The sequence below is a fragment of the Caballeronia zhejiangensis genome, from assembly GCF_022879815.1.
Classification (GTDB): domain Bacteria; phylum Pseudomonadota; class Gammaproteobacteria; order Burkholderiales; family Burkholderiaceae; genus Caballeronia; species Caballeronia zhejiangensis.
In genome coordinates this window covers 1,132,233-1,183,627 of the sequence record NZ_CP084283.1, presented here as the reverse complement: position 1 = coordinate 1,183,627, position 51,395 = coordinate 1,132,233, and the positions used below count along the sequence as shown (strand labels likewise).

78 protein-coding genes, 1 tRNA gene and 1 pseudogene (2 of these 80 cut by a window edge) are annotated in these 51,395 nt (G+C 60.3%); 27 read left to right on the top strand and 53 right to left on the bottom strand.

What is annotated here, in order from left to right; all coding sequences use genetic code 11:
- Positions 1–175: the 5' portion of a DoxX family protein gene (locus tag LDZ23_RS05705; RefSeq protein WP_244808008.1), read on the bottom strand. Its footprint begins 266 nt before the window's first position; 175 of the gene's 441 nt are visible here — the first part of the coding sequence; its start codon is at positions 173–175; its stop codon lies beyond the left edge, outside the window.
- Positions 176–278: 103 nt separating this feature from the next.
- On the opposite strand from LDZ23_RS05705, the gene LDZ23_RS05700 reads away from it, so the two are divergent.
- From LDZ23_RS05700 to LDZ23_RS05685, 4 genes are all read left to right on the top strand, one after another.
- A complete protein-coding gene (locus LDZ23_RS05700) occupies positions 279–1,169 on the top strand; it encodes a LysR family transcriptional regulator (RefSeq protein WP_244808007.1) in 891 nt (296 codons plus the stop codon).
- A 141-nt stretch (positions 1,170–1,310) separates the two neighbouring features.
- Positions 1,311–1,721 (top strand): hypothetical protein, encoded by a 411-nt coding sequence (locus tag LDZ23_RS05695; RefSeq protein WP_175979959.1) that lies wholly within the window; start codon positions 1,311–1,313, stop codon positions 1,719–1,721.
- Positions 1,722–1,810: 89 nt separating this feature from the next.
- Positions 1,811–1,887 (top strand) — tRNA-Pro (locus LDZ23_RS05690).
- Positions 1,888–2,022: 135 nt separating this feature from the next.
- Positions 2,023–2,631, top strand: coding sequence for a hypothetical protein (locus LDZ23_RS05685; RefSeq protein WP_244808006.1), 609 nt, complete (start codon positions 2,023–2,025; stop codon positions 2,629–2,631).
- A 336-nt stretch (positions 2,632–2,967) separates the two neighbouring features.
- On the opposite strand, the gene LDZ23_RS05680 is transcribed toward LDZ23_RS05685, so the two are convergent.
- The gene (locus LDZ23_RS05680) at positions 2,968–3,399 is read right to left on the bottom strand and encodes a hypothetical protein (RefSeq protein ID WP_244808005.1); all 432 of its coding nucleotides are present in this window, start codon (positions 3,397–3,399) and stop codon (positions 2,968–2,970) included.
- Positions 3,400–3,864: 465 nt separating this feature from the next.
- Here LDZ23_RS05680 and LDZ23_RS05675 point away from each other — a divergent pair, with 465 nt between their 5' ends.
- Positions 3,865–4,353: a hypothetical protein gene (locus LDZ23_RS05675; protein WP_244808004.1), complete on the top strand. Its 489-nt coding sequence runs from the start codon at positions 3,865–3,867 to the stop codon at positions 4,351–4,353.
- A 22-nt stretch (positions 4,354–4,375) separates the two neighbouring features.
- A complete protein-coding gene (locus tag LDZ23_RS05670; RefSeq protein WP_244808003.1) occupies positions 4,376–4,690 on the top strand; it encodes a hypothetical protein in 315 nt (104 codons plus the stop codon).
- Between the two features lie 163 nt (positions 4,691–4,853).
- Here LDZ23_RS05670 and LDZ23_RS05665 read toward each other — a convergent pair whose 3' ends face one another.
- The 5 genes from LDZ23_RS05665 to LDZ23_RS05645 all read right to left on the bottom strand — a co-directional run bounded on the left by LDZ23_RS05665 (position 4,854) and on the right by LDZ23_RS05645 (position 7,236).
- A complete protein-coding gene (locus LDZ23_RS05665; protein ID WP_244808002.1) occupies positions 4,854–5,366 on the bottom strand; it encodes a lysis system i-spanin subunit Rz in 513 nt (170 codons plus the stop codon).
- A 67-nt stretch (positions 5,367–5,433) separates the two neighbouring features.
- Entirely contained in the window at positions 5,434–5,955 is a 522-nt protein-coding gene (locus tag LDZ23_RS05660) for a glycoside hydrolase family protein (RefSeq protein WP_244808001.1), read from the bottom strand.
- Positions 5,927–6,214, bottom strand: coding sequence for a DUF7940 domain-containing protein (locus tag LDZ23_RS05655; RefSeq protein ID WP_244808000.1), 288 nt, complete (start codon positions 6,212–6,214; stop codon positions 5,927–5,929). Before LDZ23_RS05655 ends, LDZ23_RS05660 begins: the two co-directional genes overlap by 29 nt.
- 61 nt (positions 6,215–6,275) lie before the next feature.
- Complete coding sequence (locus LDZ23_RS05650) at positions 6,276–6,776, bottom strand: hypothetical protein (protein WP_244807999.1); 501 nt, start codon at positions 6,774–6,776, stop codon at positions 6,276–6,278.
- Positions 6,777–6,816: 40 nt separating this feature from the next.
- Positions 6,817–7,236 carry a hypothetical protein gene (locus LDZ23_RS05645; protein ID WP_034473981.1) on the bottom strand — a complete coding sequence of 140 codons (420 nt, stop codon included), beginning with the start codon at positions 7,234–7,236 and terminating at the stop codon, positions 6,817–6,819.
- Positions 7,237–7,386: 150 nt separating this feature from the next.
- Here LDZ23_RS05645 and LDZ23_RS05640 point away from each other — a divergent pair, with 150 nt between their 5' ends.
- The 4 genes from LDZ23_RS05640 to LDZ23_RS05625 all read left to right on the top strand — a co-directional run bounded on the left by LDZ23_RS05640 (position 7,387) and on the right by LDZ23_RS05625 (position 11,181).
- Positions 7,387–8,889: a glycosyltransferase family protein gene (locus tag LDZ23_RS05640; protein WP_244807998.1), complete on the top strand. Its 1,503-nt coding sequence runs from the start codon at positions 7,387–7,389 to the stop codon at positions 8,887–8,889.
- A gap of 194 nt (positions 8,890–9,083) precedes the next feature.
- Positions 9,084–9,305, top strand: a complete 222-nt coding sequence (locus LDZ23_RS05635; protein ID WP_342346275.1) for an XRE family transcriptional regulator — start codon at positions 9,084–9,086, stop codon at positions 9,303–9,305.
- An 8-nt stretch (positions 9,306–9,313) separates the two neighbouring features.
- Positions 9,314–10,066 (top strand): SGNH/GDSL hydrolase family protein, encoded by a 753-nt coding sequence (locus LDZ23_RS05630; RefSeq protein WP_244807996.1) that lies wholly within the window; start codon positions 9,314–9,316, stop codon positions 10,064–10,066.
- A 68-nt stretch (positions 10,067–10,134) separates the two neighbouring features.
- Complete coding sequence (locus LDZ23_RS05625) at positions 10,135–11,181, top strand: acyltransferase family protein (RefSeq protein WP_244807995.1); 1,047 nt, start codon at positions 10,135–10,137, stop codon at positions 11,179–11,181.
- Here the strand turns inward: LDZ23_RS05625 and LDZ23_RS05620 are convergent.
- From LDZ23_RS05620 to LDZ23_RS05420, 42 genes and pseudogenes are all read right to left on the bottom strand, one after another.
- Positions 11,167–11,343, bottom strand: a complete 177-nt coding sequence (locus tag LDZ23_RS05620) for a hypothetical protein (protein ID WP_244807994.1) — start codon at positions 11,341–11,343, stop codon at positions 11,167–11,169. The two genes, LDZ23_RS05625 and LDZ23_RS05620, sit on opposite strands and share 15 nt — an antisense overlap.
- A gap of 10 nt (positions 11,344–11,353) precedes the next feature.
- Positions 11,354–12,328 carry a hypothetical protein gene (locus tag LDZ23_RS05615; protein ID WP_244807993.1) on the bottom strand — a complete coding sequence of 325 codons (975 nt, stop codon included), beginning with the start codon at positions 12,326–12,328 and terminating at the stop codon, positions 11,354–11,356.
- A 10-nt stretch (positions 12,329–12,338) separates the two neighbouring features.
- On the bottom strand, positions 12,339–12,935 hold the full coding sequence (locus tag LDZ23_RS05610; protein ID WP_244807992.1) for a YmfQ family protein: 597 nt from the start codon (positions 12,933–12,935) through the stop codon (positions 12,339–12,341).
- Between the two features lie 7 nt (positions 12,936–12,942).
- A complete protein-coding gene (locus LDZ23_RS05605; protein ID WP_244807991.1) occupies positions 12,943–14,106 on the bottom strand; it encodes a baseplate J/gp47 family protein in 1,164 nt (387 codons plus the stop codon).
- Between the two features lies 1 nt (position 14,107).
- A complete protein-coding gene (locus LDZ23_RS05600) occupies positions 14,108–14,554 on the bottom strand; it encodes a phage GP46 family protein (protein WP_244807990.1) in 447 nt (148 codons plus the stop codon).
- Positions 14,555–14,557: 3 nt separating this feature from the next.
- The gene (locus LDZ23_RS05595; protein WP_244807989.1) at positions 14,558–15,121 is read right to left on the bottom strand and encodes a phage baseplate assembly protein V; all 564 of its coding nucleotides are present in this window, start codon (positions 15,119–15,121) and stop codon (positions 14,558–14,560) included.
- An 8-nt stretch (positions 15,122–15,129) separates the two neighbouring features.
- The gene (locus tag LDZ23_RS05590; RefSeq protein WP_244807988.1) at positions 15,130–16,209 is read right to left on the bottom strand and encodes a phage baseplate assembly protein; all 1,080 of its coding nucleotides are present in this window, start codon (positions 16,207–16,209) and stop codon (positions 15,130–15,132) included.
- Complete coding sequence (locus LDZ23_RS05585; protein WP_244807987.1) at positions 16,209–17,720, bottom strand: phage tail tip lysozyme; 1,512 nt, start codon at positions 17,718–17,720, stop codon at positions 16,209–16,211. Before LDZ23_RS05585 ends, LDZ23_RS05590 begins: the two co-directional genes overlap by 1 nt.
- 99 nt (positions 17,721–17,819) lie before the next feature.
- On the bottom strand, positions 17,820–19,247 hold the full coding sequence (locus LDZ23_RS05580; protein WP_244807986.1) for a DNA circularization protein: 1,428 nt from the start codon (positions 19,245–19,247) through the stop codon (positions 17,820–17,822).
- A gap of 163 nt (positions 19,248–19,410) precedes the next feature.
- A complete protein-coding gene (locus LDZ23_RS05575) occupies positions 19,411–19,971 on the bottom strand; it encodes a phage tail assembly protein (RefSeq protein ID WP_244807985.1) in 561 nt (186 codons plus the stop codon).
- A gap of 3 nt (positions 19,972–19,974) precedes the next feature.
- Positions 19,975–20,349 (bottom strand): phage tail tube protein, encoded by a 375-nt coding sequence (locus LDZ23_RS05570; protein ID WP_244807984.1) that lies wholly within the window; start codon positions 20,347–20,349, stop codon positions 19,975–19,977.
- 65 nt (positions 20,350–20,414) lie between these two features.
- Positions 20,415–21,908 (bottom strand): phage tail sheath subtilisin-like domain-containing protein, encoded by a 1,494-nt coding sequence (locus LDZ23_RS05565; protein WP_244807983.1) that lies wholly within the window; start codon positions 21,906–21,908, stop codon positions 20,415–20,417.
- Positions 21,905–22,093 (bottom strand): DUF2635 domain-containing protein, encoded by a 189-nt coding sequence (locus LDZ23_RS05560; RefSeq protein ID WP_061117460.1) that lies wholly within the window; start codon positions 22,091–22,093, stop codon positions 21,905–21,907. The genes LDZ23_RS05565 and LDZ23_RS05560 overlap by 4 nt, the downstream gene beginning before the upstream one ends.
- 9 nt (positions 22,094–22,102) lie before the next feature.
- Complete coding sequence (locus LDZ23_RS05555; RefSeq protein WP_244807982.1) at positions 22,103–22,708, bottom strand: hypothetical protein; 606 nt, start codon at positions 22,706–22,708, stop codon at positions 22,103–22,105.
- On the bottom strand, positions 22,701–23,039 hold the full coding sequence (locus LDZ23_RS05550; protein ID WP_244807981.1) for a head-tail joining protein: 339 nt from the start codon (positions 23,037–23,039) through the stop codon (positions 22,701–22,703). Before LDZ23_RS05550 ends, LDZ23_RS05555 begins: the two co-directional genes overlap by 8 nt.
- 3 nt (positions 23,040–23,042) lie before the next feature.
- Positions 23,043–23,282 (bottom strand): hypothetical protein, encoded by a 240-nt coding sequence (locus LDZ23_RS05545; RefSeq protein ID WP_244807980.1) that lies wholly within the window; start codon positions 23,280–23,282, stop codon positions 23,043–23,045.
- Between the two features lie 8 nt (positions 23,283–23,290).
- Positions 23,291–24,325 (bottom strand): major capsid protein, encoded by a 1,035-nt coding sequence (locus tag LDZ23_RS05540; protein WP_244807979.1) that lies wholly within the window; start codon positions 24,323–24,325, stop codon positions 23,291–23,293.
- Positions 24,326–24,414: 89 nt separating this feature from the next.
- Positions 24,415–24,828 carry a head decoration protein gene (locus LDZ23_RS05535; protein WP_244807978.1) on the bottom strand — a complete coding sequence of 138 codons (414 nt, stop codon included), beginning with the start codon at positions 24,826–24,828 and terminating at the stop codon, positions 24,415–24,417.
- 27 nt (positions 24,829–24,855) lie between these two features.
- Positions 24,856–25,446: a hypothetical protein gene (locus tag LDZ23_RS05530; RefSeq protein WP_244807977.1), complete on the bottom strand. Its 591-nt coding sequence runs from the start codon at positions 25,444–25,446 to the stop codon at positions 24,856–24,858.
- A gap of 50 nt (positions 25,447–25,496) precedes the next feature.
- Positions 25,497–26,381, bottom strand: a complete 885-nt coding sequence (locus LDZ23_RS05525) for a S49 family peptidase (RefSeq protein WP_244807976.1) — start codon at positions 26,379–26,381, stop codon at positions 25,497–25,499.
- A complete protein-coding gene (locus tag LDZ23_RS05520; RefSeq protein WP_244808110.1) occupies positions 26,378–27,895 on the bottom strand; it encodes a phage portal protein in 1,518 nt (505 codons plus the stop codon). Before LDZ23_RS05520 ends, LDZ23_RS05525 begins: the two co-directional genes overlap by 4 nt.
- 144 nt (positions 27,896–28,039) lie before the next feature.
- Positions 28,040–28,288, bottom strand: coding sequence for a gpW family head-tail joining protein (gene gpW / locus LDZ23_RS05515; RefSeq protein ID WP_244807975.1), 249 nt, complete (start codon positions 28,286–28,288; stop codon positions 28,040–28,042).
- Positions 28,289–28,332: 44 nt separating this feature from the next.
- The gene (locus LDZ23_RS05510) at positions 28,333–30,354 is read right to left on the bottom strand and encodes a phage terminase large subunit family protein (RefSeq protein WP_244807974.1); all 2,022 of its coding nucleotides are present in this window, start codon (positions 30,352–30,354) and stop codon (positions 28,333–28,335) included.
- Positions 30,332–30,910, bottom strand: a complete 579-nt coding sequence (locus tag LDZ23_RS05505) for a hypothetical protein (RefSeq protein ID WP_244807973.1) — start codon at positions 30,908–30,910, stop codon at positions 30,332–30,334. Before LDZ23_RS05505 ends, LDZ23_RS05510 begins: the two co-directional genes overlap by 23 nt.
- Positions 30,911–31,326: 416 nt before the next feature.
- Positions 31,327–31,566, bottom strand: a complete 240-nt coding sequence (locus LDZ23_RS05500; RefSeq protein ID WP_244807972.1) for a hypothetical protein — start codon at positions 31,564–31,566, stop codon at positions 31,327–31,329.
- 7 nt (positions 31,567–31,573) lie between these two features.
- Complete coding sequence (locus LDZ23_RS05495) at positions 31,574–32,263, bottom strand: hypothetical protein (protein ID WP_244807971.1); 690 nt, start codon at positions 32,261–32,263, stop codon at positions 31,574–31,576.
- Positions 32,263–32,913 (bottom strand): hypothetical protein, encoded by a 651-nt coding sequence (locus tag LDZ23_RS05490; protein ID WP_244807970.1) that lies wholly within the window; start codon positions 32,911–32,913, stop codon positions 32,263–32,265. Before LDZ23_RS05490 ends, LDZ23_RS05495 begins: the two co-directional genes overlap by 1 nt.
- 197 nt (positions 32,914–33,110) lie before the next feature.
- Complete coding sequence (locus LDZ23_RS05485) at positions 33,111–33,512, bottom strand: phage protein NinX family protein (protein WP_244807969.1); 402 nt, start codon at positions 33,510–33,512, stop codon at positions 33,111–33,113.
- Positions 33,513–33,539: 27 nt separating this feature from the next.
- Entirely contained in the window at positions 33,540–34,070 is a 531-nt protein-coding gene (locus LDZ23_RS05480; RefSeq protein ID WP_244807968.1) for a hypothetical protein, read from the bottom strand.
- A gap of 32 nt (positions 34,071–34,102) precedes the next feature.
- On the bottom strand, positions 34,103–34,471 hold the full coding sequence (locus LDZ23_RS05475; RefSeq protein ID WP_244807967.1) for a hypothetical protein: 369 nt from the start codon (positions 34,469–34,471) through the stop codon (positions 34,103–34,105).
- Entirely contained in the window at positions 34,468–34,983 is a 516-nt protein-coding gene (locus LDZ23_RS05470; RefSeq protein ID WP_244807966.1) for a hypothetical protein, read from the bottom strand. Before LDZ23_RS05470 ends, LDZ23_RS05475 begins: the two co-directional genes overlap by 4 nt.
- A 74-nt stretch (positions 34,984–35,057) precedes the next feature.
- Positions 35,058–35,306 (bottom strand): hypothetical protein, encoded by a 249-nt coding sequence (locus LDZ23_RS05465; protein ID WP_034474013.1) that lies wholly within the window; start codon positions 35,304–35,306, stop codon positions 35,058–35,060.
- On the bottom strand, positions 35,303–35,428 hold the full coding sequence (locus tag LDZ23_RS34840; protein WP_280519313.1) for a hypothetical protein: 126 nt from the start codon (positions 35,426–35,428) through the stop codon (positions 35,303–35,305). The genes LDZ23_RS05465 and LDZ23_RS34840 overlap by 4 nt, the downstream gene beginning before the upstream one ends.
- A gap of 452 nt (positions 35,429–35,880) precedes the next feature.
- Positions 35,881–36,288: pseudogene (locus tag LDZ23_RS05460) on the bottom strand (hypothetical protein); the annotation flags it as partial.
- On the bottom strand, positions 36,285–36,656 hold the full coding sequence (locus tag LDZ23_RS05455) for a DUF4406 domain-containing protein (protein WP_244807965.1): 372 nt from the start codon (positions 36,654–36,656) through the stop codon (positions 36,285–36,287). The gene LDZ23_RS05455 and the pseudogene LDZ23_RS05460, both read right to left, overlap by 4 nt.
- A gap of 20 nt (positions 36,657–36,676) precedes the next feature.
- The gene (locus LDZ23_RS05450) at positions 36,677–37,033 is read right to left on the bottom strand and encodes a hypothetical protein (RefSeq protein ID WP_244807964.1); all 357 of its coding nucleotides are present in this window, start codon (positions 37,031–37,033) and stop codon (positions 36,677–36,679) included.
- Positions 37,034–37,083: 50 nt separating this feature from the next.
- Positions 37,084–37,620, bottom strand: coding sequence for a DUF1064 domain-containing protein (locus LDZ23_RS05445; RefSeq protein WP_244807963.1), 537 nt, complete (start codon positions 37,618–37,620; stop codon positions 37,084–37,086).
- Positions 37,617–38,717: a phage replication initiator YdaU family protein gene (locus LDZ23_RS05440; RefSeq protein ID WP_244807962.1), complete on the bottom strand. Its 1,101-nt coding sequence runs from the start codon at positions 38,715–38,717 to the stop codon at positions 37,617–37,619. Before LDZ23_RS05440 ends, LDZ23_RS05445 begins: the two co-directional genes overlap by 4 nt.
- Positions 38,714–39,502, bottom strand: coding sequence for a Rha family transcriptional regulator (locus tag LDZ23_RS05435; protein WP_244807961.1), 789 nt, complete (start codon positions 39,500–39,502; stop codon positions 38,714–38,716). Before LDZ23_RS05435 ends, LDZ23_RS05440 begins: the two co-directional genes overlap by 4 nt.
- 8 nt (positions 39,503–39,510) lie before the next feature.
- Positions 39,511–39,699, bottom strand: a complete 189-nt coding sequence (locus LDZ23_RS05430) for a hypothetical protein (protein WP_244807960.1) — start codon at positions 39,697–39,699, stop codon at positions 39,511–39,513.
- A complete protein-coding gene (locus LDZ23_RS05425) occupies positions 39,696–39,917 on the bottom strand; it encodes a hypothetical protein (protein WP_244807959.1) in 222 nt (73 codons plus the stop codon). Before LDZ23_RS05425 ends, LDZ23_RS05430 begins: the two co-directional genes overlap by 4 nt.
- A gap of 328 nt (positions 39,918–40,245) precedes the next feature.
- Complete coding sequence (locus LDZ23_RS05420; protein ID WP_244808109.1) at positions 40,246–40,506, bottom strand: hypothetical protein; 261 nt, start codon at positions 40,504–40,506, stop codon at positions 40,246–40,248.
- Here LDZ23_RS05420 and LDZ23_RS05415 point away from each other — a divergent pair.
- The 8 genes from LDZ23_RS05415 (at position 40,499) to LDZ23_RS05385 (ending at position 44,304) form a co-directional block, all read left to right on the top strand.
- A complete protein-coding gene (locus LDZ23_RS05415; protein ID WP_244807958.1) occupies positions 40,499–41,812 on the top strand; it encodes a LexA family transcriptional regulator in 1,314 nt (437 codons plus the stop codon). The genes LDZ23_RS05420 and LDZ23_RS05415 overlap by 8 nt on opposite strands.
- Positions 41,813–41,820: 8 nt before the next feature.
- Positions 41,821–42,111 (top strand): hypothetical protein, encoded by a 291-nt coding sequence (locus tag LDZ23_RS05410; RefSeq protein WP_244807957.1) that lies wholly within the window; start codon positions 41,821–41,823, stop codon positions 42,109–42,111.
- Positions 42,112–42,367: 256 nt separating this feature from the next.
- Positions 42,368–42,508: a hypothetical protein gene (locus LDZ23_RS05405; protein WP_244807956.1), complete on the top strand. Its 141-nt coding sequence runs from the start codon at positions 42,368–42,370 to the stop codon at positions 42,506–42,508.
- Between the two features lie 10 nt (positions 42,509–42,518).
- Positions 42,519–42,680 (top strand): hypothetical protein, encoded by a 162-nt coding sequence (locus tag LDZ23_RS05400; protein WP_167561873.1) that lies wholly within the window; start codon positions 42,519–42,521, stop codon positions 42,678–42,680.
- Positions 42,677–42,799, top strand: coding sequence for a hypothetical protein (locus tag LDZ23_RS34835; protein WP_277621804.1), 123 nt, complete (start codon positions 42,677–42,679; stop codon positions 42,797–42,799). Before LDZ23_RS05400 ends, LDZ23_RS34835 begins: the two co-directional genes overlap by 4 nt.
- Positions 42,800–42,821: 22 nt before the next feature.
- Positions 42,822–42,971, top strand: coding sequence for a hypothetical protein (locus tag LDZ23_RS05395; RefSeq protein ID WP_244807955.1), 150 nt, complete (start codon positions 42,822–42,824; stop codon positions 42,969–42,971).
- 112 nt (positions 42,972–43,083) lie between these two features.
- Positions 43,084–43,425 carry a YfdP family phage-associated protein gene (locus tag LDZ23_RS05390; protein WP_244807954.1) on the top strand — a complete coding sequence of 114 codons (342 nt, stop codon included), beginning with the start codon at positions 43,084–43,086 and terminating at the stop codon, positions 43,423–43,425.
- A 45-nt stretch (positions 43,426–43,470) separates the two neighbouring features.
- Positions 43,471–44,304, top strand: coding sequence for a YfdQ family protein (locus LDZ23_RS05385; RefSeq protein WP_244807953.1), 834 nt, complete (start codon positions 43,471–43,473; stop codon positions 44,302–44,304).
- Positions 44,305–44,378: 74 nt separating this feature from the next.
- Here the strand turns inward: LDZ23_RS05385 and LDZ23_RS05380 are convergent, their stop codons facing one another.
- Positions 44,379–44,675 carry a hypothetical protein gene (locus tag LDZ23_RS05380; RefSeq protein ID WP_244807952.1) on the bottom strand — a complete coding sequence of 99 codons (297 nt, stop codon included), beginning with the start codon at positions 44,673–44,675 and terminating at the stop codon, positions 44,379–44,381.
- A gap of 23 nt (positions 44,676–44,698) precedes the next feature.
- Between LDZ23_RS05380 and LDZ23_RS05375 the strand changes: the two genes are divergently transcribed.
- The 4 genes from LDZ23_RS05375 to LDZ23_RS05360 all read left to right on the top strand — a co-directional run bounded on the left by LDZ23_RS05375 (position 44,699) and on the right by LDZ23_RS05360 (position 47,370).
- A complete protein-coding gene (locus LDZ23_RS05375) occupies positions 44,699–45,049 on the top strand; it encodes a hypothetical protein (protein ID WP_244807951.1) in 351 nt (116 codons plus the stop codon).
- Between the two features lie 1,324 nt (positions 45,050–46,373).
- A complete protein-coding gene (locus LDZ23_RS05370) occupies positions 46,374–46,931 on the top strand; it encodes an HNH endonuclease (protein WP_244807950.1) in 558 nt (185 codons plus the stop codon).
- Complete coding sequence (locus tag LDZ23_RS05365) at positions 46,928–47,191, top strand: hypothetical protein (protein WP_244807949.1); 264 nt, start codon at positions 46,928–46,930, stop codon at positions 47,189–47,191. The genes LDZ23_RS05370 and LDZ23_RS05365 overlap by 4 nt, the downstream gene beginning before the upstream one ends.
- A complete protein-coding gene (locus LDZ23_RS05360) occupies positions 47,188–47,370 on the top strand; it encodes a hypothetical protein (protein ID WP_244807948.1) in 183 nt (60 codons plus the stop codon). The genes LDZ23_RS05365 and LDZ23_RS05360 overlap by 4 nt, the downstream gene beginning before the upstream one ends.
- 76 nt (positions 47,371–47,446) lie before the next feature.
- On the opposite strand, the gene LDZ23_RS05355 is transcribed toward LDZ23_RS05360, so the two are convergent.
- Entirely contained in the window at positions 47,447–47,767 is a 321-nt protein-coding gene (locus tag LDZ23_RS05355) for a hypothetical protein (RefSeq protein ID WP_244807947.1), read from the bottom strand.
- Here LDZ23_RS05355 and LDZ23_RS05350 point away from each other — a divergent pair.
- Both LDZ23_RS05350 and LDZ23_RS05345 read left to right on the top strand, forming a co-directional pair.
- Positions 47,762–48,373, top strand: coding sequence for a Lar family restriction alleviation protein (locus LDZ23_RS05350; RefSeq protein ID WP_244807946.1), 612 nt, complete (start codon positions 47,762–47,764; stop codon positions 48,371–48,373). The genes LDZ23_RS05355 and LDZ23_RS05350 overlap by 6 nt on opposite strands.
- On the top strand, positions 48,366–48,602 hold the full coding sequence (locus LDZ23_RS05345) for a hypothetical protein (RefSeq protein WP_244807945.1): 237 nt from the start codon (positions 48,366–48,368) through the stop codon (positions 48,600–48,602). Before LDZ23_RS05350 ends, LDZ23_RS05345 begins: the two co-directional genes overlap by 8 nt.
- Here the strand turns inward: LDZ23_RS05345 and LDZ23_RS05340 are convergent.
- Positions 48,580–48,807, bottom strand: coding sequence for a hypothetical protein (locus LDZ23_RS05340; RefSeq protein ID WP_244807944.1), 228 nt, complete (start codon positions 48,805–48,807; stop codon positions 48,580–48,582). The two genes, LDZ23_RS05345 and LDZ23_RS05340, sit on opposite strands and share 23 nt — an antisense overlap.
- Before the next feature lie 116 nt (positions 48,808–48,923).
- Between LDZ23_RS05340 and LDZ23_RS05335 the strand changes: the two genes are divergently transcribed.
- From LDZ23_RS05335 to LDZ23_RS05325, 3 genes are all read left to right on the top strand, one after another.
- A complete protein-coding gene (locus LDZ23_RS05335; protein ID WP_244807943.1) occupies positions 48,924–49,154 on the top strand; it encodes a DUF4224 domain-containing protein in 231 nt (76 codons plus the stop codon).
- Complete coding sequence (locus LDZ23_RS05330) at positions 49,151–50,278, top strand: tyrosine-type recombinase/integrase (protein ID WP_244807942.1); 1,128 nt, start codon at positions 49,151–49,153, stop codon at positions 50,276–50,278. Before LDZ23_RS05335 ends, LDZ23_RS05330 begins: the two co-directional genes overlap by 4 nt.
- 507 nt (positions 50,279–50,785) lie before the next feature.
- Positions 50,786–51,133 carry a hypothetical protein gene (locus LDZ23_RS05325; protein ID WP_244807941.1) on the top strand — a complete coding sequence of 116 codons (348 nt, stop codon included), beginning with the start codon at positions 50,786–50,788 and terminating at the stop codon, positions 51,131–51,133.
- Between the two features lie 166 nt (positions 51,134–51,299).
- Here the strand turns inward: LDZ23_RS05325 and LDZ23_RS05320 are convergent, their stop codons facing one another.
- Positions 51,300–51,395, bottom strand: the 3' end of a protein-coding gene (locus LDZ23_RS05320; protein ID WP_008350188.1) for a MerR family transcriptional regulator. The gene runs 285 nt beyond the window's last position; only the last 96 of its 381 coding nucleotides appear in the window; its start codon lies off the right edge, out of view — the gene reads right to left on this strand; it ends in the stop codon at positions 51,300–51,302.

Sequence of the window (51,395 nt, the reverse complement as noted above, 5' to 3'; positions counted from 1 at the left end):
CGAGCAGCGAGACGAGCGGCAGACCGTCGAACATCGCGATGTGCGGAACATGGAACAGCTTCGCGCTCGCATGCGTGAGCAGCAGATACGAAGCGACGATGCGCAGCAGCGCGTGAGCGTAGACGGCGAGCGCCGACGCGTTGGCCGCGGATGGTCGAGTGTGTGTCGCAGACATCGCAAAACTCCAGTGAAGGTAGGTTGCCTGCAGTTTAGGCAGACATCGTCGGTCGATAAATCCGGCTAACATTAGCGTTTTGTTTCCCGGCAGGAAATGATCGATGGATGCTCTCACCAGCTTGCGCGTGTTCCGCGAAGTCGTCGAGGCCGGCAGCTTCGTGAAGGCTGCTGAACGGCTCGACATTTCGACCGCGATGACGAGCAAGCACGTCGCCAATCTGGAGCGCCAGCTCGGCGTGCGTCTCCTGAACCGCACGACGCGTCACCTGAGTCTCACGGAAGCCGGCAACGTCTACTACGAGCAATGCAGCGAGGCGCTCGACATCCTGCAGGCCGCGCAAGCTGCCGTCGGCGTGCAGACGGCGGAGCCGCAAGGCGTGCTCAAGGTCACGGCGCCAGGCTGGTTCGCCAATCGCACCTTCGCGGATCTGCTTGTCGCGTATCAGGCGCGCTATCCGGGCGTGCTCGTCGATCTGCGGCTGGAGAATCGCTTCGTCGATCTCGTCGAGGAAGGCTACGACATGGCGATTCGCGCCACGTCGGAGCCTTCGCCCTCGCTGATCGTCAGGCCGCTGTGCAAGATGCCGTTCGTGCTCGCGGGTTCGCGCGCGTATCTCGAACAGCACGGCAAGCTGCGTCATCCGGATGATGTCGCGCGTCATCGCTTCGTGTTGCCGACCTACACGAATATCGATTCCGTCACGTTGACGGGCCCGGACGGCGCGTTTACCGTGAAGAACCAGGCGGTGCTCAAGACCAACGATACGTCGATGGCGCTACAGCTCGTGCGCGCCGGACTCGGGCTCGCATACTTTCCGGCGTGGATCGTCGAGCCGGAATTGGCGTCGGGCTCGCTCGTGCGCGTGCTGCCGAGCTATTCGGCGTTCGCGCCGTCCGTGTATGCGGTGTACACGAGCCGCAAATTCATGACGACGAAGGTGCGGACGTTCATCGATTTCCTGTCGGAGTCGCTGGCCGATCGGCCAATCTGATTAGGATTACTCTTATTTTTGCGTCGAGACTTGCGTGTAATCATCGCGCTCGCTTCCGGAAGCGGGCGCTCCAGACGCAACATAAATCCATCTTGCGCGCCGCCGGGATCGTCCCTTCTACCCATACGCGAGGCGCGCGACATGCATTTTCCGTGGCTTCCCTTGATTTTTATCCTGAGTTTGCTGGGCGTGACGCTCTTCGTCTGCCGCACGTTGAATGCGAGCGAACGCGCTCTGAAGTGGAACGGCGCCTTGATCTTTCTGTGTCTGTGCGGCGCGGCCATGGTGCTGGACTTCACGTTGACGATGATTTTTGCGTCCGCCGGCTTCGATGAGCGCACGGCGTACGACACTTTCGGATCGCGCATCGCGTGGACGGAGCGCATCGCCACCTATCTGATTCCATGCGCGATTTCGTTGCTTCTGGCTTTGAGGTTCCGCAGGCGTCAGCGCTTCGCGCTGGAAGTCTCGCCTGAGCGGGCGTCGGCCGAGCGCGAGGATTCGGTGAAGATCCAGACGTCGCCGTACACGCAGTCGGAACTGACGCTCTGACGCATTGCGAGTGAATTTTGTGAGTGCAACAGCGAAATTGTTGGAAGCAGTTCTACTATTCGTTTCTCTCTGATATACTTTCGCTCTTTCGGGGCGTAGCGCAGCCTGGTAGCGTACCTGCATGGGGTGCAGGTGGTCGGAGGTTCAAATCCTCTCGCCCCGACCAGACAAGAACCCGCGTCAGCATTGGCTGACGCGGGTTTTTTCTCGTGCCTATTTTTTGTGCAGGCTATGCAGGGTATTAGAAGACTTCTAATATTCTCATCCGGCCGGCGCAACCGATGGTTGTACAGGAGGCGAAGTGGGGAAGCGGCTCAATGCAGCGCGGACGGAACTGCGGTTTGCGCGGGAAGCGATCGAGGCGATGAAGGCGGCGAGGACCATCGCCGAACTTGACGTTCACTGGAAAGAGTTTCTCAGTCGAACGACCCGGATTTGGAACAAAACGGAAGCGTCGCTCAAGGGCGACCCGAAATTTTTCAACTCAGTTCACACGAAGCGCGCCAAAGAGGCGCAGAAACGGGACCCGCTCATCAAGTACCTTGCCCGAGCCCGTGATGCGGACGAGCACACGATCGACCCGATCACGGAAGAGATTCCCGCGGGTCCTGAGTATCGTGTAGACGGCCCAAATGGATCGTGGATTTCATTGCGCGACGTCAAATTGACACGCGCCGACGGGAAGCCTGAAACGATACCAATAAGAGTCGAGGGGTTCACCTCTGTGCGCTTCGCACCGGCGGAAATCTTTGCATTGCCTGCGGTCACCCGCGGTCAAACGACGCCGGTTCCCGACTCCCACAACGGCCACCCTATCGCAGAACACACCATGGTGGCGTTCGCCGAGCTTGGGCTTGCTTTCTATACGTCAATAATCGACGGCTTGGAGAACGACGGCTGGGATCGATAAGATTCGAGTTATATACTGTGCATTCATACAGTATTCGCCCTAAGCGGAATGGAGTCGGAAGTGGGGGCGATGTGGTGTCCCGTCTGCGCGCGCAGGCTCGCGCGCGACGAGTGTCAGCCGGCGCTCGGCGACATACCGGATAGATGGATGTGGGGAGATTGCGACTGCATCGACAACGAGTACGACGACGAGTACGAGCGCCCTGAATGGCTCTCGGCGGCCGAACGACCGCCCCCCGCGTGCGATGGGTAGGAACGGAAGCGTTATCCTCGGCGAGGTCGCCGCGCTTTGAAGCGCGCGACGGTACCACGTGAGCGCTCGCATCTCGGGTCATACTTAGCCGGTCGGACTCGATTTTCGCCGCTGCTTGTGTCGGTCGATCGCGTAAACCACGAGCGTGATTACTACCCACGACGTCGGCGGAATCCAGAAAGGCAGGTTAGATGCCTGCACGCACTTGGACAGCGGCGGAGTGTCAGCAGTTGTGGTGCACTCAAGGTGCCCTTTCAGGCTGAGGCCGCTCGTGACAATCTCCCCTGCAACTCCAACGAGAAGGGTCGCGACGATTGCGATAGTGCAGCTCAGCGCCAAGCTAAGCTTTCTTTGCGGCCGTGGGCGCTCCCATTGATACGCGTAGATGATTGCTAAGACGGTTATCGATACAACACCGTTCATGTAATCGAATGGACCTTCGGCGATCAAAACGGCAAGCACCACTGCAAGCGCTGCGCCTAGAAGCGCCGCCGCATCCACGGGATTCTCGTCCATTTCGATCCGCCTAAGATTCAACTCAATGACGAACGGCCGACCTACTGGCAGCGGAAATGCAGCGCAGCCGAGACGAAGTCACGGTAATGCGCACTGAATAACGACGGAGCGCAGTGCGCGCAATGCAGCCTTAGCGAAATATAGCACTTCGCTACGGTCCTTCAATTTCCACGATCGGCTTGCGACGACCCTTGTCTCATGACGTGTCGGAGAACGATCGTCTCGGAATCGCGCGAGCCGCTGTCGCAAATTTTGACCGGTCGCGTCCTCTATACGATAGCAATGAAAACGCACTGTGTGCGCTAGCGAACATTGCTCTTTACGATCTCCTTCCTTTCGTTTAAAAAAATTCTAACCTTCCAGCTATCCATAACAAACCGCATTAAACCATTCACTGCGACGCTTTCACGCCGCAGGAAGGGTATTTCAATCAGCTGGCTTCCATAAAATCTAGTGGGGACTGCCATGAATAATAAGAAATTATTCGTCACCGTAATCACGTCACTAGTGTTTTTGAGCGCGTGCGGCGCTCCCCAATATGATCAAGTTGCCGATCAGAAAATTTCGACACTGCAAGGCGACATCAACGCTCAAGCAGTGAAACTTTTGCGATCCAACAAGACAACATCAACAACAGATGAGAAAAAGGCTGGAGACTACTCATCGAACACAAAATTTTACGACAAGGCAAAAGTAGATGTGTCTGCAATCGAGATGAGGATGCTGGCGCAGCCTGACAAATCAACGCAGCACATTAGCGGAGTCATCGACAACCTTAGAACAAATCTAGATGCCGAGGAAAAACTTCACGAAGAGGACAACCGATTAGCTGATCCACTTATAGTTTCCTATCGCAACGGAATGACTATAGATCTTCAATGGCTTCTCATGTACGAGTTGGGTTTGAAGCAAGGAGCGAAGAAAGTTGACGTCGAAAAGCAGGACGCAAAGTGATTCTTGAATAGGAGCCGATATCATGTCGATAGACAAAACGGCAGTAATAAAAGAGGCGCTAAAGAAGCTGGAAGAAGTCTTGCAGGGTAAGTTTGAATTGATTGCAAAAACTGCACCCCTTCAGCTTCGGCTTCTTACTGAAAATGCGTTAATCATAAAAGATCCCGACAACGGGCTCAACGATAAACAGCGAGAAAATCTTCACCAGTTGCAAATTCGAAACCTGCAAGATTTCGTGCTGGGCACCAAAGCGCTCAGCATTGTAGCGGCCGAGCAAGCCGCAGAGGCCGTCTGGGAAGTGATTATAAATGCCATAGGAAAAGCGATTACCCATTGAATGCGACCATCGATTATCGAGCGTTGCCGGTCTCCGTCGAGGATGCGGTTGCAAGTCACCAGGTGCCGGCGGGCGCTCAACGAGCGCGCTGCCGAAATCGGTCAAGCAGCAATGGTATTTCCTCCGTTCGGACCAGCGCTCGCCCGTTACTTATTTCTTGTCGTTAATCCCTGCCGGCGGTCGTTGCGCTGCAGATGCCCGCGATCACTCCTTGCTGCTGGAGGATGCAGACGTAGTGCTGTAGGTATTCGGCTTTTGCGCGGGCGTCACTGTCGGCGTCGTCGACGATCCCGAAAAGAGCCGATCCAAACGCAGGTGATAGCTCGGCTGTGCCACCGGAGCCATCGCCCACGCCGCCGGCGCTTGCGCTTGAATTTGCGGCGTCGTCACGGCTTGCGGGGGTGTAGGCGGTGACTGCGACGCGCAGGCGGCGAGCGCCATCAGCGATAGCAGCGCGATTCTTCGCATTGTCGGCATCATGGGAGGCCTTCTCCTGATTGAGTTGCGTATCGAGCGCCGCGATCTGCGTCGCCGCGTCGTTCTGTTTTGCGATCGCCGCGCGCGCCGCGCTTGCTGCGGCGTCGGACACGGCCTGAAGCTTCTGCGCGTTGATCTCGTTGTCACGTGCGCGCGCGGTCTGCTCGCTCGCGAGCTTCGTGGCGTCGACGGTGTGCACCGCGATGCCGCCGATTGCGATGCCGAGCGCGCCCGCGATGATTCCTGTGATGAGGTATGGAGACATGTCAGTTTCCTCGGCAGGCCTGCGCCTCGAGCTGGCGACGCGTCACGATGCCGGCGCATCGGTTCGAGGCTATTGCACAGTCTTTGCCAGCAACGAAGCGCCATTTGATGAACTCGCTGCACGCGCCGGGGAAGTCGCGCGCGATGTAGCGACGTCGTAGCGTCGAGCCTTTGTAGTTCGGTACGCCGATGTTGTAGGCGAGATCCACAACCGCAACCTTCTGACCGTCGGTCAACGAGTCGAAGCCCGGCGTGATGTCGCGCACGGCCGACGCATAGCCCGCGAGACTGTCGCCGAGCATGGACTTGCACTCCGGCAGCGTGTACGCGCGCATCTCCACATTCGTCTCACCGAAGCAAACGGTCTGGATGTTGTTCGCGAGACGATCGTTGTAGGGTTTAAGCGAGACGCCCTCCTGCGACGCGGTCAGCGTGACGAGCGCGGCCGCTGCTGCTGCCCCGAGCGTCGCGGCGAGTGTCTTCTTGCTCGGCCGCTTACTCGGCTGTTGCGCTTGCGTCGCCATCCGCTGCCCCGCTCGTGGTCGTTTTTGGAGCCGTCGTTGTGTAGCGCGCGGCGATGATTGCAAGACAGCCGACCGCGATCGCGATTGCGAGCCGCCAGCTATCCGGAAGCAGCGACTTCACTTCGTCGGGCATGCCCGTCCATGCCGCCTCGATGAAGGGCGATGCGGCTGAGACGGCGCCGAGCGTCGCAGCGATGATGGTCGACGAATACGTGTGCACCTTGGCCGCGTCATCGACCAGGCGAAGCTTGAGGTTCATAGGGCCCCTAAAAAGAAAAACCCGGCGCTCGGCCGGGTTCGGATTGAAAGCGTGTGTTGGCTTATCGCCGGATGCCCGCCCAAGGCTGCGCGGGCAATGACGGATGCGTCGCCGTCTCGAGCTTCTTGTCGACTGCCTTCGCGGTGTTTGCGGCCTCGTCGGCCTTCGTCGCGGCAACGGCGACTTTCTGCTCGACGGCCTCCGTCTTTTGGGCGGCCACTGTCGCCGCTGCGGCGGCCTGCCGTGTTTGCTTGATGAGGGCAGCCTGGCGCGCGTCGGTCAGCTTCGCGCGGTCGCCGAGAAAGCGCAGCGTGTATTGCGCGACATCATGCGTATCGGTGATCAACGATCGAAGGTCGGACATAGCCTGGATGTTTTGCTGGTTCTGCTGCTGCAGCTGCTGCACCTTGCTCTCGTATTCGGCAACGCATGCGTTCCTCGTTTCGGCTCGCACCTCGGGGAACCGTTTGATGTAAGCCGTGCGCTCCTTGGTCCAATTCGCACGCTCCACCGACATGCCCCATTGCCCGATGAAGAAGCCGACCGCGGCGACGCCCGCCAAGCCGCCGAGGAGACATGCGCCCATCACCCACCACCGCCAGTCACGAACGCGAGACATCTGACTCCCTCCGGTTTTCGATCGCCTTCTCGAGGCGTTCGATTCTGGTTTTCAACTCGAGCACCTCGGCCTCCGCGCGCTGCGCGCGTCGGTCAGCAGCATCTGCTCGCTGTTCCGCAGAGCGCATCAATTCTTCGGCACGGTCCGCGCGTTGCACGGCGAGCAGCTCGCGAGCCTCCGCGCGACCGGCCCGCTCTTCGGCTAACGTTGCCAGGCGTTCAAACCGCGCGATCGCCTCGACCTGTGCGGCAGAGTCGGCCTTGACGATGTTGGCCTCGCCCTCGCTCTCGGCTTGTCGCCTGCGATCGATCTGCCGCCACATGCGGCCACCAACCCAGAACGTGCCTACGCTTCCGAGAGCCGTGACGATTGATTTAACGCCCTCGTTCCAGAATTCCGACATCTGGTCTGTCCTCGTGCTTCGCCGGTTGTCCGGTCGTAAAAAAGCCGCCCGAAGACGGCGCTGCTAGGCTGCATCTGCTCACTTGAAAGGGCGGATACGCTCACTAGGACTTCGACTACAATCGCGGTCTGTCTTCCCCATCGTCACGCTATGTCTGAAAGAGCAACTCAAGAACATCCGTTGGCGGGCACCGCCTCAATTTTGGGGATCGTTGCGGCATCCTTGATTTTCTGCGGGATTGCGGTCTCGCTTTCAATCCTTCCCGTGAGCTACTCGTATTGGCTCGACGAGCTCTTTTCGGTTACTGCTAGTAGAGAAAGCTTCGGATCAATGTTCAGCCTCATACTGACAGACGTCCACCCGCCGTTATATCAAGTGATACTCCGCGGCTGGATCGGACTGTTCGGCGCAGGCGAGGTCGCCACTCGATCACTTAGCTGGATAGCAGCGATCTGCACTGCAGTGCCCGTTTACCGTAGCTGTCGTAACATGGGCCGTCCATTCGCTCTAGTTGCAGTGGCGCTTCTATGCACGGCTCCGCTCTTTGCGTTCTACGCGAACGAAGCGCGCTCATACGCGATTCTAATGCTGGCATCTGCCATAAGTGTTGAGCGATTCATGCGCATGAGCCGGCACTCTCGCAACTACTCTTTCTTGGCGAGTTGCGTTGCGATGTCGCTGGTTCACTATTTTGGCCTAGTGCTGGCTTGGATCTTGATGGGCATCGCCGCATTGGAATTTCGAAGGGACATTCGACGGCTATTGACGATAGGACTGGCCTTGTTCGCCACCCTGATCTGGCCATGCGTTCACGTAGCGATAGGAACGGTGTCTGCGAAAGCGGGAGGCAACTTCTGGATCCATGTAAATGGCGTTGTCGATACGCTTTCTATTGCAGCGTTCTCTGTTTTTCCGGTTCCTGGTCATTCGTGCGGAATCTCGTTCTTCCTTGGGCTTGTTGCGGTTGCTTTCGGCACATGGCTTGCACGCCGCGTCGGTGTCGATGAACCTGTGGCTCGGGCACCCGGCCGCTCGAAGCAATCGGTTGCATCGAGTGCGTTTATGCTGACCGTCGCAATCATTGCTTACGTCTTGTCGGTAGCCCTGATCGATCACTTCACACCGATGTCCACGCAGCGAAATTACATCGCACTCGTACCGATGTGCTCCATATTGTCCGCTCAACTGGTGTACTTGCTGCATGTGTATAAGCCGGCCCTCAGGTTTCCCTTGATGGTTATTTTCGCCGCACTCGCAATTTTCGACGTGTTCCATTCTTTGCAAGCTGTCCGCGCCAAACGGGCACCTGTCGCCGACTGGAAAGGTGCTGCTCAGTTCATAGTCGATCACAAAGGCGAATCGAGCGTTTATTACGTTACGAACAGCGAGTTCAACAAATGGAGAGCGCTTACGTCGCGGTTCTACATCGAAAGACTGAGCGGTGGAGGCATTGACGCGAAACCGTTCGTACCCGGGAAGACCAAACTACCGAATCAAGCGCTGATCTTCTTCGCGCAATACCCGTTCGTGGATTCTTTCGAGAAGGCGATGATCGACGCGGGCGCGCATGAGGTATTTGCAGCGAAGCCATTACACGATCCATTCTCAACGGCCGTCTTCTACAACAAGCAGATACCAAAAGGCGATCAATGATCGCTTGAATTTCAGACCCAAAGGGTCTACTATGTAGTCCAGCGGTAGCGCATCCCAGCGCGGCCCGACATCCCGAAAGGAAACGACCATGAGACTTACTTTTCGCCCGCGCGTGACGCGCGCACGCACCCATGCCCATCAAATACACACCGCCGTCAACGCGCGATCTTGCGAACCTGAAGCACGATCTGAACATGACCGGAAAACAGATGGCGGATCTGTTCTGGCTGGCCGGCGATCATCAGTGGCGCAAGTACACGGGCGGTCAATCACCGAGGGAACTGAGCCCGCACATGGCGTTCGTGGCGGCGGCGAAGCTCGCACTAACACCGGAAGACTTCGCTCATGTCCTCGCGAAGATGGCGGAGTTCGGCGCACTCGTCGAGGAGGATCTCGCTGGAGATCAGCATCCATAGCGATGTCCATGGGCTGCACTGCCGCCGCTTTGACGGCCTGCAGCGGCGGCGGTGGAGGGGATGGCGCTGGGATCATCGCACCGGCCAAAGCATCTACCGTCCAGCAGGTCCAGATCGACTTCTACGGTGACTCAACGACCAAGGGCGCCCAGACAATCGGTGGGATCCTCGGCGAAACCGTAGACAACGAGCCGACCATCGTCCAAAACATGCTTCAAATGCGTTTTGGCGCTGGCGTAAAAGTAAACAATCAGGGCGTCGGCGGGACCGAAGCAGCGCAGTTGCTCAACGGAACGGATGGGGTTCACCCACCGTTCTCACAGGTTATGGCGGCGAGCCCTGCAAAGATTGTCGTCTTCAATTTCGCGCTCAACGATAGCTACTACGCTGCCAAGCCGAAGGCTGGTGTTCCAAGCGAGTCCATCGATGAATATTGGGCAGACATGTCTCAACTCTGCCAGATTGCTCGCAGTTATGGCAAAACCTGCGTTTTCCAAGAGCCAAACCCAGTGAATGGCGTGCAGACTGACCCGAGCGCGCCCATTTTTGGCTACGTGTATGTCTTGAGGCAGATGTCCGCACAAATCAATGCGCCGCTGGTCGCCCAGTTCGACGCGTTTCAGGGACTTCCAAATTGGCTGTCATGGCTGAGCGATGATCTGACTCACCCTACCGATGCCGGGTATGCATACAAGGCGGCGAATACAGAGGCCGTTCTACGCCCGATCGTTGCCAGCTTAATAGGCACGAACGGACCGTGATCATCGATATGAGAAAATGGGCGCGATCAACCATATAAGATTGCACCTTCTCGAATCGACAAATCAAAATGCTTGGAGCACTACGCACTTTCTTAGCTTTAATTGTCATGGCAGCCCACCTGGGACGATGGACCGACCTTTCGGCGACGTATGCCGTATCGACGTTCTTCGTAATCAGCGGCTACCTGATGACCGCAACGCTTCATCGCAATTATGGCTTTGGCGTCGAGGGGTTCATTCGGTTCTTCATGAATCGGTTTCTGAGGCTATACCCGATGTACTGGGTAGCGGCGGGAATGTCGGTGTTGCTGATCTGCATCGCGCCCGCGCTTGCCGAGGCGTTCCACCGAAACTTCACCCTTCCTGATTCGTGGTATTCGTGGATCGGCTTGGGTGCGAATTGGTATTGGCGGCCCGACTTTCCCGTGGCGGGAACGCAGAGCGTCTCGCATGTAGTACCCCCGGCATGGGCACTGGCAGTCGAATTCGCCATGTATATCGTGCTGGCATTGGGTGCCGCGAGAAACATAAAGACCGGCATCATTTGCCTGCTCGCGGGTGCCCTGTTCCATCTCATCATGTTCCGCGATGTGAATGAGCGAATCTATGCAGTACCCGCAGCGACCTTGCCTTATGGAATTGGCATATGCCTCTATTTCGCAGTCCGGAAATGCAAGATGCTGGTCAACAGTGTCGGCTCACTTCTTGCCGCCGGGGCCTATGGTTCACTCATCTGTTCACTGCACTATCTTCCGCTCGAGGCAGCCGGAGTACCTTACTACCTGAACTTGGCGGGATTCGCTGCTGCTTTCTTCTTCATCGCAAGCTCCACAGAATGCCGCAGTTTTCGATGGATAGATCGTAACGTGGGAGGGCTGTCCTACCCTATATACCTGCTGCACTATCAAGTCGCCTTCGCAACCCAGCTTCTGCTATCCACAAAGGCGACCGGCTGGATCCTATTCTGGCTCTCGCTCCCATTGGTCCTAGGACTATCGGCAATATTTGAGTACTTGAACCGAAAAATCGTCGATCCTTATCGAAACACTGTTCGCGCAAAAACGTCCACAGCGCCCGAGATCGTCAATACCTCCGAGCAGTCAGGCGCCAACTAAATCGAATGTCTCCTTCGGAAAGCTGGAAGCGTATGACGTCCACCGCTCGTCAATATTCGACACGGTGCCTTGATACGGCCATACGGCCGGATCTTGCGCGCAGCCAAACGACGCTATGACCACCGTTTCGGTAGAGTCTTCGAAAGCAACGAAGAATTCCATTTAAGTTTCCCTAGAACGTGTAGGCAGTGATATTGACGAGAAAATTCAACGTTCCCGCGGACACCGAGGCCCGATAGTAAAGCGTCTGCGGCGTTTGAATAGCAACGTGCGGGAAAGACACAACTGTCGTCGCTCCGGCTGTCGCGCTGGTCGCGCCCAGAGCCACGCGCCCCACTTCGCCAGGCGAACCGCTGACCACGCCGTTTGCGCCTGCCGATGCACTTGAAGACCCAATCGTAAAATCGCCGCGACAGGTTCGTGCATTTGGCGGCAGCGCTGCAGAAGCCGAGAATGACGTTAGAGATGCTTGAGCGGACGAAGTCGACAGAACCGTGTTGTTTGCAAGGCATACCTCTCGATCGCACTGCAGTCCGATTACAAACTGCCCACTGCCATTTGTCGGCCAAACGGATACCAGTGCGGACGCAGTGTAACCGGCCGGCATGCTTGCGCCGCCATAGACGTTCGGCTGCACCGCCGACGTTGCGTTCTTTGCGAGCAGAGCGCTTGCTCCGGTCGCCGGGTTGTAGATCGCGTACAGTGCGACGAATCCGCTCACGGGAGCTGCACCGGTGTCCATGCCGCCGGCACCCGTCGTTGCGAGATTAATCGTCTTGCTAAAGCTCGGAAGCACATACGTCTGAGCGCCAAGCGTTGTGGACACGACGATAAGGTCTGCGCTGAGCGTTGCCGTCGCCGAGGCAGCAGTCACACTCATCGCCAGATTGCGAGCAGTGCCGACGACAGAGCCATACATCTTCTGCAGCGCGCTGTTGACCTGGGTATACGTGGTCTTCGAGCGCGTGATGCCCGCCGCGGCTAGAATCGCGCACAGCTCCTCCTGAATCATGTTGAGCCACGATCCCCGCACGTTCGTCGCGGGCGTTCCGGCCGTCGGATTGCCTTCTGTGAAGTACCCTTCCGTGCCGGCGGTTTCGGGCGTCGGGAGGGAGGTCGCGGCGGTTGCGTCATCGATTCGATACATGGTGCCTCGTCTATGCGTAAGCGAAAATCGGGATGGTGTGCGCCGGCATCACTGCACGGAACTCGCACTCCAGAACTTTGTTGCCCCATGATGCGAGCGGATCGCCGGCGGCCATCGAGCCAGCGAGTGCGCGCGCGACGGTGTTCAACGGCGCAGTGATCTTCCAGGCGAAATTCCAGTCGTATCCGCAGCACGGCTGACCAGCGCGGAGCATCCCTGCCCGGGCCTGCGTGTACTGTGTGATCGTCACGGTGTAGCCGAGGCTCGCCGCGAAACCGATCAGATATGGAATTGACGCGCCGCCGAAGTTGGTGAGCCGCGCGACAACCTGTGCACGCCGCGCCGGTACCGTTGGCGCGACACCCGCGCATGGATCCGGAAGACCAAGCGTCGCCTCCCACTCCGGCAGGAGCTCATAGGTCGTCGCGGGGAACGAGTCGACCAAGAGATAGTTTGCGCGGGCGGTCTGGCGCTCGTACGACGGCGCGAGCCCCGAAAGGACCTTCGCTTGGACAGTATCCGGATCACGCGGCCATACGCGGCCACGGGGCAACAACGCCTGCATCGCGACGAGAAAATCCGCCGCCTTGAAGTTCGGTGCAAGCATGGACGCCTCAAACGTAGTTCACGCCGGCGAGCACCGGCAGCTGACCGAAGCCGCTTGTGATGTTTCCCGGATACGTCGTTGTCGTCACACCAACGACGCCCTGTACAAGCGTGATGACGAAGCCGCTCGTACCGGACACAGAGGCGATCGCGGATTCGATGTCCGATCGATTGATCGTGCCCGCACGAGGATCTCCATTCCGAAACAGGACGTCGGAGATTGCTGCGGAAATCGCCGCGCGCGTCGCAGTCGACGTGCCCGTCAGCCCCGACAGAGTGAACGTCAGGTTGTTCGCGACGGGCGCGCACGAATAAACGAGCGCGGTGACCGGCTGTTCGTTGACGATGGTGTCGGCGACAACAAGTTGATCACCGGTTGCCACTGTGCCGCGCGGCGTGCCGCCTGGGCCCTTGTCGTACTGCGAGCAGCCATTCGTTCCCTGCGGAAAGCCGCTGTGAGAAGCTTCGGCCGAGTCCCACATCGTATAGATCACGACCGTCCCGGCACCGAAGCCATTCGGCGCGCACCATGCACGCGAGACGCCGGGCACGGCGAGCGCCCATCCGACATAGTCGTTGAGGTCGCCGCCTTGCGGTGTGTTCTGGTACGCGGCGAGCATTCGCGTGCGCAGATCGTCGTTATCTTCGATGTCTGAGCCAGATGCAACCGTGCCCGTGATCGTTCCCGACGACTGCAATCCCGACACCGCAACGCCGAGAGCGACGGCCGTTCCCGGATCGGCGTTGCCTGCTGAGCCAGCCGATGTTGCGACGATCGTCACGGCCAGAGAACCAGTCCCGTCGACCGTCGCGGTTGCGCCCGTCGTGTATGTCGCGCCATCACTGCGCACGACCTGCGTTCCGGCATTCAGAACGGTTCCGGTGACGCCAGCGAACGAAGCAGTCAACTGCGCTGGCGTCGCGGCCTTGCGATAGACCTTTTTGAGCGCCGCCCAACCTTCCAGATATTCGTCTTCTGCGGTGAACGGAACCGCCTGCTTGGCAATCCAGTCGAGATACCCCATCTGCAGGTTAGACATTCCCGCCTGCACCTTTCCGACCACCTTCAAGACGGTACGGCGCAGCGTTGCATCAGCACCCTGCAAGGCCGAGTTAATGTCCGCCGCCACCTCGCTGATCAAGGTGGAGAGCGTTTTACGTTGGAATGGCATATCAGGTGAGCTGTTGCCATGCCCATGCGTACGTCAGAGAGACGCTGGGCCCGGCCGGTTGATAGAGCGTTATCTGCGCGCCGAGAAACGTGTCGCGCGTCCATTCCGTCTGAACATCCATGCTCGCAACGACGCCGTCATCGACGAGCCATTGCAGCGCCTCGACGATGTAGTCGCGCGCGTTGTTGAGCACCTCTTGAGTCTGCTTCGACCGATCGAGAAGCCAGAGCCGCGAACCGATCGGGCTGTCCTCGTCGAGGTCGCCCCACCAGCCGCGCGGGTCACCGGTGCCATCTGGGATGACGTCGTCGGCATTCGCCGCACGGTCTGTGAACAGGCTAAGCAGCACAGCGGTTTGCAGATCGTTGCCGGTGAGCAGGTCGGGGCCAAGCCGCTGCCAATCGCCCCGGCTGTTCGCGGCGTCCCAAACGATGCTGATGTCAGGCATCTGTTACTCCGGCTGTGTCGGCGGCTGCGTGTTGATCGTGCTGCCGCCCGTCTGCACGTTCGTGATCGGATGCGTGTGACCGTTCGCTACAGTCCGCATGCCCGCCATCGTGCGCGTGTTTGTGTTGCAGTTATCGAGGATGTCGCCGGTACACTTGAACATCGGCGTATCCGCCAAAATGTCCGGCGTGTTCGTGATCGTCATAGGCTTTCCGCCACCGTCGAGCACCATGCCCGCCTGCGATAGATAGACCTTCTGTCCCGTGTTGTCGTGCACCACGACCTCCCCGCTCGCGAGCGCCGTCACGCGATACTTCGCGTTCGACGTGGCGATGACGATGCCGTTCGTGCGCTCACCATTTCCGAAAACGATCAGCGCCTCGGAGCCGAGCGGCGGATTCGATGACAGCCCGTACTCTACGTAGCGCGGAATGTCGCCGACCGTCTCCAGCGCGTTGATCTTCGCCTGCAGGTACTGGACCGTACGCGTGTCGTCGACGAACGAGATCACCGCGCGGCTCACGAACAGACGAATCCGCCGCGCCAGCGAGTTCAGTGCGTCATGCATCGAAATCCCTATTCCGGAGCGATATCCGGATCAATGCGTTGCAGTACGAGCGGCTCGGGTAGAAATGCCTGCCGCGGAGCAAGCAACAACTCGGTATGTGTTCCGTGCTCGTCAAGAATGAACGTCGTCTCTGTTATAAGCAGCAGAGTCTTCTCTGGAATCTTCAGCAGTGGCATCGTCACCGGCACCTGGTAATTCAAGTACCACGGTGATCCGCTTGCATCGAGCCAACTGTCGACCAGCACTCGAACCTGACGGGACATACCGTAAGCGCGTGCGACTTGCCAATCCACACGACGCTGAAGATATGTTCGGTCTGACGCAGGCTGCTCTGACACGATGTACTTCGTGCGCCACCGCTTCACGCCGCGATCGAACGCTGTGTATTCCGGCAACAGATTCACGCCGATGTCCGTCGCGTTGTTGTAGTTTGTCAAGACGCCGGAGACGCTTGAAAATCTGCCGAGCGAACTCTTCACAGACACAGCAGATTCGACGTTTTTGCCGAGCTCAACTCCCGTCGAGCCTAAGTCATCGCCTGCCATCGCAAGGCACAGCGATCCGTCTTCAAGCTCGAACGCGAGAACGCCGCTATACCGGCAGCATCGTTCGATCACTTCCCACGGCGTCTCTGTGATGGATATAAGCTGAAATGGAATCGTCGGCAGGTCGTCGATCACCGCCTGGAGACTCGCCGTGACCACGACCTCAAGCTCAAATTTCTTGACAAGGTCGCGACAGACGGCATCAATACGGCTGTTCGCCAAAATGCTGTAGACCGGAGCGCTGCAGTCGATCAAATCCTGACACCGTCCACGCCCCGTCGCGCGAACCATATGCTCGTGCGGCGTGATGATGTATTCGACTGTATCGACATACCCCGTCAACAACAGATTGTCAGCATCGATCGCGATCTGAATTGGCGCACCACCGATCAGCGATGTTTCGTCGACCTCAGCCGGAAACCGCTCCGTCATTTCCAGCACGAATGATCCCGTGCAACTTTCAATCGAGCGCGTCACGCGCGCGGCCGTCCATCCGGTGATCGAGATTTTCGACTCTGGCAGCGTCACAACGAGTGAATTCATCAGTACGTCGCCCCGAGTGCGAATTGACTAGTTGAGCCGGTCGAGCCGCGCTCCACCGTCGATTTCACGTTCGGCGTGCCCGAGACTTCAGCGCGAGAGCCCTTCGGCAGGTTGCCAAGTTCTACCTTCACGCGAAGCTCGCCGTCCGAACGCGCCGGCGCCGCGTCTTGCTGCGCCGCATCCGTCCCTTGTTCCCCGGAATAGAGCCCAGCGATACGATTCGCGGTCGCAGCGCGTGCCGCAGCTTCCGCTGCTGCGGCCGCGGGCCGCTCGTACAGCCGCGAAACAACATCGGCAGCTTGGCCTGGCGTACGAGCCATTTCTAACTCGGCACCAGCGCGCTGCTCACCGCCCTGCCGTAGCTCGTAATCGACGAATCCGAGCTGCTGCTCGAGCGTCGAATTACCGATCCAATTTCCGGCCCATTGCTGAAACGCGGCTTGGCGATCGGAATGCCACTGCGCGATCCCGTACGCCTTGCCGTTGTCGCCGCTTGCCGCCGGGTCGATGCCGCTCTCGTGCTGCAGATTCGAGACGATCCCGATTGCCTGCGCACGCGTCCACCCGCGCGACTCGAAGAACGAGACGGCGGCCGGAACGTTGGCGTTCGGCTCAGCGCCGACTTGGGCGTTCGTGCGCGCGCCGTTCCCGCGCAGATAGTTACCGAACTTCTCAAGTCCATCGATCGCCCGGTCGCCGAGGTTTGCTGCGGGCGGCGCATCCGGCGACGAAGCGGGAACGTAGCTGCTGCCGTTCCAGCGCGTCGGCACATAGTCCTGTCCATTCACGCGCGCGATGACGCGCTCGACGCCTTCCAGAAAGGTCGTCAGCGCCGGAGCAAGGCCGCCGAGTATCGTCTGCTTCGTCTTGTCGAACTGCGCGTCGAGCCTCGCCATAGCCTCTGCGTAGTCGTTCGCGTGACGAATATCGTCCTCGCTGGGTGCGAGCGCAACGCCGCGCGCGTAGCGGTCACGCACACCGCCGGCGCCCTTGTTCAGTAGATCTTCCAAGCCGCCAGCATCAAGCGCTTCGAACAAACGGTGCCGCGCGAGCGGTCCGTTCCGGCTGTTCACGCTTTCGCCGGCCGCAGCGATCTGCTCGAGCAGACGCTCGGAACTGAACTGGCCGCGCTCGTCAAGCCCGTTGATGCCGTACGCCTGATAGATCATCCGCTTCTGCGGATCGCGACCTTGCGTCGACTCGTAGTACCCGCGCGTCACACCCTCGACCGAAGACGTCGTCTGCTCGGCACTCAGGCCGACCGACTTTGCCGCATTCTGGATGCCGAACATCTGCTTGGCATCGATACCGAGGGTCAGCGACTTGTTGCTGACGCTGCGCACGGTGTTTGCCCATGCCGATTCGATCGAAAGGATCTTCGACGTGACGAGCGCGGCTGCGCCTACAACGCCAGCGAGCAATGCGCCGCTGAGCGCGCTTGCGCGCGTCGCTCCGGTCACGAAGCTTTGCACTGCCGTCATGCGCTGCGAAGAGCGCGTCGTGCGCATCATCGCCTGATCGATGGCACGAAGGTTCCGGTTCGCCGAAGCGAAACCCGCCCCCGTCCTGTCGAGCGCGGAGATGACGATCGTCAGGTTGTTTGCCATGGATCAGGTAGCCAGTGCCTTGAAGCTCGTAGGAAAGAACGCGGGATGCACCGGATCTGCTTGCGCGACCAGATCATCCGCTCGCGACGCGTCGCGATAGATGCGATTCGCGAGCGTCAGAGACGGCAACGGCGTCGCGAACGCGAAGGTCCGCATCGCCGGCAGACTCGCGCCGCGCTGATTCAGATCAGACACAACAGCTTGGCGCAGGGAACGGAGAGCCTCATACGTCTCATCGTCGCCTTGATCGCCCGATACAGTCATCTCAGCGTCGATTAGATCGAGCACTTGACTGCGCACGCGTGCCGCATCGTCACTCGACGTTGGCTCGTAATTCGATGCTGCCACTGCAATCGAAGCGATGGTCGAGCGCCGGAAGAGATCGGAGCACGCTGATTGCATCGTCGCCATTGCAGTGCCGATTGTCGATGCCGTTGTCGCGCCGCTCGGCTCGTAGCCCGCCAACGACGTGAGCAAGCGCATCGAATCAGCCGGATCCGGCGTCGCCGCCAGCATCGCACTCGTAACGCCCTGCACCGCAGCGGTGAAGTCGTCGATCGTCGACGCGTCCAGATTTCTCGCCGCCGAGTCGAGCACCGCGGACGCTGTGTCGAGATTCGCGCGTGCAAGAGTTGCCGCTTGTGTGAGGCTTTCGACGGTCGCGCCACTCGTATCGACGGACGAGCTCGGAAACTTGCTGAACGTCGGCACCGTGGCGCTGCCGGCAAATCGGCCAAAGTCACCCGGCAGGTTTGTCAGAAGCCGGAACAGGTTCCGCGCGTCCCCAACGAAATTCTTCGCAGCCGTGTACCAGCCGACGGCCGTGCTCACCGCCGACCCAAGCACCGCCGCGCCGTACGCGATGGCGGTCAGCGCCGTCCGTGCGAAATTGAGAGCGGCCGCGACATTCAGGCCACTCGCCGCACTCTCGACAAGACTGCCGCCAGCCACTGAGGTCGCTGGGAAGACACGAGGGCCGCCCTCGATAAATTCAAACTCGAACTCGAAATACCGGCCCTTCTCCCACCGCTCGATCCATCGGCTATCCATCAGGCTGACGTCCCGCCGACCATACGTCGGATGCACGAGCGAGCCTGCCCCTTCCTTCTCACAGGCTGCGATCAGCAGGTCGCGTTGCGCGATGACGTCGTCGCCAACGACGAAACCGAAGACCCGGAAGCGACGCGTGCCACGCCCAAGATCTTCGACCCACGGCGTGTCGCGCAGAGGGTATTCATGCAGTTCGTTCCGGCGACCGAAGCCCCCTTCACCGCCGAGCGATACGAACGGCACGCCGCGGAATGAGGCGGGCCGCAACTGGTCGAAGTACGAGCCCGCCGAGCCCCCAAGTCGCGCTGCCAGCGAACTCGCCAGATTGGAGATGCCCGAGGTGGTGCCGAGCACTGCGCCTGCGCCGCCTCCAATGTTCATGCCTTTGCTCCAATCTGTTGTTTCATTCGCTTAGCCTGGTCGAGCCAGCGCAAAGTCTCGGAAACCGTCATGCTTTCGACGTCCCTCGGCCCCCACCGCATGAAATGCGTCAATTCCGCGAGGACGTCATCCCAGCCTTCCGGCACAGCCGTCACGGCGGCAATCAGTCGTCCGAGTCCGCTGTCCGCCGAAGCTGAAAACCGTTGAAGTACGCGCACGCGGCCATGAAGTCGCGCGCGGTCAGCGCGCGCACCGCGTTTTTCGGTACCTTCGACACGATGCTGATCAGCGCGATACTCGACGCAAACGTGCCGCCGGCTGCGGACGCCTTGCGCTTCTGCTGGTTCGTCGGCTCGCACAGTTCGAGCGAAGCGACATTCAGCGGGCTGTCGTCGGCCGTTAGCTTCACCGGCGATTGGAGGACGAGCTCGAATTCGTCGGAGCTCGCCTTCATGCCGCTGATCGCTTCCTTGCCGAAAGAACCGATGAAGTCGGCCGCCTCGTCGATCTGGCTCGTGTACATCTGGTCGATCACGTCGACCGGTACGCCGCTGAGCAGCGCGATCAAAGCGATCTGGAGCCCGTACACGCCGGCCGCGTTTTCCGCCTTCTCGTATTCGCCTGCGGTCGGCTCGTGCAGCGTGATGGAGTCGACTGTCTTGGCCTGATCGCCCTTGCCGTAGCTCAGCGCCTTGCGCAACTGGATGGTTTTTGTGTCGCTCATCGATTACTGCTCCGTGACCGAACCTTGCAGGCCTTCCCACTTGACCGTGAACTTCGCTTCGGTCGTGTCGACTTCCTGCGCTTCGACAGTCCACATGTTCCGGCCGATGATCGTCTTGCCGTTCGCAAGCTCGAGGACGACCGTATTGCTGCGCATCGCGTTGATCGCAGCAAGACTGACGCCGCCCGAATCACGAATCGATGCGGAAATCGACGGCGGTTTCGGCTTCTCGCTGAAGCCATGCACCGTGTCTTGGCCGGACAGCGACTCGCGCGTCACAGTGCCGACGTCATACCGAAGCTCGCCTTCGAGCTGGTAATTGACGCCGTCGATCGTGATGTACGCGGTGCCGGCGATGAAATTCGTGTTGTTCGCCATAGTTGGCTTCTCCACAAAAGAAAAAGCCGCCCGGTCATGGGCGGCTTACAGCGTTGGCGAACTGCTTACGTCTGGCTGGTGGACAGTCGGAACTGCGCGAGCAGTGCGAAGATCCGCAACTGGTTGATCAGCGTGCCCGGCCAGAGTACGTCGACACGATTCGGGTTCTGCGCGTTCTGCTCGACGATAATCGACTGAGCAAACTTATCGCTTCCCTGCACGTATCCCTCGTACTCCATCGCCTGATATTCAGCGATCTGATCGGCCTTGATGATGTTCGGCGTAACGATGCCGGCGCCCGGGCCGAATCGCGTGCCGTTCGCCGCGAGCTTCACACGCGCATACTTCGACGTCACCAGGGTGCGCAGGCGACGCAGCACGTACGCGAGCAGGAACATCGTCTCGACTTCGAGATAGCTGTTGTCCGGCTGCCCGAACGCGTTCGTCTGGTAGCTCGTGATCAGGTTCTCGATCGCGACCGTGCCGTCGTCACCAACCGTGAAGGTGGCGATGCCGTCATAGAGCAGCGTATTGCGTTGGCTGAGGTTGAACCGCGACTGCAGGGGCGGCGCCAGCACGCCGGTCAGCGCGACGGTCTGCATCGGGACGCCCGGATCAGCGCGCACGCTCACCGCTGTCACCGCCGCGATTGCCGCCGCCCATTGCCATGCTGGCGTCGGCGAGTCGTTGAAGCCCATGATCGACTCGTGCTGGTTATTGCGCGCCGTGCCGAAAGTGGTGAGACCCGCCCACGTGCTGCGATACGCGACAAACACGTGGCCGTACACCTGCTGTTGCCAGCTCCAGCGCCCGGTCGAGTCGTTCAGGAACGCCTTGAGCGCGTCGAGCGACGTCGTATCGGTGAACGCGCACGCGATGAAGTCGAACGGCATATCCTGAAGATTGCCGAGCGCGGTCGTGAGAGTCGGGTTCGTCGTACCGCCCGCCATCGCCGTGATCGTCGCAGCGAGACCGGTCGGGAGCGCCTCGCCAGCCGTCGTGCCGATGTAATTGAAGCGGACGTCGATGTCGTTACCGACGAGGCCCTTGTTGTCGGCCGTCAGCGTTACGGTGCTCGTCGACGCCGCCGCCGTGACGGGCATCGACGGAATCAGATTGATCGCCGCAGCGACAGCGGTCGCAATCTGAGCGGTCGTCTGGCCTGCCGTCACCGATACAGTGACAAGCTGACCGGCGATATACAGCGAGATCGTGCCGTTAGCCGTCGGCGCCGAAGTGAACGCGATCGTACCGGACGCCGCCACTGCGCCGGCCGCGTCCTGCACAGGCAGGTACCAGAGCTCGCCGAACTGATCGTTCTGGCGATAGGCGGCCGTCATCAGTGCGAGCACGCTGTTCGCGCCAGCCTGGACGTTCGCGTCGCCCGTGCCCGACGAGATGAGGGGCACGTTCGGCGTCGCGATGCCGGCCGACGTCATCGGGCCGATGAGCAGCGCGCGCTGGTTCGCAACTGCGGAGTTCGCGTGCGAGTTGTCGATCTCGGCGAAGAACAGCGGCGTGCGGATGTTCTGCGGGATCTGCTTGAACGGAATGGTCATTCTGCGTCACTCCCCGACTGCTTCGGTGCGGGCAGGGCCGCGTTGTCCGCGAGAACGACGTCGCCGTCATTGAGCACGCGGGTCCAGAAGATGTCGCCGTCCGGCACTTCGATGCCTTCGTCCGGCAGCAACTGCTTCGTAACCGGATGCCGCACTTTGAGGCCCGGTGCAGGTTTGACGATCATTCGTCGCTCCTATTGAGGAAATTGAACGTTGACCTCACCTTCCGCGCGCCCGTCAGGACCCTGCGTGCGCGGGGCTGGCGTGACAGCGTCGGGGAATGGTGGGTCAGGATAGGTGCCGTTCGGATCGGCGACGTTCGTGAGGTCGGCCGTCAGGTCAATCTCGAGCAACTGCGTGTTGATGTCTGGATAGAACGTCTCGACGAACTCGATGCCCAGAAGGATCGAAAGGCCGCCCACGTGCGTCGAGCCATCAGCGGTCACTTCCGTTTCCGTGTCGCAGAAAGGGAAGTCCTGCGCGAGGCGACGCAACGGAATGCTCTTGAAGACCGCCTCTTCGATCTCCGCGCCGAGCGTCTCGAGCTCGATGAGCGCTGCAGGACCGGACGCGGCCGACACCTCTGCCTTGATCTCGAATGCCGCGACCGTCGTGAACGCCGTCGGGCCATTTCGGCCGTTCGACTGCTTCCGCTCCTTCGCCGGCCGCAACTTGATGGCGGGCAGCTTGGGCGTCGCGACATTCCAGTCACCAGGCGAATACACAGTCACGCCCTGAATCGTCTGCAAGATCGAGAGCAGAACGCCGCGCAATTGCGCGCGGCCGGTTTGATCAGGCATCGGTCTGTCCTGGTCCGTTGAGCATGAGGCGTCCGCCGCCGTGGCCGTCGAGATGAACCTCGCGTACCTGCCACTGCTCGCCCGTCTTGTTGATCATCAGCGTGTCGTACTGCTGCGGCTCAACGGGGAACTGCGAGACCTGAATCCCCACCGTAGGCTGCTGCGTGACGACGGTCGACCCGGTGACCGGATCGACTCCGAAGAACGCCTTGTCGTAAGCGCCAGTGATCTGGAACGACCCCCCATCGACCGGCATATAGGTGATCGCCGTCCCGAACTGCGCCATCAGAGGACCGAGGATCTTGCCGTCGACGATGCCATCCCAGTCCATCGGTCACTCCGACTCGTTGATCGACACCTGGCCGCCGGTGATCTGCGCGCCTTCGAGCTTCACTTCCTCGACCTTTTCGGGAACGAGAAAGCCGAGATCACGCAAGCGCTTCACCTCCGACTCCGGCAGTCGAACTTTCTGACCGGCCGTCTTGATGACCGGCTCTTCGTCCGGCTTCAGCTGGTCGCGGATCGTGCGATTGCGCGCGACGACGGCTTCAACCATCTTTTCGTTGGTAGCCATCAGTCACCTCACGCGACGGTCGCGGCCAGCGCGGCGTTGACGCGGCTCGGGATGATGATCGGGGCCGATTGCATCATCAGGAACCGCTGGGCCGGATCGTCCTTCAACCACGTTTTCGGCGCGAACGGCAGCGAAGCATAGTTGAACGCCGGGTCGATGATCTGACCGAACGCGCGGGTGCCGTCGAGATCCGGGCCCGTCATGATGAGGGAGCCGTCCGGAAGCATCGGTTGCTCGACGTTGTTGTCATCGACGTACCAGTCGTTGTACAGCCAGAGGTTGTACTGCCCCCACACGCCCTTCGAAACGGCACCGCGTTGAATCTGTGCGCCTACGTTCACGACGTTGCCGTTCTGCCCCAACGCCGGATAGTAGATCGCGCCCTTCAGCGTCGGGTCGAGCTTGAAACCATTCCACGCTTTCGGGGTGAAGACGATGTCGGTTGCGACTGCGCCCGACGACTTCAGGATCTGCTGCTGCCACGTCTCGATGTTGCCGGTCGGATTTGCCGTACCGGCGGTGATGTTCGCGGCCGTCCACTGCGCGCCGCCAGTGAGCGCGATCGTCAGCGAACCATCGCGACCGAAGTCGATGACGGTCGTCGGGAAGCCTTCACCGGATACCGTGAGCGTACCCGTGACCAGCACCTGCGCCGCCATCCATTCCATGCGGCGTGTGAGCATATCGATCTGGTCGTTGAGTTCGAACTCGAGGTTCATCTGCTCGCGGACCTCGGGGGAAAGCTCGCCGCCGATGCGCTCGCCAATCATCCGACGGACCGGCTTGCGCAGATCCAGCGCGCGCTTGTCCTTGATGTAGGGCGGTTTGAACGTGTTCGTCTGGTAGCGACGGCTCTCTACGAGCTTGCCTTCGACCAGCGGCGAGCAGAACGGCGACATGCGACGCTTGCCAACGTCGACATCGATCGACACGAACTCGCTGTCTGCCGGGATCATGTTCGGGAAGAAGCGGTCAAGCAGCCAGCTCTGCGCCATCTTCAGGTTCTGCACAACCCCGACCAGGGTGTTGGTGTCGTAAAACAAGTTTCCGGGCATTGCTCTCTCCGAGTGTGTGGCCCAAATGAAAAAGCCCCGCGCTGTGGCGGGGCCTTCACATCAGTTCGATTGAGGGTTTAGCTCGGGTCAGCAGCCGTGACCGAGGACTTGAGGTGGATGCCGAGCGGGCGCAGCGCGTCTTGTGCTGCCGTCGACGTGATGCCGGTGCCGAGCGTCACCGCGTTGACGTTGAACTCGCCTTCGAGATACACGCCCGCAACGACGTCACCGGCGCTGCCATCGGCGTAATCAGCGAGAATCGCCGTCGGCGTCTGGCTACCATCGGACGACGCCGACAGCGCGACGGTGAACTTGCCGCTCGCCGTGATCTTGCCTAGCACCGTGCCGCGCACGAACGGGCCGCCGGTGATCGTGACGTTGCGGGTGACCAGCTGCTTCGGACCGGCGATCAGTTGATCGGGAACGAACGTCTGTGCGGATGCCGACGGGACTTGGGGGTTCTCCCCGACCGTGGTAAGAGTCAATGCCATCTGGGTTTCTCCGGGTGTGGGGAGGATTTAAAGCTCGCCGCGACGGAGTTTGCCCGCCGCGATGATGCGTTCGGCCATCGTCGGCTCTGCCGCTGCAGGTGCCGAATCGCCGGGGTTGCGCGGACGGGCGTGTGCCATACGCTCGTCGAGGGAGGGCTTGCGCGCCGACGGAGACGCAGCTGCTTGCTCAGCTTGGCCAAACGACAGCGCGTTGATCGCCTCGCTCGCCGACATGTTGGTGTCGAACGCAAACGCGCATGCTTGCTTGACCATGCCTCGCTTCATGCCTTCGGCCACGATGGCTGCACAGCGCACGCGCTCGCGTTGGCGGGCGCCCTTTGCACGACCGGCGCGCTTGCCTTCTTCCTTGTCTTCCTTGTCGTCGGCTTCAGCGTCGTCGTCCGTTTCTTCAGCGCGCTTCGCTTCCTTGTCCTTCTCTTCTTGCTCGGCCTTGCGCGCCTCTTCGTCCTTTTTGTCCTGCTCTTCCATGCGCTTGGCGTACTCGTCATCCGACTCGTCCTCGCGCTGCTTGCGATCCTCGTCTTCTTCCGCGCGGGCGGCCGCGCTCGGCGACGCCGCGGACGCGCTCGGCAGCCCGAGGAAATGGGCGAACGGCATCGCGCTCGCGATCTTCGAGAGCTTCATATAGCTTCCCTTCAGTAAGAAATTTAAGACCGGATCGACTGGATCAGGGCTCGAAACGCGGCATCAGGAGCCGCCACTTCATCCGCCAATCCAAGGGCGACACCCTTGTCACCCATGAATGTGGCGGCTTGCGTATCGCGCACCGTGGCGGCCGCGATATTCCGGTTGCGGGCAACTGTCTCAACGAACAGTTCGCCCATCGTGTTGATGTCCGCCTGAAAGCGCGCCAGCGCATCGGGCGCAAGCGGGATCTCGGAATGGCCGTCGGCTTTGTAATCCCCGTAGGTGATGAATGTCACCTTCATGCCAGCCTTCGACAGCGCTTCAGACAGATCCACATGCGCGCAGATGACGCCGATGCTTCCGACGCCGCCCGTGCGCGGCACAATGATGCGATCCGCGGCGCTCGCGATTGCATACGCAGCGCTATAGGCCGACTCGTTGAGAATCGACCAGATCGGTTTAACGCCGCGCGCGCCGTGAATCATGTCGACCAAATCGAAGCATCCGGCCACCTCTCCGCCGGGTGAGTCGATGTCGAGCGCAATCGCACTGACGTCGGGATCGTCGAGCGCCATCAGCAAGTTTTGGCGAATCCCGTCGTATCCCGACATGCCGCTGTACGGACGCAAGGAACCGAGCTTCTGAACCAGCGTGCCCTGAACCTCGATGACCGCAACGCCGCCGACGTTGTCGTAGCCGGCGCGCGGCGTGCGCCCCGGTTCCGCGAAGCCATACTCGTCATCTTCCATCGCCATCGGAACGATGCCGGTCCCGTCCAGCCTCACCATGCCGCCAATGCCAAGCCGATCCGCGAGCGCCGCCACCACGATCTCCGCCTTGCGCGGATGAATGGCGACGGGCGTGTTGAACATCCGCGTCGCCAGTCGTGGGAGAAGGTTGTTCATTGAGCCTTGGGTTCCTGTGTGGCCTCGTCCGCCGTCGCGTCGTCTTTCAGCGTCGAAGGAAGAGGAATGCCGCGATCCTTGAAATACTGGATCTCGATCGCGCGCTGATCGATGTTGTCGCGCCAATCGTTGCCCGACAGTTGCGCCGATTCGTCTTCGAGCGTCGATAGACCCGACTCGATGCCGAGCGCCGCCCCCTGACGTTCTTTCAGCGGATCAACATATCCGCGTCCCGGACCGATCCACCACGCACGCGTATAGGCCGCGCGCGCCATCGCGAACTCGGGTGCTTCCGCCGGAAGCGGAAGCTCGCCGATGTCCATCATTTCCTCGACCATCGCACACAGAATGGGCTGGCCGAATCCGCGACCGAAGTCGCTGCGACGGCGATCGAACGTCTTCCACGCTTCAAGCGCCGCAGCGCGATACGACGAGTAGTTGACGTCCGCCCAGTTCTGCGTGATTTGCTGCGCAGACATGCCGGTGCCCGCCGCGACGTTGCGCAGCATGGCGTTCTCGAACTCGGCGAAGTTGCCCGCCGGCCGTGTAGCTGACACGGTGTTGATCTGTTCGCCGGGAAACAGGATCGGCAACCGCGCGCCGCCGAGACGTAGATCCGTCTTGTCGTGAAAATCCGCGCGCGCGTCCTGATACCCGTTGTATGCCTCGGCGTCTTCGCCGTCGCCAAGCGCCTCCGTCACGAGCTGCTTATCGAACGGGCTCGTGACGTAAGCGCCAAAGATCGCATTGATGATCGCCGCGTCGAGTTCGGTGCCGTCGTACTTGATCAACATCTTCAACCTCTGCAGCACAGGCGTCAGGATGCCCGCGCCGCCGCGATGCTGCGACGCGCGGTCGAAGTCGTAGTCGTGGACAACGATCGGCCGTCCCCAATCTGTTTCGGCTGCGATCCGCTCCCACGTCACCTGCTTTCCGCCGCTGAACCAGTCGCCTTGATGCGCCTTACGGATGTGGTACGCAACCGGCGCTCCGTATTCGTCCACCTCAACGCCGCCGCGCATCGTCTGGCGGTCGAAATTTTGTTGCGGGTTCGACAGACGGTCAGGGTCGATCAGTTGCAGCACGGTCGCGTAGCGCGCGCCGCGCGGCAGGCGCTCGGGCATCCACTGGAGGATGGCGAGCGCGTCTCCGTCGACGATCTTGTGGCGGAACGCCAGGCGCATCATCTGCGGAATCGTCAGCTTGCGCTGCGCGTCGCAGAAGTGCGCAGGATCTTCCGACCATGTGCGCCAACCCGCTTCGAGCGCGCGCCCAAACTCATCTGCCCAGACGTGATCGAACTTCTTATTGCCGGTTATCGCTGCGAGCGCGCGGTAATCCGGCTTCGAGATCGGCCGGAAGTCCGCTCCGATGACGTTGTCGAGGGTGCGCGTGACAGCCGCCGACGCCCACCCGTCGTTGCGCACCAGGTCGCGCACGCGGGAAACGATGCGGTCGCGATACGGGTTGAGCTCGCCATCGGGAGACCAGAGCACCGGGTTCCAGTCCCGCATGTGCTGACTGGACATGTCCGCCGCGTCGAATGCGCTGGTGCTGCCGTACCCGCTATAACTGCCGTTCAGCGCGAGCGCACGGCTCTTGCGCTCCGGCAGCGGCTTGCCGTCCGGACCAAGTAGCTGTACGTTCGATTCCATGCGTTATCGCCGTGTGAAGGTCATTCGGTTTGCTCTGCGAGGCGAGGCGACGATGCCGAGCTGCGCCTGCATCAACTGGATCGCCGCAGCGAGTTCCGCGAGATTCGCGCGGGTGTACGTCACTGACCTAGTGCCGTCGCCCTGCGTGTACGAGTAAGACTCGCCTTGCGCACCAGTGGACAACTGGAGGTAGATCTGCTGCGCATTGGCGAGTGATTGCCGCAGCGCCGTCTGATCCATGCCAGCAAGCAAGCTGCGGCTCGGGTCGAAGCATCGCAAAGTGGTTCTCCTATGCTTCAGCCGGCGAGCCGCCGAATCCGAGAGCGTTTTTCAGGCTGCGCCTGTTTAATGATCGGTCCATCCGGGCGCACCGGCCGCGCCGCGCTCACGACATCCAGCTCGACCTCCTGCCGCGTCTCCGGAGCAGGCGGCAAGACATCAGTCGGATCCGCCTGCACCGCCTCGACGCGCCGGTTCAACTTCAGACCCATGTGCATGAGGCCGCACAGCGCCGCGTATCCATACACCCGAATGTCGAGCGCTTCGTTCGCGCGGCCAGGCGGCAGTTCCCACACACGGAACTTCTGCCCGTTGGCGAACTTCGTCACCGAGCGCTCCGAAATGAGCTGCGCGAAGTAGTTGATGTCGCGGTCCGTCGGGAAGTGCATGTATCCGGCCGGGTACGTCAGTACGCCATCGTTGTCTTCGGGATCACGCCGCAGCCGCTCGCGGATCACGTCTTTCGCTGCGTTCACGCCGATGATGACCGGACGGAACGTCGATTTGGTTCGCGATGACGGTCGCTTCGTCGGCCACACAGGTGACCGCGCGCCGCCGCGTGCCGACTCGCCCTTGATCGCCCAGATGCGGCGCCCGAGTCGCGCCTTCGCGAACTCGTACACCTTCTGCGTATGGTGACCACCGGAGTCGATACACGCGGCGGATACTGCGAAACCGCGACCGTCCGCGCGCCGCCAGATCCGCTTCAGATACTCGTCGACGCGTTTCCATAGCTCCGCGCTCTCGGGGTCGCCCTCGAAGACCGCGTGATCTATGGACCAGCTTTCCTCGTTGTGTCCCCAGCCGATCGTCTCCAACTCGACGCGATCGTCCTGAACGTCACCGCCGACAGTGATCAGGCCGACGCCGTCGGGCACCTCCGCATCCCAGACCTCGGTCCGAGCGGCCAGCCTGGTCTCGCTCAGTGCGCGATCGCCGCGATCCTCGTACGGCTCGCCGAGCACGAGGTTGATGAACGTCTGCCGCGCGAGCGGGTCGTCCTTCACTCGGAGCCATTCAGCAACGAGGTTCGACCAGCACGCGTTCGGGAAAAGGCTGTAGCCGGCCCAGATATGAAACCCAGCATGCCCCTTGAATGGCTTCGTCGCGCGCCACTCGCCGTTCGTCACCATGTCGGCCTTGTCGGCCTCGTGAATGATGCAGCCGTTGTGCCGGCAGACGTAATAGACGCTTTCCGGGATACCGTTACCGTGCTCGTCCTTGTCCCACTTCATGCCGTACGGCGTTTCGGGACTGCCCCATTCGAGCACTTGCCGCTCGCCGCAGTGCGGACACGCGACGAAGAAGTAGCGCTGATCGCTCTCGCTGAAGCTCTTCTCGATCCGGCTATAGCCCTTCACCGTCGGCGTCGAGCCGAGCACGATCTTGCGATTCCAGAACGTCTCCGATCGCTTCGTGCCGAGCGCGATCTGATCGCCTTCGTTGCCCGCGCCGTCGACCGGATAGGCGTCGACCTCATCGAACATCACGACGCGCGACGTGATCCGCCGAAAGCCCGCCGGGCTATTCGCGCCGACGAGCGTCAGGCTCGAACCATTGCGGAACGTCTTCGCAAGGATAGTCTGATCGCTGTTCTTCGCCTTCTGATCGCCCGCGATCGCCGCGAGGACCGGCGTGTCGCGCAGCATCGGCGCGATTTCCGTCTTCGAATAGCTCTCCGCATCCTCGACGCGGGGCTGCACGACGAGAATCGGCGAAGGATCCTGGTGGATAAAGAAGCCGACCGCGTGATCCATCAGCTTCGTATAGCCGACTCGGGCCGACTTCATGACGCTGATCTTCTCAACGCTGGGGTCGGTTACTGCATCCAGCATGCCCCTCTGATAACCGAACGCCCGGAAGCGGCCGGTCTGCGCACTCGTCTCGCGCGACAGGACCGCATAACGCTCGGCCCATTCGCTCAACGTCAGCTTCGGCGGCGGCGTCAGGTTCTGGCGAAGCGCAGCCGCGAGGCCCGCCCGCAACGCGTCATAGCCGCGCGCGTACCGCCTGGTGCTATTCAGGGTTGCCTGCTCCATCGCGAGTGAGTTCTTCGAGTGCTTCTGTGATGACCTCCTGCAACATGTCCTGCAGCTCGGCAGGCGTCTTGCACCGATGGAGACGCGGAGCCTGTTCCGCGGGAATTGACAGCAGGCGGGTTCGGACCTTGGCGTATTCGGTGCCGACTGCTTTCGCCACTTCGGCAACGTCGATAACCAGACCGGAGTCGCGGTCGTATTCGAGCTGAGCCTTCAGCCCGAGATAGTTCTCTTTGAAACAGCGCGCCGCGTCGAAGTCGAGCAGCTCGACGTTGCCCGCGAGAATCCGGTCCGCGACGTCGGCGGCGTCCTCGCGCGCGCCGAGCGTTACCTCGCTCGCTGCCTGGGTAACAGTCTTGCGTTTGTTACCCTGCGTCGCTTGGGTAACACTTTGGGTAACAGCCGGTGCGCCATCGCGACGGTACTTTTTAAGTAGCGCGTTCGACGCGTCGACATCGACTTCATCGCCCGCAAACACAAGCCAGCCGCGCTCCTTCCACTTCGTGACCGTCTTTCGACTGACGCCGTGGAGAACCGCAAACTCGCTCTGCTTCATCGGTGAACTGTTACCTGTTACCCAAAATTGAAAAGTTTGTGGCTAGAGAAAGATCGCGCGCGCGCAGTGCCCCCGGTGTCGATAGGGCGGTACAGGACCCACGACGTCTATAGCGGGCACGACATCGACACGCCTCGGTACAAAAGAGAGCCCCCGCGCGCCTTGCGACAAAGAGTTCCCCGCATTCTCTGCAGATCGGAAAACGAACGGTCGAAGCCGGCATTCCGCCAGCATGGTCGCGAACGCAGTCGTCGCATGACATTGCCGTCTTGGCGTGCGACAGCGTCACGAAACGCTTAAACGAGACCGCGCAGTGCTGACATGTTGTACTGCGTTCGATCGTGACGGTATTCAGCGCGTTTGCGCGACGGTCGAGGGCACGCAGATTGGCGCGGCGATTATCGAGTGCATCCCGATTAATGTGAAGCAGCGTCGCGCGCGTCGCTCGCGTCCATACCGAGCACGAGACGATGCATCCTGATGGTGCGATTCTTGCCGTTCTCGACGACGTTGCGCACGGCGTACACGTGATTGCCCGAACCGTTCGGCTTCGCCTTCCACTTCCATTGCGACAGGAAATCGAACATGTCGTCGTCAACGAGGGCGAACTCATGCCGTCCGACAGCGTGCCTGCCAGACAGTTTTATCAGTGCCATAGATTTCCTACGGTTTTGCGGTCGCAAGCGCCTTTGCAAACGCCGCAGCAAACTCGGCGCGATATGTCGATGCCACCACCTCGCGGCCGCGCTTTCCAAAGTCGAGATGCTGCTTGACCGGCTGCGCGTCGCCGAAGCGGATCAGCAATCGCAGATGACTCGTCTTGTTCGCGCCGCGCATCGCGACGCCGCGCTTGCCGCTGCGCTTGATCGCCTTCACGTCGGTCGGGCGCTGCCACACGCCACCGATCGATTCGCCGCTCGCCGTTTTGATCGTGCCGACGAAAATGTCCGGCCGCCCCTCCAGACGCTTCAGCGCGGTGCGACTGAAGTTGCCGTACTGGTTGAGCAGCGCCATATCCTTCGGATTTAGCCACGTCTTGCCCGAGCCAATGAGCTTATGCGTGCCGCCAAACTCGTACGGCGCGAGATACGCCGCCGCGATGTCCTTCACGAACACGAGCGCTTCCTGCGTGTTCTTTTTCGCGGCCTTCACGCCGATCGAGTTGACCGTGAAAGGCGTGGGGCGATCGAACACTTGAGGGAGGGCCGCTTTCTCGGCGGCCTGAACGCGTTTAGCGACTGCCGTCAGCGCCTGTGCAGACGCGAACGGCAGTTGCTTGCGTTCGAAATCGTTGAGCCTCCGCGTCAGCGCGTCGAGATCCGACTGAACGCTGATGCGGATCGGGCTCTGCATTACTCGCCGTCCTTGATGGTCGGGTGATTCTTGAGATCTGCCAGACGTTGGATCAGGCGCTGATACTCGTGCACAGCGGCGTTGCCGACCATGCACACCAACGCTTCGATCTCGCCGATGATGGTCAGCGGGTGCTCATCCGAGCCAGAGCCAGTCTGGGCAGCAGAAAGCGCCGCATCGGACTCCCCCGCTTCAGCACCGCCAGCCTCCGCATCAGCGGCGCCACCAGCGTCCAAAGGGACGGCATCCGACGACACGCTTGCAGGCGCTTGCGCATCGAGGTTCGGCGCGGCGGGCGTCGGGTAGAGCTCCGACGATCCCGCGCCGCCCGGATCAGCGATCGCGTCATTAACGACGGCGGATTCGTCGCTGGATGCTCCGAGCGAGGTCGAGGACTCGTCGACGGGCTTTCCCACGTCAGCCTCCGTATCCGATCCGGTCACAGACACAGCCGGATCCTGAGCAGCCTGGGCATCGCCATCCGTCTGGGCTGGCGACGAGATTTGCTCCCCCACGTTGGCGCTCGGGTCAAGGCCCGCTCCGTTCGCAATCAGATCAGGAATCTCGTCGCGCGTGATCTCGCGGATCGGCGCGACAGCCGCTTCGTCATTGTCGAAGATGACTTTGGTGTCGGGATTGAACTTCAGCATAGCAACCTCCGAAAAGAAAACGCCCCGGCATAAGCCGAGGCGTCAAATCAGGGCAGTTGCCCCGCCGAGGAGACACGCAGGAACGTGTTCGAGCGATGCGCCAAAACAAAAAACCCGCTGTCTTTCGACTAGCGGGCTCTGGACGCATCTTTCCGGCGCTTATTAGACAACGTTTCGAACGGGTTTACAAGTGCTTTTTAACGTTGAGTCTCACTATCGTCGACAGACTCTCCGAACTTCGAAGCAACGTATGCGCGCATCGCGGCTATAAGCGGTGTTGCGCCGGCGTAACAGTCATATCCACGCGCGTCGATGTAATCATCTCCGCCACTGTATGCCCCGCCGTTCGAACCAGGAAGGATCGCAAGCCAACGGCCCTCACCTCGCCATATCGCGATTGCGAACCGCGCGATGATCGGACCACCGTCAGCCCATCTCACAGACGGGCAGAACAGTCTCCACGTGTTGTCCTCAGTGTCGAGGAGGTAGCAAGCTTCGACGCCCAACACGCTTTTCTGAATCGAGACGACGTCCTCAATGCGCGTTGCACGCGCCACCCAATAATCGAGCAGCGGGCCGATCAGCTCCGTCACCTTCATGCAAACACCTCCCTAATGAGGTTACGGTCAAGTTCGCAAACGGCGCTTCGCATCATCGACAAACTTTTTGCAGACTTCGGCAAGCGCGTGAGATTGCCCGTCGAGTATGGCGGCTTCAGCAGCGTTTTGCCGAAGGGTTTCATCGTTTCCGTAAAGCCGATCAGCTCTCGTTCGGGTGGACAACCGTGGCGGCTCCCCTTCAGGCACTGTCAACTCCGCGCATCTATCCAAAAGCTCATTTGTCGCTTTCAGTAGCACGTGAAATCGATCGTTGAGACGCTTATCGTGAAAAATCAACTGGCGGCCGCCCTCATACGCGTACAGCAGATCTCTAAGCGGATCTCGAAAGCGCGTTAGAACCATCCCGGCCAGGAAATCGGCAGACTGAAGCGTGACGATCATCGAGTCAGTCAGCGTTGCGCGCACCTTCTTATATTCCTCGATGTCTGCGGCTCTCGCTTGGGCACCGCGCTCGAAATAGTCCTTTGCCACAAGGGCGATATACGCGCCCACCCCACCCGTCACGACGTTCGTCGCCGCGCTCGACAAGTCCACCACTATCCGCCTCCATCATCTGATCTGGCAACAGATCATATCTCTTCGTTGCCAATCAAGACTTTTACGGCCGCCAGGACAATCGCCCGTCTCGTCGCAGCGTAGTCGGCAGGTATAACTTCGCTCTCGTTGCTTCCAGATGCAACCGTGGGCATCATGTCGGCGTCCGCTCCGTGCGTGCAATATGCCTGCCCGCATGAAACATGCTCATTGCATACGGTCAGTTGCATTCGCACGGCCAAGCGCAGCGCATCGCCGTCGTCCTCCAGCGGGTTCCATAGGGTCGAGACACCAGGAATCCACAGCCCGACGACGCCGATCTCGTTTCTATGTGCGGCGATGTCGGCTCGCCATTCGTATCCCGCGGCACGCGCGGCGGACTCAAGCAGTTCTCCATCTGTCATGCCGACACCTCGACGCGAATCAGATGCCGAGCGACGAACATCGGGAGCAGACGCTCCTTTGCCGCCTGGTAAGTCGCGTGCTGGTCGCCCGCCCGGCCGCTGCTCCACAGTTGATAGCCGCATTCCTTGTTGCGCATGCTGGTGCTGATCGCCGCGCGCTGCTCCGGCGGCAGCGCATCGACGCACAGCTGTACCTGCTCGGACTGCTGGTCGTCCGCCCACTGATACGCGTCCTCTGCGTCCTCTTCCGCATTCGCCGGCGTCTCATAGCCGCGGCACGTGCGATCCTCCGGGCGGTAGAAATGCGCGAGCGTCTCGCGATGCGACTGGCGGATCTGCCAGCGGTACCACTCCAGCAGCATTTCCTCGATCTGTTCGCTCTGTTCGCGCGTCATGAAAACTCCCTCGTTGTATTTTCTGCAGCGACGCATCTCGTAGACGCTCAGCGCTGCTTTCTGGAATGCCTTGTTGCATATGAACTTCGTCGTGCCGCCCCAGCGCGAGCGGATCAACTCAGCGCATCCGAGGCACGTGCTCGACTGACGCTCTTCGAGCACGATTGCCGGATCTCGGAAGTCGCCGCGCCTCACATCGCCACCATGAAGCTGATGCCCCAGTTCATGAGCCACGCGACGAAGCTGTCTCGCAGCTCGGCATTGCGCGGGAACGGGAACTCGACTTCGAGCGAATCGCCATCGCTCTCGATCTGGCCGGCGAACGGGCAACCATCGAAGGCGATGACCTTGGCGCCCGTCACTCCATCGATGTGCTGCCTACTCGTGTCGATCAGGCTCTGCGGGACGTCCGCGTACTGGATGTAGGCGTGTGCGCTCACTGCTGCACCTCCGTGCGCGAATAAGCGGCGACAGCGATAACAGACAGAGCGGTCCACATAAACACGAAAACGATGCCGGCGGCGGTCGTGCTCGGCGATGCGAAAGAGACGGCGGCGATCATTTCGTCACCTTTTGCGGTTGGATCGGAGCAGTCCAGCTCTTGCGCTTAATGCCGAGCGCCACCCAGAGCGCATCGAAGTTGTCCGGAATCGTCGTGTTCATGCTCAATCTCCCACTTCCATCTCGTTTAATCCGCTCTCAAGGAACGGGGCCAAAGTCTTCTTGTTGTCGTCGATGAAGGCTCTAGTGCGATACACGCCCGCCCTCACCCACGCTTCGTCGAGGAGCGGAATGCCGCTCCGCCGATCCTCTGGAATCCATGCATCAACCCATACAAACGGCCGGGTCGTGTTTTGCACCGCCGGGCGCGCCAGCCTGTACACCCGCGTCTCCAGCGCCGCCGTGATTTGAAACGGCTCCAAGGCGTAACGCTTCCCGTTGCGGCCGCGCGGCGTGCGCCAGCGTGTGTCCGTCGGTATTCGAATCAGGCACCGCACTTTCTTCCTCCTTCAAACCCATCTTTCGAGCGCGCACTGGTTGCCAACGAGCGAGCGCATCGTCGAATGCCGCGCACTTCTGTTCCCACGGCGCGCCGCCGCGATCCAGCCATTCGTGGCAGGCAGCGCAGCCCGGCACCGTGAACCAGTGCTTCGCCTTCAGCGCTCCGCCCTTGCCGTGGATCGACTGGTTCGAATGGCAGTCGACGACGGTCGGATCAGCCCAGTCCGTCCACGGGCATTTGACGTTCAGGTAGCAGGGCTCGCCGCGGCACGCCGCCAGATACTTCGAGCCCTCGGCGACCGTCGGCTTCTTCACGCGGGACTTCAGCTTCGAGCGGCGCAGCGCTGTCGGGCGATCGGCGAGCGGCCATGCCGAGCGCTTCATCGGCGTCTTGCTCACGAGCGGCTTCGAACGCTTCATTGCGCCTCCGCAATCTGTTCGCTCGCACCGCTTTCGATCTCGTCGATGATCTCGACGATGGCTTCCTGTGCGATCACAGGGATTTCGCCAGCCAGACCGATGATGTGATGCCCCTGCATGACGCGCAGACCGAGACCGCGGGCGATGCTGTGCTCGAGCGTCGCGCCCGGCGACTTCTCCCAGCCCGGCAGCAGCGCGATGCCGTCGCAATCGACTAGAACCTTGATGTCCGCGCGCATACACGCGAGCCACGTCGGATTCGGGCCGACGTCCACTTCTGCGGGATTGACGATCTCGAAGCCCAGAGCTCGGAGACGGGCAGCCTCCGCGTGAAACGCCGGGAAGTTCAGTTCGGGAAGATTGGACATAGGCCCTGCGATATAGAGCTTCATGCGACGACGCCTCCCAGGCTGCACATGGCGTGTATGCCGGCGATCAGCGCGGCGACGTGAGGCGAAGTCGGAACGGCGATCGCCGTGCGGCGTTGCTCGAACTCAGCCGAAGACGGGAAGGCTTTCCCAGTCCATCGGTACATGACCGGCGGATGGCCGCCGTGAACGTGGTAGCCCTTGCCGACCCGCTCGATGTATCCCTGCGCTTCGAGCGTTACGAAGACGTTCTTCAGGATGTCGCGCGAGATTTGCAGGTCCTCGACGACGGCGCGCAGCGTCGAATGCCGGCGTCGCTTGAGTGCCTCGAGCACCAGCCGCTGATTCAGCGGCATCACCTTGTGCGTCTTCTTCATCGGCGCGCGCACGAGCAGGTCCTGCCGCGCGTAGTTCTCGTTGCATCGCATCACTTCACCTCCACGATCGTCAGCCCGCGCACCGCCATCAAATGGCGCTTGATGCGGTATCCCTCGGTTACGCGGCCTTTCACGTCTTCAATGACCGTCTCGCCGCCCTTCTCGTACACAAAATCCGCCACGTACCGCAGCGCCGGACGCTTTCGGCCGGCGATCACCACCGGCTCAGCAAGGACGAACGGAACCTGCAATTCCAATTCGCTGATCTCGCCGCGCACCTGCATCTGCACCAGCTCGTGCCAGCGCTTCATCTCGCGCTTGCTGTCGAACTTGATGCCGCCGCTCTCGCATTTCTCGTTGCGATACTTCGCCGGCTTCCTCTTCGCGGCCGGAACCTTCGGCGCAACCGCGAACGGGTCGTATCCGGAGGCGATGTCGTCGAACTCGCTCGTTGGCTGGTTGCCAGTGCGGCGCATAAGTTCGCGGCGCGCGAAGTCGGGCCCTACCGCGCGGTTCTCGCGCACGCGCGCGGTGCCAACTTGCGTCGTTCCTTCCGGGTAATGGAGGGCTGCGGTTCGCTTGCTCACGCCGCCTCCGTGTTCCCGTTCTTGTCGCGCGGGATGTCGTTGAAGTAGGCGTAGAGCTGCTCGTACCGCTCTTCGCTCTCGCGCCCGACGGTGCGCAGCATGTCTTCCATCCATTCGCCCGGGCCTGCCGCCTTGAACACGCGGACCTTGAAATGCATGAAGGTCTCTTCTGCGCCCTTCGTAACGCCGCGCTGCGCTGCCATGGCCTCGATGCCGCTCGACGTCTTCCACCAGTCGGCCGTGATCGCCTGCGCGCCGCCGACCGCCGATGCGACGCCGTCGGGCTTCACAGCGAACAGACCGGTCCAGCCGCGCAGCACTGCTTCCTCAACCGTGACTTCAGGCGATTGGCCAGCTGCGGCGAGCTTCAGAAGCTTCTTGATCGACACCCGCGCTGCACCGCGCGTCCAAGGCGCGTCTTTGTGCTTCGCCTCGCGGTGCTCGCACCACATTTCCCAGACGTCAGCAGGGATGCCTTCAGGAAGTGCAAGTTGGCGAAGCTCGTCATGCAACGCAACTCGCGACGAACGTCGCGCCAATTGCTGATCTACGTTCTTCTCTTGCTCTACTAAAGCAATCTTGGTGTCGAAATTTGGAGGGGCTCCAGGTGAAATTTCACCCCCTTCAACGTGGGATTTGGAGGGGCTTGAAGTGGGATTTGTAGCCCCTTGAATATTGGAGGGGCTTGAATTTTCATCCCCCTTGGTGCGGCGCGCTTTCGAGTGGCTTGATTTTTCACCCCTCTTCGCCATGTATTCTTCAAGCGTCGGCGGGCTCAGCGAGATCGTTTTGCCGTTGCGGGGATCGACGCTTTGCACGATCGTTGCGCCGGCAGGAGCGAGCATCTGATAAATGATGATGCTCTGCGTGCGGCCCAGACGCTTATCCGTTTCCAGCAGGTAGCCCAATTCGATCAACTTGCTTCGAGCACGGCGGATCGTCTGGATATTCAACTCGGTGTCCAGTTCGAGCTCGTCATTCGTGACCCACGTCGAATAGTCTTCGGCTGCCCAGTTTGCATAGGTCTTCAGCAGCGTCTTGGCGGACGAATCGCCCACGCGCTGACGCTTGGCCCATTGATGTGCGTATCCGCTCACGCCGCAACTCCTACGACGCGCGACGAGACAAGCGCATGCAGATCCGCAAAGCGCTCGACATACCAGTGCGGCTGCGTCTCGCGCGGGCTGTTCGGGTTGGTGATGTTCTTCCCGTAGAGCAGACCGGCCTCCGTGATCGCCCAGAAGCGCTTCGTGCCATTCACTGCGCGCGACGAGGTGCTGCGCCGCGTCCGCTCTGCTTGCATTCCCGCGTCGGCCAGCAGGCGGTTATACGTGCGCGCGGAGATCGAGATGCCGTGCGCAATCAAAAGATCAGTCAGCGGTTTCGTTTCCATCGAGCTGCCAGACGTCGAATCTGACGCCGCATCGACGACGTACGCCGGGAGAAACGTCGGCTCGATGCCGTTGTTCTTCGCGATGTGCGCAAGCATCGCGACTTGGCTCGACGGAGATGGCTTCAGTAGGCGCGTGAAGCATTCAGCAATCGCGAGCTCGCCAGCAAGTTTCGATTGCGACAGAGCCGGCTGACCAACGCGCGCCTCCAATTCGGTCCACCGATCGATAATTCGTGCGCGCATCTGGATGCTGTAGCCAGAAACGAGGATCAACGTCTCGCGTTTCGGAAGCTCGAAGATTTCGACTTCGCGAACTGATCCATTGGGGCCCGCAATTTTTGCTACTGCTGAAAAGTCAGCAGCAGCTTTCCCGAGCTCGGCCAGCATCTTGCGGATGTCAGCGAGTACATTGCGGTGCTCCTTGCCGGTCAGCTCCGCGATTTCGCGGCTAGACATCGTGGGGCCACTGATCTTTGCAATGTCGTTCATGGATGACCTCACAGGTCGTTGTCGTGGCCGCATGGCAGCGAACCGTCCGCGCGTTGCTTGGCACCGCAGCCGATGCAGATCTTCGGCGCGACGTCCGGAGTGATGGATTGTTCGGTCGTCATCGGACCGAGGAAGAAGCGGCCAACGTGAAGAAGATCCGCGCCGCCGAGGGACGGCTGAAGGTCGCGCGCGCTCATGCCTTCACCTTCGAAGCCTTGGCCGCCCGCGAACAGTCGGCGTTGAAGGTTGCGAATTCGCGCGAAAGGCCGACGCGAACCGCGGCGAGTTCGCCCGGAAAGCGCTCGCCGCGCGCCGCAACCGCACACAGGGCGTCGCGGATCTGCTTCTGCTGCGCAGCCGGCAGTTCCGGCGGCAGCTCCGGCACGAAGAGAACCGGATTCGAGTTGTTTTGCATGGGATCTCCCGCCGGAATGCCGGTCAGTAGTACTAAATCGGAACAGAAGAAGCCTGGCGTCCAAGCTGCTTGTGTATCGACTCATCCATGCAGATGTCGGCCTCGTAACCGACTTTCTCCGTCAGTTGTCTGACGTTTTATTCCCCGCGCCGCCCAACGTGGGCCACTTCAAACGCGGCTACTTCCGGGTGCAACGGTCCATATGCAGAGCGCAGGACGTGATACCCGAGGTATTTCTGAGTTGAAACGCCCAGACTCGCCGCCAAAGCAGCCAACTCCCCAGCCTCAGGAATCGGAAGTTCAACGAGAAGGCCGGTTTTTCCTTCTTTCATGCGCTTACTGCGCTCCCAACTTGGGACGACGCGACACTGACGCCCAACAGGTTCGCTGGCAAAGTGCCAACCGTGCCAAACAAAAACAGCTTGGCGATACGGGCAAGAGCAGCGGAATCGCTGTCGATGCCGTAGAGAGCCTTGAATGCTTGCATTCCCTCGTAGACGGGGTCTTCGAGGCGGGTCTTTACTTCGTTGCGAAATTCAGCGCGACGAGACATTGCTTCCTCCAAAAAAGAAAAACGGTTGATGAACACAAAAGACAACGAACGCGCGAGAGACCTACTTTGCGAGTCGCTGACGGGGCCTACCAAGAAAGATGTCGGGGAATTCGAGCTTGACGGCAGCCGGGATCCCTCTCTCCTTCCAGTTGTGGACGCGTTGAACTCCACCGCGCTGGTCGAAACCCAGCCGACGGGCGAGCTTGGAAGCCCCACCGAGTTCCTCGATGAGCAGTCGGTCAGCAGTGATGTCGTTTTTCCGGTCCATGCGTTATTAAACACCACGTTTAATCAAAAAGCAAACACTATGTTGAACAACAAAGTGTTTAATTTTGAGAACATCCGGGGTATGCATGAAACCACCGCCCGCCTCTACGAGGCAGCCCGGCTGTTGCGCGGGCTCACCACGCCTACCGAAATCGCACGCCTTCTAAATGTCGCGCCCCAGAACGTAAACAACTGGGAGCGTCGCGGCATGTCGAAAGCGGCGATGCTCGACGCCCAAGAAAAGCTTGGGTGCAGTGCCGTTTGGCTCATGACTGGCGAAGGCACGATGCTCGGCGCGGCACCGGTTCCTCCGTCGAATGATTCGTCGAAAAGAGACCGATCACGCCCCGAGATCGAAAAATCTGATCGAGCGGAGTCTGATATTGTTATTTCTTCAGACGACTTGGCGTCAGCGAGGTCGCCACGTAGACTGAGAGCAGCGCTTTTCGATAAGGGCTTAACTACCGCAGAAATTGCGTCTGTTGCGGGGGTTAGCGAATCCGTCGCCGGCCAGTGGCTGGACGGCGAAGGCCCGGACATCACACTGGCGCAGGGTGCCGCGCTGCAAACAGCCTACGGCGTGAACGTTGTTTGGCTTACGAAAGGGAAAGGCGAGCCGGGCGTCGCTGTTCGATACGTCGACGAGTATGAGCCTATCCCCATTACGAACTGGAGAGCTGTCCCCGTGGTAGGTCATGCGCAACTTGGGGATAACGGGTACTGGGCCGACCTTGAATATCCCGTCGGAGCCGGTGACGGCTACGTCGACTTCCCTTCCAGGGATCCGAACGCATACGCCTTGAAGTGCGTCGGCGACTCAATGCGGCCCAGAATCAAAGACGGTGAGTTCGTCGTTATCGAGCCCAACCAAGCTATCGAGGCCGGAGACGAGGTGCTCGTCAAGTCGAAAGCTGGGCAGGTCATGGTCAAGGAATTTTTGTACCGTCGGGCCGGCAGAGTGCATCTCCGCTCAGCCAACGATGCGCACAAGCCAATCAGCTTTTCGAGCGACGAAATCGAGAAAATGCATTTCGTCCGCGCGATCTGCCGCCCTTCTTCTTGGAGGCCGGATTGAGGCTAACTTTGTTTGTGGCAACGGTCGGTCTGGCGCTGGCGAGTAGCACTGCTGCAGCTGCTGGCGCGGCGGTCGCGCGGCTGCCGGGCGCGATGACGTTAGAGATCGTTGAACAGGCCGTCAGCTGCAAAGGGGCGCCCGTCGCAATCCTCCTAGACAAGCGGGGCCGCAAGAAAGACATGACTTGCGCCGTCGAGATTACTTCCGATGGCGTGCGCACCACATTCGCCGGGTACGGCAAGCCAGTTTTCTGGCACAAATCTCAGTTCACTACCGTCGACGCTGCGACGCTCGACTGACCCGCCTCCCTTCCAGACTCCAAGCCCGCTTCTGCGGGCTTTTTGCTTTCCAGCTCGCCTTGGCTCCAACCGCGGACCCAAGCAAACTTTATTAAACAAAATGTTTGACACTTGTTTAAACATGATGTTTAATGCATCCATGCGCTGAACGAAGCGCTCCGGGGATAAACCGGGAGCCCTGATCTCAGGGCACTGGGAAGCGATCAGTGCCTTGTACTCAGGGCTTCCTGTCCGGCAAGTGGACAGGAGATAGCAAATGAGTTGGCTGGCAAGCGATCTACTCGAGCTGAAGCGCCTTGCGCAAGGTGGCGCCGGCGCGCTCATCGAACATCTCCTGCGGGAATACGCAATCAACATCATCGCCCCGGGCGTCGCCGACGTTCGGGCCGGCGGATAAGGACAGGAAGATGGAACGCGTTCTTGAAGACAACGCCCTGCTTCGCGACATTACGCGGCTGCAGGACGTTGAAAGGATCTACAAGGCGATCGGCGTTGCCGGTCTTTACGGTGTCGCGATCGGCGCAGTGTGGTTCCTGTGCGTAGCCTTCCGCGCCGGGGTGTTGGCGTGAAGCTCTGGCAAATCTGGGGCATCACGTTTCTGGTCGCAGCGGCGTATCTCGCGATTTGCGCGGAGATCGATTATCGCGCCGCTCGTCTCGAACGCTGCACGGTCGTCCACTGCGCCTAAAGCGATCCCGTAAAGGCTCACCATGAACATCTATCAGATAGTAGTCCTTCTGTTTGTCGTGACGATGGTCGCGGCTATCGCGCTGGTGCGCGGCGCAGATGCCAGCGCTAAACGTCGCCTCGCCGAGCTTGAGCAACAGAAGAAGCGCATCCGCTGGCCGGCCGCCCACTGAATTCCTTGCCCGGCGGATAAACGGGCATTCCGCAGGCCTTCGGGCCAATAGTGAAACGGGGATGCCGCCCGTTAGGCGGCTTACTTGATCAACAACACGATCGGAGGATCGGATGAAGAAGGCTTTCACGCAGACGCTGATGGAGTTGCGCGGCGGTGCGGTCGTCGAAGAGGCGACGAACGAATTGAACACGCTCGTCGCGATGGTGCGCGACACCGGCAAGGCCGGAAAGATCACGATCACCGTCGAGGTCAAGCCGTTCGCAAAGGTACAGGACGCGCTCGAAGTTACCGGCAAGGTAGTCGCGACTCTGCCGCGCGAGAAGGAAAGCGCCGAAGTCTTTTTCCCGACCGTCGAAAACAACCTGTCGCGCCATAGCGAACGTCAGACCGAACTGCCGGGTATCTCGCTCGCCGACAGCACTTCCAGCGGCCGATCGGTCTCGTTCGGCTAATCGCTGCTCAATTCACCTCACCTTTACGACCAACAAGGAAAAGTCATGCTCGACAACTTCACCGGTGAGAAAGACGTCGCCGCCCTGCTCGCCGCCGGCGCCGCCCTCGCTGATCCCAAGAACAGCCCGCTGCCCGATGGCAAGCCGTACGTGATCGTGCCGGAGGGCTTCAAGACGCAGACGATCGACCAGGTGTTCGAAAGCCCCGCGCGCGCGGCCGGCACCGTGAAGTTGCGCGACGCCGCCAGCTTCATCGAGTACTTCAATCGCCAGAAGCGACCGGAGAGCCTGATTTACGCTTCGCTCGACCCGGCCCGCATCCTCGGCGTAATCGACGATCACCGCGCCTACGGTTCACTCCAAGACGAGCACGACGGCGCCAACTGGCGCGCGTATCGCGTCGAGTTTCCGGTTCCGGCCTCGCGCGAGTGGAAAACGTGGACTGGCAAGGATCGTCAGGCGATGTCGCAGTTGGAACTCGCCGAATTGATCGAAGACAACTTGCCGGACATCGTGAGCCCGGACGGCTCGACGATGCTCAGCGTCGCGCTGAACTTCGAAGCCAGCAAGGAAGGCAACTTCGTGTCGGCCGCTCGTCTGCAGGACGGCAGCACGAACTTCGTCTGGAAGGAAGACGTGAACGCGACCGGCAACAAGATCGCGATGCCGTCGCAGATCACGCTGAGCATTCCGGTATTTGAGAACGGCGCGCCCTATTCGATCGACGCACGCATCAAATATCGCATCAAGGATGGCATGCTGAAGATCTGGTACGAGCTGATCCGCCCGCACAAGGTTCTTGAGGTCGCGTTCCGCGCCATCTGGACGCAGATCGAAGAACAAACCTCCACCAAGATTCTGCTCGGCACGCCCGAGTAACCCCCTTACAAGCCCGCGTGCCGGCGCATAATCCGGCTGCCCGGCTTAGTGGCGGTGAGACCGCCTGGTGATTTTTACGGAACGCGACCATCAGCATCGGCGCTTAGCGAGGCGAAACGCCTAAAGTCGGCGCACCGAACCCGAATCGGCGAATTCGTGCCGGTCATAATTTTGCGAGTCGCGATTGTAACGATCAACTGAATGTTGACTTGCAGAGCTTGGACGTCGGCTTCGAACGAGCCGTCAGAACCGAAGATATCAGCGAGGCATTCGCTTGTAACTTGAATTCGATATGTCTTGTTGGCAAGTCGTTGATTGAAGAAGAGATCCCCATCCAAGCGCAACACGGGTAGCTGCGGTTTTTCGTTCATGAAAGGAACGTCCGAGGTTAGTTATGCAGACTTTGCAAGAAACTTACGCAAAACGTTCAATCAATCTTCAAGCCTTGCTAATCGGAGAGATCGGCGGATTCGATGGCGCAGAACAGGAAATCGCCTTGTGCCGGTTACCGTCTGAACAATCTAGCGCGCCGACGAGCGTAGACGGAACCCCGATCATAAGCATCCTTTTCGGTAGGAAATCTGATCTCACTGTCGTGACGAGCCTCGGTGACTTTAGGACCGGTCAAGTCGATGTCAACGACTGTAAAGGCGAAGCCGCCCGCCAGCAGCGGATGTACCACGACGTGGTACTCATGATTTCCGACCTTGATCAAGCGTGCCATGGCGATTCCAGCAGTAGGTAAATACACGGAAACTGATTGTGCGCTTTTCCGGAGGCGTAAGCCGAGAGATTGAAGAGCCGACGGGTATTTAGGAGTCGAAGACCGAAAAAGAGGCAAGCGTGAGCGAAAAAAACTTGTGGATGCTCAACATTGAGGGCCCGGATGACATTGTCGCCGCACCGTCCCGGGAAGATGCAGACGCAGCCGCCGCTGCGTTCAATGGCTACTGGGACGCGTATCTCGCGAAGCAGCGCGCGCAGTCCGCCGCTGACGGCCGCAATGCTGATCACTGTCCGACCTTCACTGCCGCCGTTGTCGAAGGGGAAGCACGCCGAAGCAGCACGCGTCGAATCTCAAGCGCTACTGGCCGGACTATGCGGAGTACCTCAAATTTGCGAAGGAAACGGGAGAGACGGAATGGGCGGCCTTCTATTTCAGCACTCGTCGCCCTTGCTTCCGAGCATAGGCCGAGCCGCCAGCGTATGCGTCATTTTCACTTTCATATCGAAGCGAACTTTCGAAATGGATCCGATCAACCTTCGGCCTCGTTCGATCGATTTCAACGCAAGCGTATGTGAATCCGCCGCCCACAAGCGGTTCAACCAACACGTGGAACTCCACTGTTCCAATTCTCAACAGTCGCGACATGCTCAACTCCGAAAAGATGATTCAGGCTGGTGCTGCATCAGCACTTCCATCGTTGACGCAACCATCGATGAACCTCTTCGCTTGCCGCTCGGCATATCTGAATCCAGCGTCGGGCGTAAGGAAATTAAGTTGCTCGGGAAGGCTTACGACGGGCGTAGCACGAGGGTCAGAGGAAAGGATCGACCAGGAGACAGCGTATCGAACCTGTTGGCCATCCAGTGACGGTGATTTGCTTGTGACGACGCGAACGTCGATGGTGTACCCGCGATATGGCACACACGATAGGTTTTCCATGCTTGCTCCTACACACCAGGAGCGGCATGCCAGACCACTATACGCGCTATATGAGATTCCCGTCGTTAAATCGCTTGGACACCCTAATGACCCGCCTACTCCCCACCTTCCAGGCGCTGCTCGACGCCCTCGAATCGGTCGGGCTCGCTCGGAAGCCGACGACACAGCAAATCCAAAGGCTCTGTGAGCGATTCGTGGAGATGGTCGAGGGAATCACCGGACAGCGCGTCACGGTCTGGATTGGCGAGATACCTATTGGGAGGTCGTCGTGCAACGACGCTTTTGGACAGACGAAGAAGTCGCGCAGCTAAAGCGCGAATACCCAGACCGGCAGACGGCCGATCTCGCGCGCGCATTCGGTTGCTCGATCGCACGAGTCTATGCGAAGGCTGCGGAACTCGGATTGCACAAGTCTGAAGCCTTTATGGATTCCGATCGGAGTGGACGAGTGCAACGCGGCAGGCAAGACCCGCGCATGGTAGCGACACGCTTCAAGAAGGGACAGACGTCGTGGAATAAAGGCGTCAAGGGCATATGCGGCACGCATCCCAACAGCCGCCGTACGCAGTTCAAAAAAGGCGCAATGCGCGGCGCCGCCCAGCACAACTATGTGCCGATCGGATCCGAACGAATCAGCAAGGACGGCTACCTCGAGCGCAAGGTCAACGACGATCATCCCGTGCCGGCGCGGCGTTGGATCGGCGTTCACCGGCTTGTCTGGGAAGCAGCGCACGGCCCGATCCCACCAGGTCACGTCGTCTGCTTTTTGCCCGGCAGGCGCACTGCCGACGCCGCGCACATCACGCTCGACGCGATCGAACTCGTCAGCCGCACCGAGCTCGCGCGACGCAATCACCCGGTGAGCCGCGATCCCGAACTGGCGAAGCTGGTTCAACTGAAAGGCGCGATCACGCGCCAGATCAACCGAATCGCCCGCGAGGCGAAGGAGAAACAGTCGTGAGCAACAACATCAGCACCGTTCGCCAGCATTTGCTGGACACCCTCGCGGATCTGCGCAATCGCGAAAACCCGATGGAAGTCGAGCGCGCCCGCGCGGTAGCCGACGTCGCGCGCGTCCTCGTCGACAGCGCGAAGGTCGAAGTCGAATTCATCAAGGCGTCTGGCGCGACCGGCTCCGACTTCATGCAGCCCGACGACGAGGAAAAGCAGGCGCAACTGCCGAACGGTATCACGGGCATTCGCCGGCACCAGATCAAATGAAGCCGCGCGCACTGCTCGACCGCGCTGCGGAAATCATTGAGCGCGAAGCAGAGGGAATCCGCGCCGCGCACGGCACCTTCGGCCGGTGGGACGACTGCAAAGAGGCGAAACGGGACCACGACGAGATGCTGCGCATCGCCGCCCAGCTGCGTCAGGCCGAAGCCTTCGCCGCCAAATGAGCGCGCACCTTCAAACAGACATGGTCGCGCCCGGCGCGCAGCGCTTGCAGATGACCGAGTCGCGTCCGCTTCGAGGTCACGGACGGTCCGGCCGACGAACTTCAGTGAGATCGTCATCGCCCATGCCTAAAGCCCAACGCAAGTCGCGAGCGAATTCGATGCAGGTGTTCTTCCACTCAGGCGTCCCGAAATCCACGTCGCGCGGATTCTTCTTCCCGCGTGCGCGCCTTATGGCTTCGATGCTGGCAGCCAGTGACCGAGCCTCCGCTCGTAGCAGATCGTCCTCAATCAGTCGTTGTTCTTGTTCCTTTTTCATGAATGCATTTTCGGCATTCGCTTCAAAAACTTTATGTGCGGAAAAGCGCTTATGCAGCGCAATCGGAGAACTCAGATGCAAGAACTGAAGCCGTGCCCGTTTTGCGGCGGAAAGCCGTTCCTCAAATACGGCGATGGAATTGTTGGAATTTCGTGCCCGCCGGATTCCGCATGCAACAAGGCAGGGCTGTGCGTCGCGTTTTCACCGGAGAAGGAAGCGACAGCAGTCACCGCGTGGAACTCCCGCGCCCTCGAATCCCGCGTATTGGCGGAGAGGAAGCCGAGCGCGAAAGATCAGGCGCGCCGCTTCGTGAGCGATTTCACGCGAGAGATGGGCTTCGCGATGAGCGACCATGCGCAAGAAGTGATGCTCAATCTGTTCCTGCGGCACGTCGCCCACCCCACGCCGGATGATGCAATCTCAGAATCCGAACTTTCAAAGTTGCTTCCCGGACCGTATTACATGGACCAGCCAGACGGCGGAAGCGTCACGCTTCTGGAACAGTTGCAGCGCATGGCAAAGGACGCTGCGCGGTATCGATGGCTGAAGGGTCAGAAAGACGAGTTCGACAAGATGGCCGGTGCCAGTTGCTACGGGACGAAGCTATCGAACAGGTTGTGGCAGGAGGAAGACTGGGACGCCGCCATCGACCGAGCAATGCAAGACAAGGAGAGCGGCCGTGACTGACGAAGAAATGTTGACGGTGATTGCGGCCGTCTGCGACTTCGACCGAGCAGGTGTCGAGCGGTGGCGCAGAGAGGCGCTGATCATCGGCCGCGCCGTTGAGCGAGCTGCGCTGGAGCGCGCCGCGCAGCTTTGCGACGAGAACATCGACCCGGCCGAAGCGGCTTTTGAAATCCGCGCCCTGATAGACGCTCAGAGCGGCGAGGAAGTTAGTGCAAGCGCGCCTTTGTGAGCACCGCGAATGGCGGTTCGACGATCGCGAGAAGCTCGTACAAGGGCAGCGGCGAGCGCATCTCGATCAGAGTCTCGAATGCAAATTGGTGCGCAGCCGTATGCGCGGGGTTGTAGTCGTCGTAGTAGCCAAACTTCAGTTCGATGATGCGTTCGGCGTCTTTATCGGCGGCTTCGAGGATGGTGTCGGCTTCGTCTTTAGTCATGCCCGCGTTATCGGCAGCCACAAACAGAACTTTAGGCAGTGAAATGCAGCATCAAATCGAAGAATTCATGCGCGTGAGCCGCGCGTATCTGGAGAGCCAGAATGCATAGCCGATTAATGGAATTGGCCGATCTGAAGCGAGTCACCGGAAAGACGCGCTATTCGAAGCAGGCGGAGTGGTTCAAGCAGACGTTCGGCGTCGACGTGCCGCGCGACGGAAACGGTGCCATCGTGATGACTTGGCAGACGTTCGAGGCGCTCAGCGCGAAGCGCGCCGGCGTCGGCGGCGATTTAGCGGCCGCTGCAGCAAAACCGCGCGTCTATCCCCTTCGCAAGGCCGCAGCATGAACGCGCGCCGCCGCGACCGCATCGACGGCCTGCCGAATCGTGTCTACGAAAAGTCAGGCTCGTTCTACTGGGTGCGGAAGGACAACAAGTGGCTGAAGCTCTGTCGCGTCGACGAGGGCGAGCGGCGCATGCTCGAGCGACTCATCGAAGAGAAGCGCAAGTTCGAGCCGTCTATCGGTTCGGGCAACATGCCGCGCCTCGTCAACGAGTACATGGACAAGACCGAGGGCAAGTACGCCGAGTCGTTCCGCGACGAGTGGAAGCGCCGCGGCGAAGGCGTGCGCAGCTACTTCCGCGACTGGGATGTGCAGCAGCTCGACGCGGCCGCCGTGGAAGAATTTTTGACGACGAACTGGCCGAACAAGCTGCCGACGCAGCGCGCGATGAAAGCATGGCTCTCGAAGTTTTGCGGCTGGGCTGTGCGCAAGCGCGAGATCGCGGTGAATCCCTGCCGCGAAGTCGAAGTGAAGAAGCCGAAGACCCGGAAGGTCTATATCCCGGACGCCGCATTTCTCGCGATCCGCGATGCGCTCATGCTCTCTAAGCCTCACCCGAACACCGGCAAGCGTGCGACCGTCCCGACCGGCCCGATGATGCAGTGCTTCATCGACCTCTGCTATCTCACCGCGCAACGTTCAACCGAGATCCGAAATCTGCGGTGGTCCGTCGACGAAGGCAATCCGTTTGGCTGCAGCTACGTTGACCGGGCGAACGGCGTCATCCACTTCGTGCCGTCGAAGACAGAGGATTCCAGCGGTGAGATGGTCGATTGGCCGATCACGCCCGAAATCGACGCCGTGCTCCAGCGCGCGAAGCTGCTCGAACCCACGTTTGGGCAGACGTATGTGATTCGAGACAAGCGCGGCAACGCGAAGACAGACCAATCCGTGCGCGATGCATGGGAAGGGGCAATGGAGCGCGTCGGGCTCGCGAAAGCGCCGTACACGATCAAGGACATCCGCGCGAAAGCGATCACCGACGCGAAGAAAGCCGGGTATGACATCGACGCCCTTCAGACCGCCGCCGCGCACACAGATCGATCGACGACCGAGGGTTACATCAAGCAACGCGAAGTGCCTGTTTCGACTATCCGCCTAGCCCTTCCCGCTGCAAAATCCGCCTGAAATCTTTCTAATATTTTGTGGCTGACTAGCCGCAGAGCCGCGCCAGAGCTTGCTCATTTGTTGGGCAATCCCTTAGAAAGCTGGTTTGCAACCGATTGAGCGTAAAGCGATAAATAGTCTTAACTTTGCTGCATGGGGTGCAGGTGGTCGGAGGTTCAAATCCTCTCGCCCCGACCAGAAATTGAAGGCTCTCCGGCTTCTGCCGGAGAGCCTTTTTTCTTGGCCCCTCGCGGGTCATCGATGACGCATCGCCCGCGTTTCTCCAAGGGCGTGCGCAGCTCGACTACCACCTCGCCGATGCAATGCTTAAAGTCGGCGCCGATGAAGAAGCGCTGACCAAAACGGCCGCGACGATGGGCATGACCGTCTGAAGCCATTCGTCATGGACGACACGCGCGCAAAAACGCGGCGCCGTCCGCCAATATTCAGACGTAAAAGCCCAAAAAACACTTGTGTGTCAGTAATTTAAGCCCTAATCTTAAGGTGACACATAAGGAACGGCGCCCCATGCCTTTGTCTGTCCCAGCGTCCGCCAGAGCGCGGCGCAGCCGATGCGGCCAAACCTGCTCCGCCCTGCGCGCGGAAGTCGCGAGATGGTTCGGTCCGGGAAGCGGCGCGCGCGTCACGCGCTTCGGGCGCATCTATCCCGGCGGCAGCCGCTATGTCTCCGTTCGCGCGTCGAGACCAGGCCGATGCTTCGCGCTTTACTTCTTCCACCATGGCGTCGATGACTGGCGCATCTATCCGCCATGGGGCGTCGGACCGAGCATCGTCTATTGGTCGGTCAAGACCAAGTTGCCGGCCACGCAAGCAGCCGGTCCGAAAAAACGCTTCCGCGTAGGCGTCAAGCCTTAACCGCGGGCAGGGCCTGTCCGGTCATCGACTCCTCGACGGCGGCTGGTACACCTTCGCTACATCGGCGGCCACGATGCCTTGCGACGCATCCGGTAATTACAGCGTGGGACGGACAAAAAAAATGCCGCGAGAACTCGCGGCATCGGGACTTTGAATCGGACGGCGTTCATCCGCCGAGAAGATCGATCACCTGAAGAATATCCTTGCGCAACTGCTCGACATCGACGCCCGGTTGAGCCTGCGCCGACACTTGCGTCTCGGC

What these genes read in the sequence shown, in the direction of transcription:
- LDZ23_RS05595 (WP_244807989.1), bottom strand. Translation starts at nt 15,121, where the DNA reads ATGCATGACGCACTGAACTCGCTGGCGCGGCGGATTCGTCTGTTCGTG.
- LDZ23_RS05555 (WP_244807982.1), bottom strand. Translation starts at nt 22,708, where the DNA reads ATGCCTGATCAAACCGGCCGCGCGCAATTGCGCGGCGTTCTGCTCTCG.
- LDZ23_RS05655 (WP_244808000.1), bottom strand. Translation starts at nt 6,214, where the DNA reads ATGAACCTCAAGCTTCGCCTGGTCGATGACGCGGCCAAGGTGCACACG.
- LDZ23_RS05640 (WP_244807998.1), top strand. Translation starts at nt 7,387, where the DNA reads ATGTCTGAAAGAGCAACTCAAGAACATCCGTTGGCGGGCACCGCCTCA.
- LDZ23_RS05495 (WP_244807971.1), bottom strand. Translation starts at nt 32,263, where the DNA reads ATGCAGAGCCCGATCCGCATCAGCGTTCAGTCGGATCTCGACGCGCTG.
- LDZ23_RS05670 (WP_244808003.1), top strand. Translation starts at nt 4,376, where the DNA reads ATGTCGATAGACAAAACGGCAGTAATAAAAGAGGCGCTAAAGAAGCTG.
- LDZ23_RS05700 (WP_244808007.1), top strand. Translation starts at nt 279, where the DNA reads ATGGATGCTCTCACCAGCTTGCGCGTGTTCCGCGAAGTCGTCGAGGCC.
- LDZ23_RS05435 (WP_244807961.1), bottom strand. Translation starts at nt 39,502, where the DNA reads ATGAACGACATTGCAAAGATCAGTGGCCCCACGATGTCTAGCCGCGAA.
- LDZ23_RS05505 (WP_244807973.1), bottom strand. Translation starts at nt 30,910, where the DNA reads ATGAAGCAGAGCGAGTTTGCGGTTCTCCACGGCGTCAGTCGAAAGACG.
- LDZ23_RS05695 (WP_175979959.1), top strand. Translation starts at nt 1,311, where the DNA reads ATGCATTTTCCGTGGCTTCCCTTGATTTTTATCCTGAGTTTGCTGGGC.
- LDZ23_RS05580 (WP_244807986.1), bottom strand. Translation starts at nt 19,247, where the DNA reads ATGAACATTGGAGGCGGCGCAGGCGCAGTGCTCGGCACCACCTCGGGC.
- LDZ23_RS05620 (WP_244807994.1), bottom strand. Translation starts at nt 11,343, where the DNA reads ATGGAATTCTTCGTTGCTTTCGAAGACTCTACCGAAACGGTGGTCATA.
- LDZ23_RS05430 (WP_244807960.1), bottom strand. Translation starts at nt 39,699, where the DNA reads ATGAGCGCGCGCGACCTTCAGCCGTCCCTCGGCGGCGCGGATCTTCTT.
- LDZ23_RS05635 (WP_342346275.1), top strand. Translation starts at nt 9,084, where the DNA reads ATGACCGGAAAACAGATGGCGGATCTGTTCTGGCTGGCCGGCGATCAT.
- LDZ23_RS05455 (WP_244807965.1), bottom strand. Translation starts at nt 36,656, where the DNA reads ATGTCCAATCTTCCCGAACTGAACTTCCCGGCGTTTCACGCGGAGGCT.
- LDZ23_RS05340 (WP_244807944.1), bottom strand. Translation starts at nt 48,807, where the DNA reads ATGACTAAAGACGAAGCCGACACCATCCTCGAAGCCGCCGATAAAGAC.
- LDZ23_RS05605 (WP_244807991.1), bottom strand. Translation starts at nt 14,106, where the DNA reads ATGCCATTCCAACGTAAAACGCTCTCCACCTTGATCAGCGAGGTGGCG.
- LDZ23_RS05375 (WP_244807951.1), top strand. Translation starts at nt 44,699, where the DNA reads ATGCAGACTTTGCAAGAAACTTACGCAAAACGTTCAATCAATCTTCAA.
- LDZ23_RS05660 (WP_244808001.1), bottom strand. Translation starts at nt 5,955, where the DNA reads ATGGCGACGCAAGCGCAACAGCCGAGTAAGCGGCCGAGCAAGAAGACA.
- LDZ23_RS05530 (WP_244807977.1), bottom strand. Translation starts at nt 25,446, where the DNA reads ATGCCGTTCGCCCATTTCCTCGGGCTGCCGAGCGCGTCCGCGGCGTCG.
- LDZ23_RS05350 (WP_244807946.1), top strand. Translation starts at nt 47,762, where the DNA reads ATGCAAGAACTGAAGCCGTGCCCGTTTTGCGGCGGAAAGCCGTTCCTC.
- LDZ23_RS05520 (WP_244808110.1), bottom strand. Translation starts at nt 27,895, where the DNA reads ATGCGGGACTGGAACCCGGTGCTCTGGTCTCCCGATGGCGAGCTCAAC.
- LDZ23_RS05390 (WP_244807954.1), top strand. Translation starts at nt 43,084, where the DNA reads ATGAAGAAGGCTTTCACGCAGACGCTGATGGAGTTGCGCGGCGGTGCG.
- LDZ23_RS05450 (WP_244807964.1), bottom strand. Translation starts at nt 37,033, where the DNA reads ATGAAGAAGACGCACAAGGTGATGCCGCTGAATCAGCGGCTGGTGCTC.
- LDZ23_RS05335 (WP_244807943.1), top strand. Translation starts at nt 48,924, where the DNA reads ATGGAATTGGCCGATCTGAAGCGAGTCACCGGAAAGACGCGCTATTCG.
- LDZ23_RS05630 (WP_244807996.1), top strand. Translation starts at nt 9,314, where the DNA reads ATGGGCTGCACTGCCGCCGCTTTGACGGCCTGCAGCGGCGGCGGTGGA.
- LDZ23_RS05545 (WP_244807980.1), bottom strand. Translation starts at nt 23,282, where the DNA reads ATGGCTACCAACGAAAAGATGGTTGAAGCCGTCGTCGCGCGCAATCGC.
- LDZ23_RS34840 (WP_280519313.1), bottom strand. Translation starts at nt 35,428, where the DNA reads ATGATCGCCGCCGTCTCTTTCGCATCGCCGAGCACGACCGCCGCCGGC.
- LDZ23_RS05570 (WP_244807984.1), bottom strand. Translation starts at nt 20,349, where the DNA reads ATGGCGAACAACACGAATTTCATCGCCGGCACCGCGTACATCACGATC.
- LDZ23_RS05550 (WP_244807981.1), bottom strand. Translation starts at nt 23,039, where the DNA reads ATGGACTGGGATGGCATCGTCGACGGCAAGATCCTCGGTCCTCTGATG.
- LDZ23_RS05490 (WP_244807970.1), bottom strand. Translation starts at nt 32,913, where the DNA reads ATGCTGAAGTTCAATCCCGACACCAAAGTCATCTTCGACAATGACGAA.
- LDZ23_RS05395 (WP_244807955.1), top strand. Translation starts at nt 42,822, where the DNA reads ATGAACATCTATCAGATAGTAGTCCTTCTGTTTGTCGTGACGATGGTC.
- LDZ23_RS05475 (WP_244807967.1), bottom strand. Translation starts at nt 34,471, where the DNA reads ATGACAGATGGAGAACTGCTTGAGTCCGCCGCGCGTGCCGCGGGATAC.
- LDZ23_RS05565 (WP_244807983.1), bottom strand. Translation starts at nt 21,908, where the DNA reads ATGACCATTCCGTTCAAGCAGATCCCGCAGAACATCCGCACGCCGCTG.
- LDZ23_RS05360 (WP_244807948.1), top strand. Translation starts at nt 47,188, where the DNA reads ATGAAGCCGCGCGCACTGCTCGACCGCGCTGCGGAAATCATTGAGCGC.
- LDZ23_RS05680 (WP_244808005.1), bottom strand. Translation starts at nt 3,399, where the DNA reads ATGGACGAGAATCCCGTGGATGCGGCGGCGCTTCTAGGCGCAGCGCTT.
- LDZ23_RS05610 (WP_244807992.1), bottom strand. Translation starts at nt 12,935, where the DNA reads ATGCTTGCACCGAACTTCAAGGCGGCGGATTTTCTCGTCGCGATGCAG.
- LDZ23_RS05485 (WP_244807969.1), bottom strand. Translation starts at nt 33,512, where the DNA reads ATGAAGGTGACGGAGCTGATCGGCCCGCTGCTCGATTATTGGGTGGCG.
- LDZ23_RS05585 (WP_244807987.1), bottom strand. Translation starts at nt 17,720, where the DNA reads ATGATGCGCACGACGCGCTCTTCGCAGCGCATGACGGCAGTGCAAAGC.
- LDZ23_RS05405 (WP_244807956.1), top strand. Translation starts at nt 42,368, where the DNA reads ATGAGTTGGCTGGCAAGCGATCTACTCGAGCTGAAGCGCCTTGCGCAA.
- LDZ23_RS05525 (WP_244807976.1), bottom strand. Translation starts at nt 26,381, where the DNA reads ATGAACAACCTTCTCCCACGACTGGCGACGCGGATGTTCAACACGCCC.
- LDZ23_RS05645 (WP_034473981.1), bottom strand. Translation starts at nt 7,236, where the DNA reads ATGTCGGAATTCTGGAACGAGGGCGTTAAATCAATCGTCACGGCTCTC.
- LDZ23_RS05535 (WP_244807978.1), bottom strand. Translation starts at nt 24,828, where the DNA reads ATGGCATTGACTCTTACCACGGTCGGGGAGAACCCCCAAGTCCCGTCG.
- LDZ23_RS05590 (WP_244807988.1), bottom strand. Translation starts at nt 16,209, where the DNA reads ATGAATTCACTCGTTGTGACGCTGCCAGAGTCGAAAATCTCGATCACC.
- LDZ23_RS05560 (WP_061117460.1), bottom strand. Translation starts at nt 22,093, where the DNA reads ATGATCGTCAAACCTGCACCGGGCCTCAAAGTGCGGCATCCGGTTACG.
- LDZ23_RS05510 (WP_244807974.1), bottom strand. Translation starts at nt 30,354, where the DNA reads ATGGAGCAGGCAACCCTGAATAGCACCAGGCGGTACGCGCGCGGCTAT.
- LDZ23_RS05500 (WP_244807972.1), bottom strand. Translation starts at nt 31,566, where the DNA reads ATGGCACTGATAAAACTGTCTGGCAGGCACGCTGTCGGACGGCATGAG.
- LDZ23_RS05330 (WP_244807942.1), top strand. Translation starts at nt 49,151, where the DNA reads ATGAACGCGCGCCGCCGCGACCGCATCGACGGCCTGCCGAATCGTGTC.
- LDZ23_RS05325 (WP_244807941.1), top strand. Translation starts at nt 50,786, where the DNA reads ATGCCTTTGTCTGTCCCAGCGTCCGCCAGAGCGCGGCGCAGCCGATGC.
- LDZ23_RS05600 (WP_244807990.1), bottom strand. Translation starts at nt 14,554, where the DNA reads ATGCCTGACATCAGCATCGTTTGGGACGCCGCGAACAGCCGGGGCGAT.
- LDZ23_RS05625 (WP_244807995.1), top strand. Translation starts at nt 10,135, where the DNA reads ATGCTTGGAGCACTACGCACTTTCTTAGCTTTAATTGTCATGGCAGCC.
- LDZ23_RS05385 (WP_244807953.1), top strand. Translation starts at nt 43,471, where the DNA reads ATGCTCGACAACTTCACCGGTGAGAAAGACGTCGCCGCCCTGCTCGCC.
- LDZ23_RS05400 (WP_167561873.1), top strand. Translation starts at nt 42,519, where the DNA reads ATGGAACGCGTTCTTGAAGACAACGCCCTGCTTCGCGACATTACGCGG.
- LDZ23_RS05575 (WP_244807985.1), bottom strand. Translation starts at nt 19,971, where the DNA reads ATGAGCGACACAAAAACCATCCAGTTGCGCAAGGCGCTGAGCTACGGC.
- LDZ23_RS05380 (WP_244807952.1), bottom strand. Translation starts at nt 44,675, where the DNA reads ATGAACGAAAAACCGCAGCTACCCGTGTTGCGCTTGGATGGGGATCTC.
- LDZ23_RS05425 (WP_244807959.1), bottom strand. Translation starts at nt 39,917, where the DNA reads ATGCAAAACAACTCGAATCCGGTTCTCTTCGTGCCGGAGCTGCCGCCG.
- LDZ23_RS05675 (WP_244808004.1), top strand. Translation starts at nt 3,865, where the DNA reads ATGAATAATAAGAAATTATTCGTCACCGTAATCACGTCACTAGTGTTT.
- LDZ23_RS05615 (WP_244807993.1), bottom strand. Translation starts at nt 12,328, where the DNA reads ATGTATCGAATCGATGACGCAACCGCCGCGACCTCCCTCCCGACGCCC.
- LDZ23_RS05415 (WP_244807958.1), top strand. Translation starts at nt 40,499, where the DNA reads ATGAACACAAAAGACAACGAACGCGCGAGAGACCTACTTTGCGAGTCG.